Here is a 54,839-nt window from a genome sequence, read left to right on the forward strand (position 1 = left end):
CGACACCGCCTCGAGCCAGGCGACGCAACTCGTGTACGAGGGGCTTACCGGTATCGACTTCGACGGGACGGTCCAGCCTGTTTTGGCCGACGAATGGAAGCGACTCGACACCACGCGGTATCGGTTTTCCCTCCGGGAGGGCGTCCAGTTTCACAACGGCGAGGAACTCACCGCCGCCCACGTCAAGGGTTCGTTCGAACGCTACGAGGGCGAACCGCGCGAGGCCGACGTCTTCGATTGGTACGGTGACAGCGAGATCGTCGACGACTACACGATCGACATCGACTGTCGACGGGAGTACGGCCCGTTCGAGCGGCGACTGTTCGACGTTCCGATCGTCCCGATGGCGGCGATCGACGGCGACCTCGACCTCGAGTCAACCCCGATCGGAACCGGCCCCTATCGGTTCGTCGACTACCGGGCGGGCGACGACTGTCGGCTGGAACGGTTCGACGAGTACTGGTTCGAGGGCTCGGAGACGGTTCCGGCGACGGCACCGGTCGAAACCGTGCGACTCGAGGTCATCACCGAACCGGCGTCGCGCCAGGGCGCACTCGAGGCCGGGAATATCGACGTCAGCTACGGCGTCCCGTCGGCGAGTCTCGCGGACCTGGCCGCCGACGACGCGTACGGCGTCGACCGCCACGTCGGCGGCGGGTTCGATATGCTGATCTACCCGCTCTATCGCGAGCCGTTTTCCAGCGCTGCCGTCCGCCGGGGCTGTAACATGTTGCTGCCGCGCGAGCGGATCGTCGAGGGGGTGTATAACGGGGTCGGCCAACCGGCGTACACCCCGATCTCGCCGCTGCTCGAGGCGTACGCGGACGAGGAATTGCAGGAACGGATCGCCGACGAATACGTGCGGTCGCCCTGACCTCCCCAGCAATGTCGCTCGGACGCTACGTCCTCACGCGGATCTCGGTCGCGGTTCCAGTCCTGCTTGGCGTCACCGCGCTGACGTTCTCGTTCATCCACGCGCTCCCGGGTGACCCGATCGATGCGCTCGTCGGGTTCCGGAGCGTCAGCCCTGCCACTGAGGCCTCGATTCGGGCCGAGTACCACCTCGACCGGCCGCTATGGGAACAGTATCTGCTGTGGCTGCGGAACGTGCTTGTCCTCGAGTTCGGCGAGTCGCCGGTCACCGGTCGGAACGTCGCGGCGACGGTGGGTCGTCGGCTGCCCGCGACGCTCGCCCTCGGCGGGGCAGCGTGGCTGCTCGCGCTCGCGATCGGCGTTCCCACCGGCATCGTCGCCGCAGTCCGGCGCGGCGGGCCGGCGGACGAACTCAGTCGGCTCGCCGCGCTCGCCGGGATCGCGACGCCGAACTTCTGGCTCGGCCTCGTCCTCCTGTTGGTCTTCGGCGTTCGACTCGGCTGGGTTCGCGTGATCCCGCCGGACGCGCCGCTGGCGAGCCCCGCGATGGCGAAGTTCATGCTCCTGCCGACGATCACGCTCGGGACGGCCTCGGCCGCCGTCGTCACGCGGCTGCTTCGGTCGTCGATGATAGCGGAACTCGACGCGGCCTACGTTCGGACGGCGCGCGCGAAGGGGTTGCGAGAACGAACGGTGATCCTGAAACACGTCCTGCGAAACGCGCTCCTCCCGGTCGTGACGATTACCGGGCTCCAACTCGCGTTTCTGATCGACGGTGCCGTCGTGGTCGAACGGATCTTCTCCTGGCCGGGCATGGGACGACTCCTCGTCCGGTCGATCCTGCAGCGGGACTATCCGGTCATTCAGGCCGGCGTCCTGCTCGTTGGCGTCTCGATCGTCCTCGCGAACCTGCTCGTCGATATCGTCTACGCGGTACTCGATCCACGCATCCGATACTGACCATGAGCGACCGACGACCCACCACCGACCGCGGCCGGATTCGCATCGTCGGCTTCGAGGACGCGGACTCGGATCGGCCCGGCGACGCGAACTCGAACGGTGACGGCGACGAGTCGCCGGCTGCGACCGCCGGACGCACTGCTCGTCCGACCGCCGACCCGGAGTCGCGGACCGGGCCGACAGCGGCGGCACGTAGCCCGTCCGGGACCGCACTCGAGGGACCCGGACGCTCCCGGTCCGCCGGGGCGTGGCAGCGGTTCCGCCGGAATCGGACGGCGATGGCCGGGCTGACGATCATCGCCGTCATGGCGGTGCTCGCGGTCTTCGCCCGTCCGATCGAGGTCTCGACGGCGGAGTACACGATTACGCTCCAGCCCGTGTCGCTGGCTCCGTACGATCCCGCACAGCCGTTCGTCGGCCCGGCGAACGCGCCACCGTCGTGGGACCACCCCTTCGGCACCGACTGGGCGGGCCGCGATCAGTTCTCTCGAGTGCTCGTCGGCGGCCGCTACACCCTGACCGTCGGCCTCGTCGCCGTCTCGCTGGCGTTGGGCGTCGGGGTTCCCCTCGGCGCGATCGCCGGCTATTTCGGTGGCTGGGTCGACGAAATCATCATGCGACTCGTCGACGTCCTGTACGCCTTTCCGTTCCTGATTCTCGCGATCGGGACCGTCGCGATCCTCGGTCGGGGCTTCTGGAAACTGGTGGTGGCGCTGGTCGTCACCGGCTGGATCGGCTACGCCAGGCTGTTACGCGGCGAAGTCCTCTCCGTCCGCGAACGGGAGTACGTGACGGCGGCCAGAGCGCTCGGCATCCCCGACCGAACGATCATCCGTCGCCACGTCGTCCCGAACGCGATCACGCCCGTCGTCGTACAGGCGACGCTCAACGTCGGGACGGTCGTTCTCACGGCCGCGGCACTCGGCTTCCTCGGGCTCGGTCTGGAGGCCGACACCGCCGAGTGGGGCGCGATGCTCTCTCGAGGACGGGACTCGCTGCTCCAGGGCCACTGGCACGTCACCGTCTTCCCCGGGATCGCGATCTTCCTGTTCGTGCTGGCGATCAACCTCGTCGGCGACGGCGTCAACGACGCGCTCGACCCCCACCGGGACGCGAGCGACGACCGGAGGCGGATGCGCTGATGGCGTTGCTCGAGGTCGACGATCTCGTCGTCCAGTTCTACACCGACGACGGCGTGGTCCGGGCCGTCGACGGCATCAGCTACGAGATCCGCGCGGGCGAGACGGTTGGACTGGTCGGCGAGAGCGGGGCCGGCAAGAGCGTCGCCAGTCTGGCGCTCCTCCGCCTGCTCCGCGATCCCGGCGAGATCGTCCGCGGGGAGATCCGGTTCGACGGCCGCGACCTCCGCGAGTGCTCGGCCGCCGACCTCCGGGAGATCCGCGGCAACGACATCGCCATGGTGTTTCAGGACGCCGACGCCGCGCTCAATCCGGTCTACACCGTCGGCGAACAGATCGCCGAAGCGATTCGCGCCCACGAGGCCGTCACCGATCGCGAGGCCCGCGAGCGGGCGATCGACCTCCTCGAGCGGGTCGGGATCGCGGACGCGACCGCGAGATACTCCGACTACCCCCACGAGTTCTCCGGCGGCATGCAACAGCGGGCCGTCATCGCGATGGCGCTGTCCTGTGACCCCGCCCTCCTGATCTGTGACGAACCGACGACGGGACTTGACGTCACCGTACAGGCCGGTATCCTCGAACTGCTCGCTGACCTCGCCCGGGAGTCGGAGACGGCGATTCAGCTCGTGACACACGATCTCGGCGTCGTCGCGGAGCTCTGTGATCGGGTGCTGGTCCAGTACGCCGGCGAGATCGTCGAACGCGCGTCGGTCGGGGACCTGTTCTACGACCCGAAACATCCCTACACCGCCGGGCTATTGGCGTCGATTCCCCGACTGGGCGACGATCGGAACCGCCTCGCGACGATCCCCGGGACGATGCCGAGCCTGGTCGACCCGCCGACGGGCTGTCGGTTCCATCCGCGCTGTCCCTTCGCCGAGGACGCGTGTGCCCGCCGGAACCCGTCGCTCGTCGAGGCCGCGTCGGGAACCTCGGCCGTCGACGCCGGCCTCGACGCACACCTCGCCGCCTGCCTCGAGTACACCGGCGATCTCGAGGACGGCCTGGACTACGAGGTTCGGATCCGAGACGAGAGCGAGGAAGGAGCGGCCGATCCGTGTGGCGAACGGAATCCGGAGAGTCGACGGGGTGAGACGCGGTGACGACGGCCGAGGACGCACCGCTCCTCCGGGCCGAGGGGCTCGAGACGTACTACTCCACCGCGGACGGACTCCTCGATCGAGTGCTCGGCCGCGGCGAGACGGTCCGTGCGGTCGACGGCGTCGACCTCGAACTCCGCGCGGGCGAGACGCTCGGACTGGTCGGCGAGAGCGGCTGTGGGAAGACGACCCTCGGCCGAACGCTCCTCGGGCTGCGGGAGCCGACCGGCGGCTCGGTCACGTACCGCGGCACCGAACTGACCGACCGCTCGCGATCGGCCCTGCGGGAGCTCCGGACGGAGCTCCAGTACGTCTTTCAGAACCCCACGGCCAGCCTCGATCCGCGACTGACGATCGGCGAGAGCATCGGTGAAGCCCTCGCGGCCCACGATATCGTTCCCCCCGACCGCCGCGACGAGCGCGTTCGGGAACTGCTCGAGACGGTCGGGTTGCGGGCCGGCCACGCGAACCGGTATCCGGACGAGTTCTCGGGCGGGCAGCGCCAGCGGATCGGGATCGCCCGTGCGCTCGCCGTCGAGCCCGAACTCGTCGTCTGCGACGAGCCGGTCTCCGCGCTCGACGTCTCGGTCCAGGCCCGCATCCTCAACCTGCTGTCCGACCTTCAGGACGAGTTCGGCCTCTCGTATCTGTTCATCGCCCACGATCTCTCGGTCGTCGAGCACGTCGCCGACCGCGTGGCCGTCATGTACCTCGGCGAGATCGTCGAAACCGGACCGACGGCAGCCGTCTTCGACGATCCGTCCCACCCGTACACGGCGGCACTGTTGTCGGCGATTCCCGAACCCGATCCCTGCTGGGAGAGCGATCGGACCGTTCTCGAGGGAGCGGTGCCGTCGCCGACGGAGCCGCCCGCCGGCTGCCGGTTCCATCCCCGCTGCCCGAAGGTCGTCCCGCCCGCGGCCTACGAGTTCGAGGACGACGCGTTCCGCGCCGTGATGGCGCTACGGACCCGCCTCGCACAAGCGGACGCCGACGCCGGACTCGAGGCGCTGCTCTCCCGCCCCGGTGCTCACGCGGACATCACGGCGGCGCTCCGGGACGCCTACGGGATTCCCGATCGGCTCTCCGATCCGGACGCGGACGCCGTTCTGACGGCCGCGCTCGAGACCGCCGCGGCCGGCGACCTCGACGAAGCCCGACGCCGTCTCGCGTCGGCGTTCGAGACACCCTGCGAGACGACTGCGCCGGTGTTGGAATCAGGGACGGCCGACCACCCGATCGCCTGTCATCGGTTCGACGACCGAATCGCGGGCGACGCCGAGTCGGACGGAAGCGACACGAACTCGGACGACGCCCGGCAAGGAGCCGCCGATGACTAGCCGGCCCACCGACGCACGAACCGGATGCAGAGAGCGGTCCGCCCGAAGGGCCGACCGACGGGAGGCCCCACGATGAGACGGATTTACGACTCGCGCGCGCTCGAGCGGACGAACGACGATCCGTTCGCCCCCGACGAAGACGAGGCCCGGGACGGACCGCGGACGATCGACTGGGCGGCGTTCAGCCACGCGTTCATGCCGACGGCGCTGCGCCACCGAGCGCTCGCGGTCAGCGTATCGACTGACGCGCGGCGGTACGAGTCCGGCGACCCGGTCGACATCACGATCACGTTTCGCAACCGGCTCCCGTTCCCGATCCGGCTCCGCACGGAGTCGCCGAACCGCTGGCTCTGGACCGTCGACGGGCTACGAGCGGCGTCGAAACTGCCACCGGCGGTTCCGGATCGGCCCGCCGCGTTCGCCTTTACCCGCGGCGAACGCAAGACGTTCCGACGGCAGTGGCCCCAGCGCATCCAGGTCGCCGACGACGAGTGGGAGCCCGTCGACCCCGGCACCTACACGATCGCGGTCCGGATCGCGCGGGCCGACGCGGCCGATCGCGGACTCGTCGACAGCACGACCATCGAGATCACGGATTGACGCTCCGACACCCTCGCTCGCACAACGGTGCCCGGAGACCGAACTCCGTGCCGTGCTCGTCGGTAAATCCCTGCAAAAGACGAGAGAGTTCGAACCACGGTCGCAGCGGAGCTGCTCGCTGGTTCAAACGATAACGGTGCTATGGATGGCGCTCCCGGATTCGGTTGCGCCAAAACATAGCGGGAGGTAGATTTGAACTACCGGTCTGCGGGTTATGAGCCCGCCGGAATCTCCTGGCTATCCCATCCCGCTACCACATCATACCCGAGTGCACTAGTTAAGGGTTGTGATTCGGGTGCCGTATGCGGGTTTTTACCGCTACTCCTGGTGGACCTGCCAGGTGTAGAGGCTCTCACAGGTGTAGTTGACGAAGAAGCCGACGCCGATCCCGATCACGTTCGCGGCCACGTACCAGACGCCGAACTGCCGGACCAGAACGCGCAGGACGGCCAGCGTCACTAGAAACCCGCCGAACCGGACGGCGTTCGAACGGAGGAACCGCTTTCCCAGCGGTCCCAACCCGACCTGCCCGTACTCCGCGAACGTCCACCGTTCGTTGATCGCGAAGATAATCATGATCCCGAGCTCCCAGGAGAGGATCTTCGCCACGACCGGTCCGAGAACCGTCGCCTCGACGAGCGCCACGAGGACCACCGTGTCGACGGTCGCACCGACGGTCCCCACCCCGACGAACTGGGTAAACCGCGTCGTCGAAAGCAGCGCACGAACCCGCGTCCGGATGGCCTCTGATAGGGAATCACTCATCGTCGTGTTCGATCTCGAGCGGCTCGATCGTCGTCTCCCGGGTCGCGGTCGGAGTCGTCAAGCGACGCGTCGCTCCGGACGGGTCGGGAGACGGGCGGCCACTCGCGGGACCCATTCATCCGCATGCCAGCCGTGGGAAGAAAAACGTTCTGAGACGACTCGAGGCACGGGCCGACGACCGGGCCGCGACCACGCTCAGACTGCGAGATCGCTCTTCGCTCGGACGACTTCGACGTCGTCGGCGTCGACGCGGTCGACATCGAGGAAGTGGGGCGTGAAGTTTCGCTTCTCGTAGTCCTCGTACTCGTCTTCGCTGCCGACGGTACACCAGAGCTGGACCCGATCGGGACCGTGATACTCCCCGTTTCGATTGATCCCGAAACAGACCACCTCGGAGTCACCCTCGTCCCCCTCGTACCGAACGATGGCCCCGTTGCGGATTCCGGGATCGCCGTGAATGATGAGCTGCTTCATGGACGGTCGTTCACAGGAGAGCGGATTAAACGCTTCGGACCCGGGAGTAGCCGTCCCCCGGTCGAAACGACAGCCGGCAGTAACGAGCGACGACGAACCAAACGGGTTTTAAACAGCGCTATCTTAGGCCACGGCAAGTGAGATAACTATGCAGATGCCACGCCGATTCAATACGTACTGTCCGCACTGCAACGAACACCACGAACACGAAGTCGAAAAGGCCCGAACCGGCCGCTCCTCGGGTCTGAAATGGGACGCTCGCCGAACCCGGCGGAGCACCTCGAGCATCGGTAACTCCGGTCGCTTCTCGAAGGTGCCGGTCGGCGAGAAGCCCACCAAGAAGACCGACCTCAAGTACCGCTGTGGCGAATGCGGCAAGGCCCACCTCCGGGAGGGATGGCGTACCGGCCGACTCGAGTTCCAGGAGTGATTCCAATGGCAGGAAATTTCTACAGCGTTCGATGCGACGACTGCGAGAACGAACAGACCGTCTTCGGCAAGGCCTCCTCGGAGGTCGCCTGTGCCGTCTGTGGCACGACGCTCGTGCGGCCGACCGGCGGTAAAGCCGAGATCGAACACGAGATCGTCGAGACAGTCGAGTCACGATGAAGTACAGCGGCTGGCCCGATCCCGGCGAACTCGTCGTCGGCAAGATCGACGAAATCGAGGACTTCGGTGTCTTCGTCGATCTCGAGGAGTACGAGGACAAGCGCGGCCTGATCCACATCTCCGAAGTCGCGAGCGGCTGGATCAAGAACGTCCGCGATCACGTCCGCGAGGGCCAGATCGTCGTCTGCAAGGTCCTGGACGTCGACGAGGGGTCCCAGCAGATCGACCTCTCCCTGAAAGACGTCAACGATCACCAGCGCTCCGACAAGATCCAGGAGTGGAAAAACGAGCAGAAGGCCGACAACTGGATGGAACTGGCCTTCGGCGAGGAGATCGCCGACGAGGACTACACCGCGATCGCCAACGAACTGATCGCCATCCACGGCGGGCTCTACGAAGGGTTCAAGCAGGCCGCGATCCACGGCGACGAGGCCCTCGACGACACCGATCTCGACGACGACGAAATCGCATCGATCGTCGAAACGGCCCGCGAGAACGTCTCGGTGCCGTACGTCAACGTCACCGGCTACGTCGATCTCGAGAACCCGACCGAGACCGGCGTCGACGGCATTCGCGAGGCCCTCGAAGCGGCCGAAGGCAACGGCGAGGTGCCCGAGGAAGTCGATCTCGAAGTGAGTTACGTCGGCGCACCCGAGTACCGAATCACGGTTCGAGCGCCCAACTACAAGACCGCCGAATCCCAACTCGAGGAGAGCGCACAGCGAGCGGTCGCGGCGATCGAAGGCCACGGTGGGGCGGGCGAATACCACCGCGAGCGCCGGACCGACGACGAGTAATGAAATCCGACATTCGGGTGTGCTCGGCGTGGCGCGAGGCCCACGACAGCCCGATCTATACCCTTTCCGATAGCTGTCCCGACTGCGGTGCGGACGCGGAAAACAGCGCGCCGGCGCCGTTCGATCCGAACGATCCACACGGAAAGTACCGACGCGCTCTTAAACGTCGCCGCCGCTGATACGGTATGGACGAACTCGAGATCGACGCAGTCGCCGAGGTCGAACTGGACGACCCCGTCCTCGTCGAAGGGTTGCCGGGTGTCGGACACGTCGGTACCCTCGCGGTCGAGCACTTACTCGAGGAGCTCGAGGGCGAGAGCACGCTCGTCCGGCGGCTCTACTCTCGGGAGTTCCCGCCGCAGGTCAGCGTCGAGGATGGCGTCTCGGAACTGACCTGCGCGGAGATCTACGCCGTCGAGGTTCCCGAGGGTCGCGATCTCCTCCTGCTAACCGGCGATCATCAGGCACAGAGCAACGCGGGCCACTACACGCTGACCGACGCCTTCCTCGACATCGCCGAGGCGTTCGGTGCGACCGAGGTGTACGCGCTCGGCGGCGTCCCCACCGGCGAACTCATCGAGGAGTACGCCGTCGTCGGGGCCGTCAACGACGAGTCGCTGCTCGAGACGCTCGAGGACGCGGGCGTCGAGTTCCGCGAGGACGAACCCGCCGGCGGCATCGTCGGCGTTTCGGGGCTCCTGCTCGGACTCGGCGATCGCCGCGGCTTCGAGGCGACCTGCCTGATGGGCGAGACCAGCGGCTATCTCGTCGACCCCAAGAGCGCCCGCGCGGTGCTAGAAGTGCTCGAGGACGTACTCGGCTTCGAACTCGAGTATGAATCCCTCGACGAGCGGGCCGACGAGATGGAGGAGGTCATCGGCAAGATCCAGGAGATGGAGCAACAACAGCAGATGGACGTGCCGACGGACGACGACCTGCGATACATCGGCTGACGGCAGCGACCGGCAGCGCCGGACCGAGGCACACGAGTCCTTTTCCGAAAACCGACGCGCCACGGGAGCGCTCGCTGTCGCGCGTCTCGAGTCGCTCCCGGAGAACGGTCAGTCGGCTCAGCCTTCGAGTACTTCGTAGGAAACGTCGGCGTCCCGGAGCGCGTCGGTGACGCGGCCGACGGCGTCGGTCGTGGCCACGGCGGTGACCTCGAGCCCGTGGTTCGCGGCGTCGGCTGCGACCTCGCCGACGGCGAACGTGACGTCGGGATCGGCGTCCGCCTGTCGGCAAGCGACGATGGCTTCGACGCCAGCGGCGACCACGATATCGGCACCGTCGCAGGCGTCGGTGACCGTTTCGTCGTCGATCGCGCGGCTGCCACCGGTGCGGATCGAGGGGACCTGCAGAACAGTGACGGAGCCGGGCACGAGGTCCATGACGCCTTCGAAGCTGGTGACCCCGACGTCGGTTCCGGCCTCGGCGTCGGTCGTCGCGATGCCGGTCGCGGGACCATCGTTGTCCGGCGTGGCGTGGAGCAGCCCGTCTTCGACCGTCAGTGAGACGGTCTCGCCTTCTTCGATGTCCGCGGTCGCGATGTAGGCGTCTTCGCTCATCGCGCCGAGTACGTCGCCGGTGACGTGGTCGGCGAACCGGCGGACGTCGTCGGCTGCCCGGAAGAGCCAGTCGACACCCTCGCGAGTGACGCGGTAGCGCGACCGCCCTTCCTTCTCGACCAGGCCGTCGTCGACGAGTTCGCGGATGTACTCGCTGACGGCCTGGCTCGTCACGCCGACTTCCCCGGCGATCTCCCCCTGGCTGACTGCGGGCTGGCGCTCGGCGATCTGGACGAGGATCCGGAACCGCGTCGCGGCCCGCTTGTTGTCGAGGACGTCGACCATGTAGCTAGCGTTTTCTCGAGCGACGGAAAAAGGTACGCGGTCGGCGGGTCGGCCGCCCGAACGCTCCGCTCGACCGAGCGCTCCGAGGCGTCAAGTTGATAGCGGGAGAGTCCGTCGGATTCACGTGAGTATGTCGGCCCTCTCAGCGACGACCGCCGCAACCGCGCCGGCCGTCGATTTCGTGGCGACCGGGACCATGTCACCCATTCCGGCAGTCGTCGGCCAACTCGGACTCTCCGACTGGGTCGCCTGGATCGCGATCGGGACCTTCGTCGCGGCGATGGTGCTGCAGTGGTCCGGTGCCGTCGATCCAGCACGATACGTCGCCGCAGCGGCCTGGTCGGTCTTCGGCGTCTACTGGCTCATGCTGGTGCCGTACTACTACGGCCACCTGCAGAGCCCACTCGAGACGCTGTTGGCACTCGCCGCGCTGCCGCTGTGTCTGTACACCGGCTACCTCCTCGTCAAGGGCCGGGAGTCGCTGCTCTTGCTCTCGAAGGCCGTCGCGTTCATGGGGCTGATCTACCTGCCCGCCGAGACGATCCCCGTCGTTCGCACGTGGTTGATCGAGACGACCGCGGCACAGACCCACTTCGGGATGGAGTTGCTCGGACACAGCCCCGGACTGACCGAAGGTGCGGACGGGTACATGAGCAAGTTCGACTTCGACCCCGAAAAGACGGTCACCGGTCGAACGACCTACATCATCATGGCCTGTACCGGGATCGGTAGCATGGCCATCTTCGGCGGCCTCATCGCCGCAGTCAACGCACCGCTCAAGCGGAAAGCGATGGCCTTCGCGAGCGCGATCGGCGTCATCTGGATCCTCAACCTCTCCCGGAACGTCTTTATCGGGCTGGCCTCGCCGTGGGGCTGGTTCCAGCAGGACGTGTTCGTCTACATCGCGAGCGACTTGATGGGGGCTCCCGTGAGTCGCACGTCCTATCTCGTCGCCCACAACTTCATCGCCCAAACGCTGTCGATCGGGGCTCTGCTGGGCATTACCTACCTCGTCGTTCGCATCCTCCCCGAAGTCCTCGAGCCCCTCGAGGATGTCCTCTTCGTGCTGACCGGTTCCGAGTACGACCTCGCGGCCGCGCTCGGCGAGGAGGGACGCGCCGACGGCGGGGCGGATGCGTCTCAGTCCGACCAGCGGTCGCCGCCCGACGCCGCGTCCGGGTCCGACCCCGACGATGACTGACGACATCGCCGTCGATCTCCCGATTTCGATCCACGACCGCGCCGCGTTCGTTCCCGCAGCCGAGACGCTCGTCGTCGCCGACATCCACCTCGGCAAGGCGGCCGCCTCGAGCGTCGAGGCACCGATCGACGACGGACGCGACGCCGTCGAGCGGCTTCGGGGACTCCTCGCGGAGACCGAGCCCGCCACCGTCGTGATCGCCGGCGACCTGTTACACTCGTTTTCGCGGCTTCCGCGGGGCGTCGAGCGCGATCTCGAGCGACTCGTCGAGACCGTCGAGGCGGCCGGTGCCGAGCTGGTCGTTACGCCTGGCAATCACGACACACTGCTCGAGGACGTGTTTTCGGGCACGACTGTCGAGGAGTACCGGCTGGCCGACGGCGACACGGTCGTCTGTCACGGCCACGAGCGCCCCGACGCGACGGCCGACCGCTACGTCGTCGGCCACGACCATCCGGCGCTGTCGATCGAGGGCCGTAAACTGCCGTGTTTCCTCTACGGGCCGGCGTGCGACGAGGAGGCGGACGTACTCGTCCTGCCGGCGTTTACGCGCCTCGCCGCCGGGACGACGGTCAACGGACTGTCCGGCCGGGACTTTCAGACGCCGCTGGTCCAGTCCCCCGACGCGTTTCACCCCGCGGTCAGGGACGACTCGAGCGGCGACGTCCTGTGGTTCCCGCCGTTGGGGGAGCTACGACGGATGCTGTGAACATCGAGGGGGCTCCTCCCCATAGCTGGACGGCGTTCGACGTCAGCGACCCTCGCGTTCACTGGCCGACGGTACGATCACGAGCGACAGCGTGCCGACTCGAACGCCGGTCGCATCCGCGGTCGCCACCAAGTTCTTGAAGAAATCGCTGAACGTGATCAGCAAGACCGCGGCGGTGATGATCAAGATGAGGAACGCGAAGAATATGATCGCCGCTTGTCGCCCGGTCAACGCCGTCCCTTCGAGGAAGTCGTCCATGGCCATGGCGGTTCCGTCCGTATCCCGAGTGGACGAGGCGAGCCGAAGTTAGTATTTTCCCGCTCGTCGATGACTGTCGTCGGCCGAAGCACGTCTCGGTGCGACGGCGACACCGGGACGCTGCGATTCCCGGTCGCGACCGACTCGGACGCGAGTGCGGTCACCGCGACAGGTCGTCGATCACGGCTTTGGCCGCCTGCCGACCGCTCTCCATCGCGCCCTGAATCGACGACCACTGCGTGTAGTCGCCGGCGAGATAGACCGGCCCGGCGGGCGCGCGAACGTCGGGAAGCCGGTCGTAAACCCCCGGTGGCTGGTCGAACTGCGCGAACGGGACGCGCTCGGTGTGGAGCGCCTCGAGCGCGGCGAACTGCCGGTCGGGATACCACGACTCGAGGGCGCGTCGCGTCCGCTCGACGAGGGCGGCGTCCGATGCGTCCGGGCCGCGGTCGGCGTCGCTCCCAGTCGCGGACCCGGCGCCCTCGAACTGCTCGTCGAGGTAGGTCGCACTGAGCAGCGTCGTCCCGTCGGGGGCGTACTCGGGCGCGACCGCGCTGTGTGGGACGACGTGGTTCGGCCCCCGATCGGTTGCGTTCAACAGGAGCCGCCGGCCGGTCTCGAGGTCGATCTCGGCCGGCAGCGCGTAGTATTGGGTCACACACCCCCGTCCGTCGGTCGGGATCGACGGAACGCCGGTGAGGTCGCGAGCGGTCGGCGGGTCCGTCGCGACGACGACCGCGTCGGCGTCGATCGGTCCGCCGTCGGTCTCGAGCGTGACGCGGCCGTCCACGCGCTCGGTACCGCTCGAGTCGGCGTCGGTCGCTGTGACCGACTCGACTTCGACGCCCGTTCTGATCGTGCCGCCGGCCTCGCGAACGCGGGCGGCGAGTTGGGTGGGGATCGCTTCCATACCGGTCGCCGGGACCACCGTCTCGCCGGCCGCGAGCGTCCGGAAGGTGTACTCGAAGACGCGTCTCGAGGTCGCGAGCGATCGGTCGAGCGTGATCCCCCCGTAGAACGGCGCGATGAACCCCTCGATGAACGCCTCGGAGAAGCCGCGGTCGCGGAGGAACGCGTCGATTCGCTCGTCGTCGCCGGCGAACAGGGCGTCCGGCTCGGTCCGCCGGAGTTCCCACCAGAGCCGGGCGACCCGGAGCGCGTCGCCGGCGGAGACGTACGGACTGGACAGCGTCGACGGGACGGTTCCGGGCTCCCGAAGCGGGTCCGCCAGCGTCGATCGCCCGGTCGGGCCGGCGACGGTGGCACCGGGGGCGAACCGCCGGAGGTCCAGTGCCTCGAGATCGAGTTCCGTCCGGACCGCCGGATAGGCGGTAAAGAGGACCTGAAAGCCGCGGTCGAACCGATACCCGTCGCGCTCGAGGGTGCGGACGCGTCCCCCGACCGTCCCTCGGCGTTCTACCAGCGCCACGTCCACGCCGCCGCCGGCGAGGTGCCGCGCGGCGACCAGTCCGGCGAGTCCGCCACCGGCGACGACGACCTGCGGAGTCGAGCGCATGGATGACCATCCGGCCGGCGGCGAATAAAAGGGTCGACCCAACAATGCAGGCGCGTCGACGGGCGGTCCGGCCGATCGCCCCTCGAGAGGTCGCCTACTGCCGGCGGACGCTTCGGAAACGGGCCGGGAAAACGCGGTCAGTGGACGCCGACGTACGCTTCGCGGACGTACTCGTTGTCGTGGAACTCCCCGTGGGTCCCCGACAGTTCGATCTCGCCGGTCTCGATCAGCGAGAGTCGATCGGCGTGGGTCAGCGCGAACGTCGCGTTCTGTTCCGCGAGCAGGATCGTCAGTCCCGTTTGTGCCTGCAGCGTCTCGAGGGCCGCGCCGATGTCCTGGATGATGACCGGTGCGAGGCCGAGCGTCGGTTCGTCGAGCATCAACACGTCGGGGCCGCTCATCAGCGCCCGGCCGACGGCGAGCATCTGCTGTTCGCCGCCGCTCATGGTCTCGGCCTCCTGCTCGCGGCGCTCATCTAGCCGCGGGAACAGCTCGTAGACCATGTCGAGATCCGCTCGGACGCCGTCGCGGTCGTCGCGAAACTGAGCGCCCATCAGCAGGTTCTCGTGGACCGAGAAGTACGGGAACAGGTCCCGATCCTCGGTACAGTAGACCAGGCCGTCCCTGACGATCCGCTGCGGGCGGACGGCGGCGAGATCGGTCCCGTCGTAGCGGACGGTGCCGTCGTAGTCGACGAACCCGGCGATCGCGTTGAGCATGGTCGTCTTGCCGGCCCCGTTCGGCCCGATCACGCCGTAGATCTCTCCCTCGCCGATCGACAGCGAGACGCCCTTCAATGCGTGTGACTTGCCGTAGTAGACGTCGAGGTCGTCGATCTCGAGTATTGCGTCGGTCATTGGAGTCCCTCCCCGGCGAGGTACGCCTCTTGGACCGCGTCGTCGGCGGCGATCTCCGCGGGCGTTCCCGCGGCGAGGAAGTCGCCGTTGTTGAGGACGACGACGCGATCGACGAGTTCCATCAGCCCGCCCATGTTGTGGTCGACGACGACCATCGTCATCCCGTCCTCGCGGAAGCGTTCGATCTGGGCGGCGAGTTCCCCGATTTCGGCCTGGTTCATCCCGGCGAACGGCTCGTCGAGCAGCATGAGTTCGGGCTCGGTCGCCAGCGATTTGGCGATCTCGAGCCGGCGAACGTCCGCGTGCGGGAGTTCGCTCGGCATCTCGTGGAGTTTGTCTTCGATATCGATGCGTGCGGCGTACTCGCGGATCTCCTCGTCGCTCGCGCCGCCGTGGAGCGAGCGGATACTGTTCGGGAGCGTGAACAACCTGATATTCTCGCTCACGGAGTACAGGTCGATCGGGTTCGACTCCTGTGAGACCCGCGAGAGTCCCTTGGCGACGATTTGGTGGGTCGAATCCGACGTGATGTCCACGCCGTTGAACCGTATCTCGCCGTCGGTCACGTCGTACAGGCCCATGATGCAATTGAACACCGTCGACTTTCCCGACCCGTTCGGGCCGATCAGCCCGACGATTTCGCCCTCGTCGACTTCGAGTGAGAAGTCGTCGACGGCGACCAGTCCACCGAACGTTTTCGTGAGGTTGTCGACTTCCAGAACGCTCATTCGGACTCACCTCGAACGGCACCGAGGCGGTGCCAGATCGCCCTGAACAGCCCGTCGCGTGCGAACACGAGCACGAACAGGACGATTAGCCACAGGAAGAGGTACCTGACCGGCGTCGAATAGCCGTGGAGGACCTGGTGGTTGAGAACCTCGAAGAGGAACGCGCCGCCGAGCGGCCCGAGGATCGAACTCATGCCGCCGATAACGGCGATCGCGATCATCTCGATGCTGTTGTCGACGACGACGAACGTACTCGGATCGACGTTCCCGGTAAAGCCGACCAGGAGGACGCCGCCGATCCCCATCGGCACCGAACTGAGCATGAACGACCAGAGCTTGAACTTCGTTGGATTGAGTCCCGCGGCGGACACCGCCGGTTCGTTCTCGCGGATCGCGATCAGGATCATCCCGAGGTTCGACCGGGCCATGAACGTCAATGCAAGCGCGATGAGCAGCATCGGAATGGCCATGTAGTAGTATCGCAGCATCGGGTCCCAGGTGAAGACGTCCGGCTGGCCGAACCCGGGAATGCCGCCGAGCGAACTGAACGCCGTCGTCAGCCTGTAAAACAGGAGCACGGCGACGAACGTGATCAGCGAAAAGTACGGCCCCTCGAGCCGAAGCGTCGGTAGCGCGATCAACAGCCCGACCACGAGAGCGGCCAGCACCGACACCGATCCCGTGACCCAGATCGACAGCGTCGGATCGACGTGTACGATCAGGAGGGCCGTCGTGTAGCCGGCCGCGCCGGACAGTGCGGAGTGGCCGAAGCTGATGTAGCCGGTGTATCCGCTCTGAATGTCCCAACTCATCGCGAAGATGGCCCAGATACTGGCCAGCGCCAGCGTCCGCAGCAGGCCGCCGCCGAGGAGCGGCCCGACCATCGGGGCCCAATAGCCCGCGGTGAGGAGTCCGGCGACGCTGACCGCGATCACGCCGAACTGCAGTCCCGACATCTCGCCGAAGTACGGTCCCAGCGATCGGTTGTACCCGTCTGCAACCGGATCGAGGACCCGGTCGATCGGTGCCAGCAGCCGCTCGAGCGTCCGACCGACCGGCCACAAGACCTGTCGTCGTAGCGTTCCGGCGACGCGACCGAGTCGACCCGTTACCGTCGAACAGACCGTCCCGAGGAGTAGTATCGTACTAATCATGGGCGAACTCCCTCCCGTAGAGTCCCTGCGGCATGAACAGCAGGAAGACGACGAGCACGACGAGCGAGAGGATGCCTCTGAACCCGTGCCCGACGAACGTGACCGTGAACTGTTCGAGGAATCCGATGACGTACGCCGCGACGACGGACCCCTTGATCGAACCGATACCGCCGATGACGACGATCATAAACGCCAGTGCGAGCGGGTTGAGCCACATGAGCGGCGTCGCCCCGCCGGTCGAGCCGAGGATGATACCCGCGGCTCCGGCGAGTGCTCCGGCGATGAGCCACGTCTTCGACCGGACCGAGTGAAGGTCGACGCCGGTCAACTGCGCCCCCCGCTCGCTCATCGAGGCCGCGAGGATCGACCGTCCGTCGTCGGTCTTCGTGATATAGTACCACAACAGCCCGATCGCGACCCACGAGATGACGAACCCGACGAACTGAACGATACGGGGCCGCGCGTTGATTCCGTAGGGCTCGAGGTTCACGGCGCCACTGACGAGCGTCATGCCGAGCGGCGAGCTCCCGAAGCGAATGAGGATGACTTCCGTCGCCGCGACCGCGACGATGACCGTCGCCAGAAACGTGATGACGACGTTTTCCTCGACCCAGCGAACGAGGATCTGGTAGAGCCCCCACGAAAGGAGCGCAACTACGAGGATGGTGATTGGGAACGCGACGGCCGGATGGGCCCCCTGTGCGAGGACGCCGAAGACGTAGGCCCCGGACATGATCAGCGCGCCGTGAGCGAGGTTCAACGTTCCGCCGACGCCGAAGATCATGGTAAATCCGATCGCGATCAACGCGTAGACGGCGCTGATCATCGTCCCCTGTAGCACCAGCGTGGCGATATCTCCGAGCATCGCTCACTGCATCCACGACGGCAGCTGGTGATCTGCGGTCCGGTGCTCGTCGGGGTAGACGCACTCGCTTTCCTCCGGTCCGACCCACTGGGTCACGGGGTAGTTCGTGATCGTCCCGTCCGCTCTGCGCTCCTCCCGAACGTCGTGCGGGTAGTCGGAGTCCGGCCCGTAGAAACGGAGTTGTCCGGCGACGCCGGTGACGTCGACGTCGAGCATCTCGCCGACGAAGTCGTCGAGATTGTTCCGCGTATCCGTCGTCTCGAGGGAGTCGATTGCCTCCTTGAAGACGTGGATGCCGTCGTACGTGTTGAATCCCATGTACATCGGGGCTCGAATCGGTGCCTCGTCCGCGTCCTGGTACCGACTGGAATACGCCTCGACGAACGGCTGCGTCCGTTCCGTAATGGACGTCACACCTGCGGCACCGGACTGAGCCGTCGTTTCGTATGTCGCCGCCCCGTCGTAGAGTTCGTTGTACGACGGCAGCATTCCGGAAACGTGCACGCCCTCGATGCCGAAGTCGTACTGCCCTTCGTGCCACCGCGTGAGCATATCCCCGCCGTCGATGTGTGCGAAGAACCGTAGGACGAAGTCCGCGTCCGATTCGTTGACGTCGCTCATTACCGGTCCGAAATCGGTTCCTTCGATCGACAGGGCATCCTGATACACGATCTCTAGATCGCGCTCCGAAAGCAACCCTGGAATCTGCTCGCCGAACGGTTCCGTCCACTCGGCCTGATCGCGGAGGAACGCGACCCGGTCCCAATCGTGTTGATCGTTGAGGTATGCACAGTAGTCGGCGATCGACTCGGCCTGAAAATCGGAATTGATCGGCCCGATACGGAAAACGTTCTTGTACGTGTCGTAGTCGGAGCCGGCGTAGTCGGTAACGAGACTCGGGGCAGCTGATCCGGTGATCATAAAGGGGACGTCGAACTCCGCCGTGAGATCCAGAATCGACTGGGTCGTCTCGGAGTTGAACGTTCCGATCAGGAGGTCAACGTCTTCCTGCTGGATGAGTTCCTCCGTCACGCTCTGTGCTTCGCTCGGGTCCGTCCGCGTGTCCTTCGTGATGACGGTGGCTTGTTCACCGTTGAAACCGCCATCGTCGTTGAGTTCCTCGACGGCCATGTCCACCGTCCGTTTGGACCCGATTCCGAGCGGATTGCTCATCGGTGCGAGGTGACCGATGGTGAGTCCGTCGCTCCCGCCGCCACCGAGACATCCGGCGAACGTCGTTGCCATCGCACCGGCCCCTGCAGCCCCCAGGAATCGCCGTCGTCCCACGGTTCCGTTACCAGATCTACCCGATTTGCGATTATTGTTATCGTCGTTAGCCATTGTCTGTCACTAAGTTACCGATTCTCACCCACCCCTTTCGATCCTGCCGTAATAAAGATGAGGGAAGTTAGCAAGTCACTTGCCAACTATACACGAATGTAATGTTGTCCATAACTACCCGGTCATCGACCGTCGCTCCCGCGGCGATGAGTACGGACCGATGGGACGACAGCCTCGAGATCGATCGCCCCGTCCCGGAGCCGGTAGTCGCCGTTTTCGTACGCGAGACATCCCTCGTGGCGGAGATGATCGAGATGTGCGAACGTCTCTCCGGGGCCGTGAACGATGTGAATACCATCGAGGTCGCCGAACAGGTGGGCGCTGACCGTCCAGGCGTCGGCCGGTCCGTTCGCCGCCAGGAACTCGAGGATGGTTTCGGTCCGCTCGCGGTGGTGCTCGAGGATCGCCAGTGCGCGGTCGGTCGGCTCCGAGATCGGGTCGCGGTGGCCGGGCCAGACCCGCTCGTAGTCGCGATCAGCGAGTCGCGTGAGGGCGGCCGTGTACTTCTCGAGGGGATGGTCGACACGGAGGTCAGCCCCGCCGACGTTCGGCGTGTACACCGGGAGGACGGCGTCACCGACGAACGCCTCGTCACCGCCGTCGAGTTCGAAACAGCACAGGCCGGCCGCGTGGCCCGGTGTATGGATCGTTTCGAGGGTTCGTCCGCCAACCGTGAGCACATCGCCGTCCGCGATCGGCGTCGGATCGACCGGCCGCCCCTCTATCTCCGCCGCCTCGAGAAAAGCGAGGAGTTCCGCCCGTGCGTCCTCGGGCACGCCCCATTCCTCGAGTCGGTCCCGGCGGCGGTCCTCGACGGCCGCGACCGCGGCGGGTTGCTGGGCGACCAGCGGGGCGTCGGCTTCGTGGACGTAGACCGTCGCGTCGCTTTCGGCCTGGATCTCGCCGGCCAGTCCGGCGTGGTCAGCGTGGAAGTGCGTAAGAACGATGTCGTCGACATCCGCGACGTCGTAGCCGCGCTCGGCGAGACCGTTACGGAGGTCCCGACGAACGGGGTCGGTTGCGAGTCCGGTATCCACGAGTGCAAGCGTGTCGGCGTCGTCGTCGGCGAGCACGTAGGCGTTGTTTCGACCCTCGAACTCCTCGTTGCCGAGCGAAATACGGTCCATGTCGGCTAGCGACATGCTTCCCGCTAATAATTCGCGCGATCGCGGAACGGGGCTTCCTACGAGGGGGGAGCCGACCCTCCGCTCGCCACCGTGGGGTACCTCTCGCCGGGTCACTCGAGCCCTCTCGATCCCAGTCAGCGCGCTCCCGGGATCGGGACGTGTCTCTCGAGTTGGCCTCGCCGATACTTATGAGAGACCGCGTCTCGAATGCGTACCGTATGGGAACTCCGCCGTCCACAGTCGAGACGTTCGAGTGTCCCTCCTGTGGCAACCTCGGCTTCGGTCGAGGCGAGATCGTCTGTTGCGATCGGCCGATGGAGCGGGTGACCGACGCGGATGTCGGCGTCACCCAGCCGGACCTCGACGAAGTGATGCGGTCGATCTTCGGGATGTCCGAAACCGAACTGGACATCTGTCTCTGCGTCATGGAGGGTGGCGAACAGACCGTTTCGGAACTGGCCGAGCAGGTCGAGTACGATCGGAGCGTCGTCTCCCGCCATCTCAACCACCTCGCCGATCTCGGTGTGGTCGATAAACACCGCCGACTCCTCAAAGAGGGCGGTCAGGTCTACATTTACGCGCCCAAGGACCCGGACGCTGTGAGACACGCGCTCGCGGGAGCGTTCGTGACGTGGGCTCGAGAGGCCCTCTCGCTCATCGATTCGCTGAGTCGCGAAAAGACTGAATCGATGGTCGACCGCGAAACACAGGACGCGCAGTGGCGAATCTATCAGGAGTAGCACCGCGGTGCGCCGTTCTCGACGGAGAGAGGGTATCGTACCTACTGAAACGATCGACACGCTGACCGCAACGCCGTCATGCGGTCAGGTGTGCACTGACGTTCAGTGACTACTATCAGTCCCATCCCTGAGCACGCCGTAGACGCCGCCGAGAACGAGACCGTACACGGCGTGCCAGAGCAGCGACGGCGGCGCGAAGTTGGGGACCGGCGGCGACGCGGGGGAGCCGACCGCACTGAGCCAGACGGGCATGAGGAGTCCGGCCAGCACGACCCAGATCACGACGCCCCAGACGAGACCGAGGCCGACGACGCTCCCCGTCGACTCGACTCCCAGCACGCCGGCGAGTCCGGCGAAGGCGAGCCCCAACACTGCGCCGTGAAAGACGTGCACTGCCATCCCCACGGGGACAGTCGCCGGGGGTGCCAGGAAGTACAACGACGGAATCGCCACGGCGATCACCGCATCGTTCATGACGAGCATCAACGCTCCCATGACGATTCCCCCCGCTACGCCACCGCCGACGCCTGCCATCCAGTTGCTTCTGTGTGAAATCGTTCGGACACCACGACCGGTTTCAGTGGCCATACCGAACGGAGGACCCGCGTTTTCATAGGCGTGCTGAGGGTGTGGGATGCGGACCCACGTTCGCGAAACAATTATAAGGCTATCCGTCCTGGGTCGCTCAGAGCGTCGAGTATGGGCCCACCGCTTCGATTCTCGTCGGGCTTTCCGATTGGTGTCGCGAGCGGACTCGACCGCTCGCGGTCACCGGTGGGCCGACGTCGCGGTCGCGGGCTCGGACTCGCGGGTCAGCCCTCGAGTTCGCGCCGCAGAAGCTGATTGACGTCGCCGGGGTCAGCGCTGCCGCCGGTCTTCTGCATGACCTGGCCGACGAGGAAGTTGATCGCGCCGTCGTCGCCGTTCTCGTAGTCGCCGACTGCGTCGGGGTTCTCGTCGATAGCCTCGACGACGGCCTGCTCGACCTCGTCCTCGCCGGTCTTCCCCAGCCCGTCCTCTTTGACCACCTCGTCCGGCATCCGCCCGTCGTCGAGCATCGATCGCAGGACCGTCTCGCGGGCGTTTTTCGCCGTAATCTCGTCGTCGGCGACGAGTTCGACGAGCCGTTTGATCTCCTCGAGTCGCCCCTCGATCTCGGTGATCTCGATGTCGCGATAGTTGAGTTCCCCCAGCAGGTTGTCCGCGACCCACGTGGCGGCGAGGTCGGGATCGAACTCGCCGGCGACGTCCTCGTAGAAGTCCGCGACCTGTTTCGTCGAGGTGAGCTTCGAGGCGGCCTCCTCGCTGAGACCGTATTCCGCTTGGAACCGCTCCCGGCGGGCGGCGGGGAGTTCCGGAATCGCGATCTCGTCTTTCCAGCCCGAGACGCGCAGCGGCGGCAGGTCGGCCTCCTCGAAGTACCGGTAATCCTTCTCCTCCTCTTTCGACCGCATCGAGACCGTGATCCCGCGGGATTCGTCCCAGTGGCGGGTTTCCTGCTCGACTGCACGACCGCGTTGAATGGCGTTCTTCTGGCGGGTCTCCTCGTAGGCCAGCGCTTTCTCCGCACCCTTGTGACTCGAGATGTTCTTGACCTCCGTCCGGTTCGCGGCCTCGAGCGCGTCCATCCCGATCTCGTCGGTGTCGTCGCCGTCGATCTCGGCTTCGGGGATGATCGAGAGGTTGGCGTCGATCCGCAGGCTGCCGTCGCGCTCGGCGTCGAAGACGCCCAGGTATTCCAAGACCTCCTCGAGTTCGGCGAGGAACGCCCGCACTTCGCTCGGACTGCGGAAGTCGGGTGCCGTGACGATCTCCATCAGGGGCGTGCCGGCGCGATTGTAGTCGACGAGAGTGTACTCCGCCGAATCGATGCCGCCACCGCCGCCGACGTGCTGGAGGCTGCCCGGGTCCTCCTCGAGATGGGCGCGCTCGATCGCGACGGTGCGTCGCTCGCCCTCGACGGCGATCTCGAGCGTGCCGTCCTGACAGATCGGCTCGTCGTACTGGGTGATCTGGAAATTTTTGGGCAGATCGGGGTAGTAGTAGTTCTTCCGGTGGAAGCGGGTCTCTTCGGGGATGTCGGCGTCGATCGCCTTCCCGATCTTGACGGCGGCCTCGACGGCTCCCTCGTTTAGCACCGGGAGCGCCCCGGGAAGACCGAGACAGACCGGACAGACGTTGTCGTTCGGTTCGTCGCTCGGCTCGGTCGAACAGCCACAGAAGATCTTCGTGTCGGTCTCCAGCTGGACGTGGACCTCGAGGCCGATGACGGTCACGAGGTCGCCCTGCTGGGCGGTCTGGGCAGTCATTGAAGACCGATTCGGCCCCGCAGGGGTAAAACGTAACGGGACGGACCGGCGGGCGTCGGCCGAGCGACGACTCGGTGCTGCACAACTGCGGCTCCCTTCGACGGGGCCGCGAGCGCGGCTCAAAACTACCCCGAGCTACCGCTACAGACGTTCTGTTGGAACTGGAGATACCGGTCCCCGCTTTCCCGCTCGGCTCGAACCTCGACGAGCAGGCGGTCGGCGGCCCCCTCGTGGTCCGCACAATCCGGATAGTACCGATACGTCTCCCTCGTCGCGGGCGCGTCTTCGAGGTGGACGCGAACCTGATACTCGTCGCTCTCGATGACGTCCGGCTCTCGGTGCTGGGACGCCGCGTCGTCTTCCGGCGGCGTCTCGAGTTCGAATCGGTCCCGGAACACGACCGCCTCGCTGTATTCGTCGGCGTCGGTGCGACGTAGTTCGACGGCCACCGTGTGCGGTTCCGAATCGAAGTTCAGCAGTTCCAGCGTGAGTCGTTCCGTCTCCGTTCCGAACCCGGAACAGCCCGCGAGTACCGCTGTGCTCGTCCAGCCGCCGAGGGCGAGTACTCCTCGTCGCGAGACCATCGGTCAAAATACCGTGCCGAATACACGTGTAAGTTTCTATAAATACTGGAATCCGTCCCGTCGGTCCATATGGGGAAACCGGCGTCGCTCGGCGTCGTCGCGGTTGCGCTCCGTCCGATTCCGCAGCATTCGATCCGGGATTCGACCGCAGGCGAAAGCGCAATTCGACCGATCTCCGGGCTTTTTGTCCCATCGGGGCGAACCGGATGGTGGTGTGGTAGATGGTGTCTACCAATACGAAATCGTACTGGCGACGGTACCGCTCGATCCCGATCGTTTACCGAATCGGCGCGGCGTTCGTGCTCGGATCGCTCGTCGGCCTGCTGGTCGGCGACCCCGCGACGACCCTCCAACCGCTGGGTGATATCTTCGTCCGGCTGTTGAGCATGATCGTCATCCCCATCGTTATCTTCACGCTGCTGATGGGAATCAGGCGGATCTCACCCGCGCAGTTGGGCCGGATCGGCGGCCAGGTGATCGCGCTCTACGCCGTTATGTCGGCAATCGCGGTGTTCATCGGGTTGGCAGTAGCGAATCTGGTCAACCCGGGATCGGGGCTGACGTTGGCCGAAGACGTCACGGTCGATCCGGCCGAAACGCCGGATTTCGCCGAGGTGTTGATCGGAATCGTTCCCGAGAACCCGATCGGTGCGATGGCGGAGGGCGACGTCCTCGCGACGATCTTCTTCGTCATCGTCTTCGGGCTCGCGCTCCTCATGCTCGAGGAAACCGCCGAGGACGACGCCGTTCGCCGCGGCGTCGAGTCGATCTTCGACATCGTCGAAGCCGGGACCGAGGCGCTGTTCAAGATCGTCTGGGGCGTCATGGAGTACGGCGTCATCGGCGTCTTCGCGCTCATGGCGGCCGTCTTCGGCGAGGCCGGCGTCGATGCGATCGTCCCGTTCGCACTGTTGATCGCGACCCTGCTTGCGGCGATCCTGATCCACATCGGCGTGGTCTACCTCGGTGGCATGATCGTCGTGCTTACGAGGCAGTCACCGGTCGCCTTCCTCGCTGGCTCGAAGGACGCGATCGTGACCGCCCTCTCGATTCGGTCCTCGAGCGGCACGCTCCCGGTGACGATGGCCGACGCCGACGACAACCTGCGGATCGACGAGAGCGTCTACGGCTTCTCGCTCCCGCTGGGGGCGACGATCAACATGGACGGGACGGCGATGTACCAGGGCGTCGTCGCCATCTTCGCCGCGAATCTCGTCGGCGTCCAACTGACCGTCGTCGAGCAGGTGACGGTCGTTCTCATCGCCGTCCTCGCGAGCATCGGCGCGGGCGGCGTCCCCGGTACGGGGCTGATCATGCTGACGCTGGTGTTGACCCAGCTCGGGCTCCCGCTCGAGGTGGTCGGCTTCGTCGCCGGCGTCGATCCGATCCTCGATCGGCTCCGGACGATGACGAACGTGACCGGCGATCTGGCCGTCACGACGGTCGTCGCCCACTGGAACGACGCGATCGACTTCTCGGAGGGCTCGTGGGCCGATCCGACGCGGGGCCTCGAGATCGGCGGCGACACCGCAGCGGGGGACGACTGACCCCGCCGCTTATCTGGCGTCCTCGAGTCGCTCTAACGCGTCGGGATTTTCGATACTGCTCATGTCGCCGGGATCCTCACCGGTGTAGGTCGCCTGAATGGCCCGGCGGATGATCTTGCCCGACTGGGTCTTGGGGAACTCGTCGACGAACAGCACCTCGCGCGGGCGGAACGGTTTGCCCAACTCCGCGCCGACTTGTGCGCGCAGCTCCTCGCGAAGGCCGTCGGTCTCGTCGACACCGTCCTCGAGGACGACGTAGGCGACGACGGCGGTGCCGGTGGTGTCGTCGGGTGCGCCGATGGCGGCGGCCTGGGAGACCGCCGCGTGGTCGATGAGCGCCCCTTCGACCTCGGCGGGGCCGACCTTGCGGCCGGCGACGTTGAGGGCGTCGTCGGCCCGGCCGTGGAGGAACCAGAAGCCGTCGGCGTCGGTCTGAGCCCAGTCGCCGTGGTCCCACATATCGTCGAACGTCGACCAGTACTCCTCGAGGTAGCGGTCGTCGCCGGCCCACAGTGACTTGGTCATCGAGGGACAGGAGTCGCGGGCGACCAGATAGCCGCGTTCGTTGTTCGCTTTGACGGAGTTGCCCTCGCGGTCGACGATATCGATATCCATGCCGAGGCCGGGGCCGCCGAGCGTACAGGGTTTCAGGGGCTGAGTGGGCAGGGGCATCAGGAAACAGCCACAGATCTCGGTGCCGCCGGAGATGTTGATGATCGGCGCGTCGCCGCCGCCGACGTTTTCGTAGAACCAGTGCCAGGATTCGGGATCCCACGGCTCGCCCGTCGAGCCGAGAACGCGCAGCGAGGAGAGGTCGTGACCCTCGAGCCAGTCGTCGCCGTGCTTGCGTAACGCGCGGATCGCGGTCGGCGAGATGCCGAACTGGGTGAGCTTGTGGCGATCGATCATCTCCCAGAACCGGTCGGGCTCGGGGTAGTCCGGCGCGCCCTCGTACATGAAGACGGTGCCGCCGAACGTGTGGGTCCCGATCAGCGTCCACGGCCCCATCATCCAGCCGATGTCCGACACCCAGAAGAACCGGTCCGACGGCTTGAGATCCATCCCGAAGTGGACCTCCTTGGGGCACTGAACCTGTACCCCCGCGTGGGTGTGGACGATCCCCTTCGGCTTGCCGGTGGTGCCCGACGAGTACAGCAGCATCGACTCCTGGTCCGAGGTCAGGGATTTCGTCTCGTACTCGTCGTCGGCCGTCCCGACGGCATCGGCCCACCACTCGTCGCGGTCGTCGGTCCACGGGATCTCGTGTTCGTTCGTCCGCTCGCGGGACCCGCCATGTCCCGCTCGCCCCTCGGCGGCGCTTCGCGCCCCGCTGCTCGAGCCGAGCCGGTCGAAGACGATCGTGTGTTCGACGTGGCCGGCTGCCGCGATAGCCTCGTCGGCCGCGGACTTGAGGAAGACCGGATCGCCGCGGCGGTAGAAGCCGTCGCCGGTAAAGAGCACGGTCGGCTCCGCGTCCGCGATCCGGGTGGCGGCCGCGTCCACCCCGAAGCCGGAGAAGATCGGCACCGCGATCGCGCCGACCTTGAAACAGCCGTAGAGGATCGAGACGACCTCCGGGACCATCGGCATGTAGAGGCCAACGGTGTCGCCCGTGCCGACGCCGCGCTCCTCGAGCGCGTTCGCGACCCGATTCGACTGGCGGTGGAGTTCGTGGTACGTTATTTCTCGAACGTCGCCGTGTTCACCCTCCCAGATCGTGGCGACCGTGTTGCGGCGCTCCTCGTCGACGGCCGCGTGGCGGTCGACGACGTTGTGGGCGATGTTGAGTTCGCCGCCGGGGTACCAGTCGGTGAACTGTGGCCCCTGGCTGTCGTCCCTGATCTCGTCGTAGGCCTCGTAGAACTCGATCCCGAGGTAGTCGACGATCTCGTCCCAGAACCACTCGAGGCCACTGTCGGGTTCGTCCTCGAGGTCGGTCGTCGTCCGCGCGATGAGTTCCTCGTAGTCGTCGATCCCGTACTCCTGCATGAACTGCCAGACGTTGGTCGATTCGACGAACTCCCGGCTGGGCTCGTGGGCGATCTCGTCGATGTCCGCGAGACTGGGGCTAGTAGTTCCGGGCATTGATACCCGGAGGTACGAGACAGACCATCATCAAACAACAGGTCGCCCGTCGAACGTGGGGAGCGATCCCCGTTCGACACCGCAGCTGACCGCTCGAGTGATCGAGACACGACCCGCGAGCGCCGGAGGGCTTTTTCGCGTTCGACGGCTATCGGAAGTCTATGGGTACTTCGACGCTCGAACCGCCGACTGCGAGACGCTACCCCGCGAGCTGCGCGTCACCACGTTGCTGACGGACGGTGAGGCCCGCGGGATTCGGCATCGCGCGTGACTGTGCGAAGCGAAACCGCCAGCAGGAGTCACTCTCATCGGCGGTGACGACCGACTCGCGGTATGCTGCTCCGACGGCCCGGCCGTGTGGACCCGCTCACAAGCCCCGACCCCGCGGCCGTCTCGAGCGAACTGCGCGCCGCGCTGACCCGCGATGATAATATATCTAACACTAGTCTGACGTACGTTTATGTGCCCAGACCGACCCCTAGGGGATATGTCGAACAATCGCGTCGAGCAGCTCGAATCGACGGTTGCGGAACTCGAGTCGACGGTAGAGGGCCTGACGGACGAACTCATCGAGGCGAAGGAGCGAATCCGCGTGCTCGAGTCGGAGCTCGATGCCGAGACGCCGACGCGCGTCCCCGACCGTCGGGCCGAGGAGACGGGAACGACGACGGTCGACGAGGACGACACTCCGGAAGCCGAACCCGACGAAGTCGCCGAGGCGGCGGCCGACGCCGAGGACGAGGACGACACCGTCGGCGATGAAGCGGAAGACTCAGGTAGCGACGACATCATCGTTGCGTAACTGCTGCCGACGCCGTGTGCGGGAAACCGCGGCGCGGGTACCACCGTCGACCGACGGCTGGTGGCGATACGGAGGGCTCGCAACAAGATGTATATCAAGGCGATCGTTCTCGACGATTTCAAGAGCTTCGGCCGAAAGACGAAGATCCCGTTCTACGAGGACTTCACCGTCGTAACGGGTCCGAACGGCTCCGGGAAGTCCAACATTATCGACGCCGTCCTCTTCGCGCTCGGGCTGGCTCGGACCCGCGGGATTCGGGCCGAGAAACTGACCGACCTCATCTACAACCCCGGCCACGAGGGTGACGACACCTCGAGCGGCCCCCGCGAGGCGACCGTCGAGGTGATCCTCGACAATTCCGACGGGACCCTCGAGCGCTCGCAGGTCGTCAACGCTGCGGGGAGCGACGACATCGGCGACGTCGACGAGATTCGAATCCGTCGCCGGGTCAAGGAGACCGAGGACAACTACTACTCCTACTACTATCTGAACGACCGCTCGGTCAACCTCTCGGACATTCAGGACCTGTTAGCACAGGCCGGGATCACGCCGGAAGGGTACAACGTCGTCATGCAGGGCGACGTCACCGAGATCATCAACATGACGCCCCACGCCCGCCGAGAGATCATCGACGAAATCGCGGGCGTCGCGGAGTTCGACGCGAAAAAGGAAGACGCCTTCGAGGAACTCGAGACGGTCCAGGAACGGATCGACGAGGCCGAACTCCGCATCGAGGAGAAACGCGACCGGCTCGAGCAGCTCGCGGACGAACGCCGGGAAGCAATGCGCTACCGCCGGCTGCGACGCGAGAAGGAGGAGTACGAGAGCTACAAGAAGGCCAGCGAACTCGAGGAGAAGCGCGCCGAACTCGGGGCCGTCGAAGACGAGGTCGACGACTTCGAAGACGAACTGGCGGCCCTCCAGCGCGAACTCGACGAGCGCGAGGGCAAAGTCGTCCGCCTGCAGGAGGATCTCGAGGATTTGAACGCCGAGATCGAGCGCAAGGGCGAAGACGAACAGCTCCGGATCAAAAGCGAGATCGAGGAGCTCAAAGGCGACATCTCCCGGCTCGAGGACAGGATCGAGGCCAGCGAGGACCAGATCGAGGACGCCGAGGCCGAGCGCCGCGAAGCGTTCGTCCAGATCGACCGCAAGCAGGAGACGATCGACGACCTCGAAGACGAGATGCGCGAGCACAAACTCGAGAAGGCCTCGATCAAAAGCGAGATCCAAGACCGGGAGCAAGAGCGCGACGATCTCGAGGCCGAGATCGAGGCCGTCGACACGGAGTTCGACGAACTCAAGGCCGACCTCGCGGAGCGCAAAGACGAGTTAGAGGCGGCCAAGACCGAGCGGAACGACCTCCAGCGCGAGCAGGATCGCCTCCTTGACGAGGCACGCCGGCGCTCGAACGCGATCAGCGAGAAAGAGGCGACGATCGAGGACAGGCGCGAGCAACTCCCCGAGATCGAGAGCCAGCGAGGCGACCTCGAGCGGGAACTCGAGAAGGCCGAACGGAACCGCGAGAACATCGCCGATGTCGTCGACGACCTGAAAACCGAGAAGCGCCGGCTGCAGTCCGACGTCGACGACCTCGACGACGAGATACAGGCGAAACAACAGGAGTACGCCGAACTCGAGGCCAACGCCGGCGAGAGCGGCGACTCCTCGTTCGGTCGCGCGGTGACGACGATCCTCAATGCGGGAATCGACGGCGTCCACGGTGCGGTCGCGCAACTGGGGACCGTCCCCGGCGAGTACGCGACCGCCTGTGAGACCGCCGCGGGCGGCCGGCTGGCGAACGTCGTCGTCGACGACGATATCATCGGCCAGCAGTGTATCGATCACCTCAAGTCCCGAAACGCGGGCCGGGCGACGTTCCTCCCGCTGACGGACATGAGCCAGCGGCGACTGCCGAACGCGCCGAGCGATCCGGGCGTGGTCGGCTTCGCGTACACCCTCGTCGACTTCGACAGCGAGTACGCCGGGGTCTTCTCCTACGTTCTCGGGGACACGCTGGTCGTGGAAGATATCGAGACCGCCCGTTCGTACATGGGAGACTACCGGATGGTCACCCTCGATGGCGACCTCGTGGAGAAAAGCGGCGCGATGACCGGCGGTTCCGGCGGCGGCTCGCGGTACTCCTTTACCGGCGGCGGCGAGGGCCAACTCGAGCGCGTCGCCAAACGGATCACGGAACTTCAGGAGGAACGCGAGGATCTCCGCGAGGAACTGCGCGGCGTCGAGGAGCGCCTCGACGACGCCCGCGATCGCAAGAGCGACGCGGCCGACGAGGTCCGCTCGATCGAGGCCGAACTCGAGGGGCTCGACGACGAGCGCGAGAACATCGAAGCGGAGATCGAGAGTTTGGAGGACGACCTCGCCGACCTCCGCGAGGAACGTGAATCCGTCGACGAGCGGATGAACGAGATCTCAGCGGAGATCGACGCCAAGACGGCGACGGTCGAGGAACTCGAGGGCGAAATCGACGACCTCGAGACGGAACTCGCGGACTCGAAGATCCCCGAACTCACCGACCAGATCGAGGAGCTAACGGCCGAGATCGACGAGCGAGAGGATCGGATCCAGGAACTCGACGCCGAACTCAACGAGTTGAGCCTCGAGGCGGAGTACGCGGCGGACGCCATCGAGGATCTCCACGACGACATCGAAGCCGCCCAGAACCGCAAGGCCGACCACGAGGAGTGCATCGCGGAGTACGAGGCGGAGATCGAGACGAAACAGGACGGGCTCGAGGAGAAACGCGAGGCCGTCGCGGAGCTGGAAGCAGAGCTCACGGAGCTGAAAGCCGATCGCAGCGATCTCAAGGAAGCCCTCTCCGAGGCGCGGACGGAACGCGACAAACAACAGGATCGCGTCAACACCGTCGAAAGCAAACTCGAGGACGCACGCGAACGCGCGGGCAGCCTCGAGTGGGAGATCGAAGCCCTCGAATCGGAGGTCGGCGACTACGACCCCGACGACGTCCCTGACCACGAGACCGTTCTCGAAATGATCGACGACCTGCAGTCGGACATGGCGGCGATGGAGCCGGTCAACATGCTCGCGATCGACGAGTACGACGAGGTCCGCAGCGATCTCGACGATCTCGAGGCGGGGCGGGAAACGTTGGTCGAGGAGGCCGACGGGATCCGCGACCGGATCGAGCAGTACGAGACCCAGAAGAAGCAGACGTTCATGGACGCCTACGACGCGATCGCCGCCCACTTCACCGAGATTTTCGAGCAGCTCTCGGAGGGGACCGGCTCGCTGCACTTGGAGAACGAAGCCGACCCGTTCGACGGCGGGCTGACGATGAAGGCACAGCCGGGCGACAAGCCGATCCAGCGCCTGGACGCGATGTCCGGCGGGGAGAAGTCGCTGACCGCGCTGGCGTTCATCTTCGCGATCCAGCGACACAATCCGGCCCCGTTCTACGCGTTGGACGAGATCGACGCCTTCCTCGATGCCGTCAACGCCGAGCGGGTCGGCGAGATGGTCGAGGAACTGGCCGGGGACGCCCAGTTCGTCGTCGTCTCCCACCGCTCGGCGATGCTCGACCGCTCCGAACGGGCGATCGGCGTGACGATGCAACAGGACAACGTGAGTGCGGTGACCGGAATCGATCTGAGTAGTGGGGAGGTGCCGGCTGATGACTAGCGAGGGCTCCGAGGAGCCGACGGCGACGGTGGCGGCCTCGGAAAAAGCGAGTGACACCGTCGCGAGCAAGGAGTCGTATAACGACGCTGAAAAGCCGAGCGGGGAGCAACGTGACCCGCGAGGAAGCGAGCCACGGGCCGATGAGAGCGAACTGCGACCCGACGGCGGCGACGACATCCCCCTCGATATCACCGGTCACGACGAGCGCGAGCGGCCGAGCGAGTCGCCGCCGGGGTCGGTTCTCGAGTCGCCAGCGGACGCGGACGGCGACGAGGAGCAGGCAGGTGGGTCCGCCGGCTCGGTGCTCGAGTTCACGGAGGGAGACACGGCCGAGGGCGACGACGGTGCCGAGAACGAGGACGCAGTCGAACCCGTCGAACTGCTCGTGCAACTCGCGAAGGACGGCGAGATCGATCCGTGGGACATCGACATCGTCGAGGTTACGGACACGTTTCTCGAGGCGATCGAGGACGCCGACCTCCGAACGTCAGGACGCGCGCTGTTCTACGCGAGCGTCCTCCTGCGGATGAAAAGCGACGAGTTGTTCGCGACCGACGACCCGGACGAGGACGACCTCCCGCCCTGGGAAGCGCCCTTCGCCGACGACGGGCCGATGGACGCGGGGGGTGACGACCAGGCGCACCCACCCGGATTCGATCCCGTCGAGACCCTCGAGAACGAGATGGAACGCCGCCTCGAGCGCAAGCACGCTCGCGGGAAGCCCGAGACCCTGGACGAACTGGTCCGCGAACTCCGCAGCGCCGAACGCGACACGTGGTGGAAGGAGTCCCGGAGCTACGACACGAGCGACTCGCCGACGGGGTACGACCGGGGCGTGCAGGAACTGAACTACCACTCCGGCGACGACGTCCGGGTCGACGACGAACCGACCAGCGACGACGTCACGCACACGACCCACGAGGAGGACATCGAAGCGGTCATCGGCGACGTCGAAACCGAACTCGAGGCCCACTACGAGAACGGACGCGATGAGGTACTGTACGCCGAGATCGACGCGGTCGGCGGCTCCCGCGTGATGACCTACCTCGCGTTGCTCTTTTTGGCCCATCGAGGCCGAGTCACCCTCGAGCAGGACGAACTGTTCGGCGACCTCTGGGTCAGAGACGACGCGGTGGCGTCGGACGCGAGCGAAGCGGTCGCCGGCTGAAGGGGCGTTTCGATCGTCGTGCCTCGACGCACGATCGATTCGGGTGTGTTTCGCGCCGAGTCCCTTCGGGCGAACGCGGCGAACGGCAACCTTCTATACTCGAGGCCATCAACCGGAGGCCATGCGAGACGTCTGCATCGTCGGCGGTGGCGTCGCCGGCCTCACCGCATCGATTTTCACCGCACGCGGTGGACTGGATACCCTCGTCGTCGACGGCGGGGAGTCCATCCTCGCGCGCAACGCCAGCCTCGAGAACTTCCCCGGCTTCCCGGACGGGGTCGACGCCCGCCGGCACCTTCGGCTGACCCGCGAGCAGGCCCGAACGGCGGGTGCCGAATTCGAACTCGGACGCGTGATCCGCGCCGAGCCGGTCACCGAAGGGGCGCTCGAGGAGGGGTTCGTTCTCGAGACGGAGGGCGGCGAGCCCCTCGAAGCGCGTCGCGTCATCGCCGCCTCGTGGCCGACCAGCGACTACCTCGAACCGCTGGACGTGGGCCGGATGCAGCGGGGTAGCAAACACTTCGTGAGCGTCGATGAGGGCGGCCGGACGGCCGTCGACGGCGTCTACGCTGCGGGCCGGATCGCGGACGAACCCCACCAGGCGGTCGTCGCGGCCGGCCACGGGGCGAAAGCCGCCCTCGCGCTCCTCTACGATGCCGATGTGCCCTTCTATCAGGACTGGGTCGTCCCGGAAGGGTACTTCACTGGCCGCGACCGCGAGGTCCCGCCGGGATGCGAGGAGATCGACGACGAGGAACGACGGCGACGCGACGAGCGAGCCCGGGAGACGATGCGCGAGGCGTTCGGCGACCCGCTCGACGAGGAACCGACGATGCATCCGAGCGTCGACCGGGACTGATCGCGCGACCGATACCCGCGCTCCCCTCGGGTGGCCGGGTTCGCGGCCGGTCCCCGATCAGTTCGCCGCGAGGGAACACGCAGGACTACAGAACCTCCGTTGTGCGGCCTTGGCATCCGGATAGGCTTTGAAATCGTCACCACACTCCTCGCACGTGACGGTTTCGAAGTCGGACATATTCGGTCGACGATTCGGCGTTCGAAACCGAAAACGTATCGGTGGCGGGTCGGCGACGACGGTCGCCCGTCCGCGGTTCATCGTCGCGGCCTGGTAATCGTCGCGTTCGCTTTCGGGCCGGTTTCAGCCGTTCCCCAGAGCGAGTCAGTTCCGGTCTCGATCCGACCCTTGCTGTGCAACGGACGATGCTATTATGTGTCGTGTCGTGGTGTCAAATATCATGGATGGCGTCCTGAACGAGGCGACGGACAAGCTTCACAAGTACGAATCCGGACAGTCGGACTTTCAGACGATCTGTGGCGCGACCTCGCACGTAGCGCACGACCACCTCCGGCTGGTTCCCGTCGAGCAGACCGCTACCGACGGCGACGTGAACCGGTGTGGACGCTGTTTTGCCGACGGCGACAGTTACTGACGATCGATCGGGAGTGGCTCACAACACCCGTAACTCCGTCGTCCAGAACGAGTGAACGGCGTCCTCGAGTGCCGGCCCCGGATCGCCAGTCGCGTCGACGGCGGCCGTCGCGGTCGGTTCGAGGCCCGCTTCCGCGGCGAGCGCGTCGACGATGCCGCGCTGGCCGACCAGATAAAGCGGCGTATCGGTGGCCTCACCGCCGGGTTCGTACGCGGCGAGGGCCTCCGCACACCGCTCGAGGTGATCGTCGATCTGCCCGTCCCGAATCCGTTCGAAGCGGGCCTGGGAGAACCCGCCCTTGGAGTGGGTCCCCTTGACATCGCTCTCGAAGCCGCGGTAGTCGACGCGCTCGTCGCCCTCGTAGACGCCGAGGGCGAACAGATCGGTCCGGACGAGTGCGACCGCGTGGCGACCGGTCGGCAGGAACCACTCGCGCTCGAGGGCGAACCGATCGCGCCAGGTCGCATCGAGATCGGGGACGACCGGCGGCTCGAGGGTCACGGCGAGCAGGCCGGCGTCGTCGACACAGCACAGGCAGGGGCCGTCGTCGTCGACGAGCGCGAGTCGCTCGCCGAGGACGGGTTCCAGTTCCGTGCGGACGGGCTCCGTGATCCCGTCGTCGTCCACGCCTACGGTCAGCGCACCTTCCGGTCCCGTTCGAAACGACGTGAGTCGGTCGAACACCGCCTCGAGACGCGCACCTCGAAGTTGGTCGCGGTGCCTGACGGACGGCCCGCTTTCCGTCTCGTCGACCCGTTCGAGTTCGCCCTCGAGCTGGGCGATCCGGTCCTCGAGTCGATTGATCCGCTCCTCGGCGTCCTGCCTCGCGGTGGTGGCCTCGGCCCGGCGGTCGGACTCGGCCTCGTAACGCTTCCGTAACCGCTCGTTTTCGTCCTCGAGTTCGTCGATTCGGTCCCTGAGCGATGCACGGCCAAGCAACTCGTCGAGCATCCGGCCGAACACGGGAAGCGAGCGTACTTCTAGGTTCCGGCGTTTCGCAGGTCGTCGGCCGAACCGCCGTCACCCGATGCCTGCCAGCCGCCGGCGAGGTCGAGCAACTGCCGGGCTCGGTCCCGGCGGGCGAGAAACACCTCCCGGAGCGATGGGGGGTTTCGAACGTCGGTTCCCTCGAGCATCGATTCGGGCACCGCGAGCGTGTTCGTCGGGACGTTAGCCGCCCCGTGGACCGGGAAGTGCCGGGACTCGAACTTCATCACGAGCGGCGTATCGAGGCGCTCGAGCCCGTCGCCGGTCGCGTACACTTCCTCGTTGATCCGCTCGTGTTGCTCGCTGTGCATGAGTGCGTGCTCCCCGTCGGTGGGGGTCACGTAGAGACGTCCGAGATAATAACTTCGGGAAAACACCTCGAACATGCTAACTAGTACCATGGCCTCGATGGACATAACTGTTTGCGAATACGTTTAAACAGTCGCGCTATCAGACCGTTCTCTCGGTTCTCGAGACGAGTCGGGATGGGCGATTCTCGGTGCCGAGCTATCGGGCGGTCGTCCCCGGACTGGTCGGCGTTTCGTTCCCCACGGGTCGTCGTTCGCGATTGACCGTCCTCGAGCGAGCGAAACGGTCCGAACGGTGAGCAACGGTCGGGCGGACGCGGCCAGCAGTTTGTGCTCCGTCGAGCGAGCAATAACGCGCATTCCTGCCGCCTTGAACGCTCAAAGCACTTCTCGCCGACTGACCGATCCGAGTAAACGGTCCGAACGAAGGTCCGTCTTTTTACTATGTTCCGGCCAACAATAGAGCCGATGACAACCACTCGGTCGGTCGCCCTCCTCGCGGCCGTCGTCGTCGGACTCACGGTCGCGCCGCTTGCAAGCGCCGCAGCCGTGGATTCGTTGACGGGGGACCACGCTCTCCACTCCGCTGACTCCGAGACGGCACCGACGAACGCATCCGTCGGAACGCTATTGCAGGCGACCGCGGCAGAGACGAAGGAAACGGTCGAGACAGGAATGTTCGAAGCGGCGTACGAAACCGCGGACGACGAGAGCCAGGCGGCCATCGTCGGCGACCGGACGGCCGAACTCGAATCGCAACTGCGGTCGCTCGAGGCCGAACGTGCCGAACTTCGGGAGCAACGCGCGGCGCTTTCACGCGGCGCGTATCGATCCAGAATGGCGAAATTGACCGTCGAAATCGCCAGTCTCGAGCGCTCGATCGAGCGAACAAACGATACCGTCACCGACGGTAGTATCGACGACAGCGATCTCGCGGAGCTTCGGGAGAACGCGACGCGGCTCCGAGAAAACGCCTCGGCGCAGGCCGGGCCGGACGTCGCGGCGGTCGCTCGCGGGCTGTCCGGCTCCGACGGCACCCCCGGTGTCGGAGCAGGACCGCCGGACGATCGTGGGCCACCCGCCGACAAGGGTGGCTCGAGCGGTGATCGGACACCCGGAAACGGTAATGGAGCAGGCCCTCCTACCGAAGCCGGACCCGGTGAGGGGACGGAGACCGGTTCCCCACACGGTGACGGTGTCCCCGGCGAGAGCGGGGAGACAGGAGCCAGCTCCGAGAACGGCGAATCGAACGGAGACGGAACCCCAAACCGCGCAGCAGGGGACAACGGGAACAGCCCCGGAAACGCTGCGCCGGGATCGAACGGGAACGACGATGAAAACGCTGCACCGAGGTCGAACGGGAACGACACCGGAAACGACGGGACGAATGGGGACGACGCCGAGTCCGAAGACAGCGACGCAGCTGGAACCGATACCAAGCCCGGGAACGGACAGTCAGCTGGAAACGACGACGGGGGATCGACGGAACCGTCGTCCGCCGGGTCCGGCCCACAGGGCGGCGATCGGTCGGCCGATCCCGGCAGCGGGACGGGAGGCGGCGCTGGCGGCGGGACCGATACCGGCCGTGGGTCGCGGTAACGACCCCGCCGAACTGAATCGCCCGACAGTACGGTGAGCAGACACGCTTTTCAGCGGCGATCACTAACCCTCTCTCGATGGACTCCGCCGCGTTGTTGGATTTACTCGGGAACGAAAACCGAAGACGAATCCTTCGGTTGCTCGCCCGCAAACCGTGTTACGTGACCGAAATTTCGGAATACCTCGGCGTGAGTCCCAAGGCAGTTATCGAGCACCTCCGCAAACTCGAGGAAGCGGGACTGATCGAGAGCCGCGTTGACGATCAGCGGCGAAAGTACTTTCATATCGCCCGGAACGTCCGTCTCGAGGTGACGGTCTCTCCCTATGGCTTCGCGAGCAAGAGCGCTTATCCGGCGAACAACAGCTTCGATATCACCACTTGCCGGCACCTCTCGCTCGATGTCGCCTGGGACGATGCCGACGACCTCGACGACCTGCTCGCCGCCTTGGAGGACCTCGAGCGGCTCGAGAACGAACTCTCCTTGGCCCAGCGCTGGGTCCAGGGGCGGCTCTGTGACGTACTCGACGACATCTCCGAAACGATCGGTGCCGGGCCGGAAAGTCGGATCTACGCCGATCTGCTCGCGAGCATCCGTGCCGAGCCGAAATCGGTCGACGAACTCAGCGACGACATCGACGCCCCCCGCGAAGTCGTCGCCGAGTTACTCGAGGTGATGGCCGATAACGGAGTCGTGCGACGGACCGAACGGGGCTGGGAACTGACGACGAACGGCTGAGGACGGTTCAATCGATATCCTGCGAGAGTCCGGCGCGGAGATCGCGACCGAAGTAGTAGCCGACGACGGACGCGAGGAGGCCGACGGTCGCGCCGACGGCGACCAGCGTCTGTCCGGAGCCGATGGCGGCGATGACGGCGTTGCTGAGGATCGCCGCGACGCCGCCGACCGAGACGCCGGCGACGCCAATCTCGAGGTACCGCCGCTTCGACGCGAGGAGCCCGACCGCAAAGGCGGCGGTAAACATCCCGATCGGACGGCCGGCGAACGGCAGCGCGGTTGCGCCGGCCAGCAAGCCGGCCCCGAGCACGCCCACGAGCGCGACGTACTCCTTCGGCGAGAAGTACCGCCCGAGCGAGAGTCGGTCGGTAAGCGGGGCGAGCCACGAGCGCGATGAGTCGGCCCCATCGGCCGAGCCGTCGTCGGCGGGCGTGCCGGTCGGTCCGCGATCGAGACCGGCGTGGGAATCCAGGGGATCGGCGTCGACGGACGGCGCCGACGCGCCGGCGGACTCGGGCGATGCGTCGCCGGCGTCGGTGCCCGCGTCCGAGAGCAAGCGGTCCGTCTCCTCTAAGAGGTCGTCGGTAGCGGGAGGGTCTCGGCTCTCGGTGACCTCGTCCGAGCGGTCGCTCATACGTCAATCGACGCGTGCCCACACCATGGGCCTTTCCCCACGCGGCCCAGGAGCGAGCCGTCGGTCACCGCTCCGTGGGGACTCCGACGCGAGGCGACCGCGGGATCGGCCGGAACGGGACGGCATCCACTGCTCGAGGGGGTCGATGGACGGCGTGGAAAACGCAACCGGATGGGGCTGCTTATCTGACGGAGTCGAGCAGGAGTTTCTGTTCGACCCGTTTGACCTCGTGTTGGACGTCGCGGACGGCGTCGATGTTCGCCGAAATGGAGCTAATGCCCTCGTTGACGAGGAACCGAACCATCTCGGGCTTGGAGCCGGCCTGCCCGCAGATGCTCGTCTCGACGTCGTGTTCGCGGCAGGTTTCGATGACGTCGCCGATCAGGCGCAAGACGGCCGGATGGAGTTCGTCGAAGCGGTCGGCGACGTGTTCGTTGTTGCGGTCGACCGCGAGCGTGTACTGGGTCAGGTCGTTGGTCCCGAAGGAGGCGAAGTCGATGCCCGCCTCGGCCATCTCCTCGACCGACAGCGCGGATGCGGGCGTCTCGATCATCGCCCCCCACTTCCGTTTCTCGGGATCGATGCCCGCCTCTTTCATGCAGCTTTTGGCCCGATAGATGTCCTCGGCGTCGTTGACCAGCGGGAACATGATCTCGACGTTGTCGTAGCCCATCTCGTAGAGCCGGTGGAACGCCTCGAGTTCGTGGGCGAAGACGTCCGTTCGGTCGAGCGACCGTCGAATGCCGCGATAGCCGAGCATCGGGTTGTGCTCTTCGGGTTCGTCCTCGCCGCCCTCGAGCTGTCGGAACTCGTCGCTCGGGGCGTCAAGGGTGCGGACGCGGACGGGGCGCGGGTAGAACTCGTCCGCGACGCCGCGAATGCCGTCGACGAGTTCCGAGATGTAGTCGTCGACGCCGTTCTCGGCGATGAACTTCTCTGGCGTCTGGTTCAGCGAGAGGATCATGTGCTCCGTCCGAAGCAGGCCGACGCCGTCGGCACCCGTTGCAGCCGCACGTTCGGCTGCCTCCGGGATGGAGACATTGACCTTGACCTCGGTGGCGGTCATCGGCTTGACCGGTGACTGCGGACGGACCTCCTCGACGGGTTCGGTCTCCTCTTCGGGTTCGACGGCCGAGCCCTCGAGCACGGAACCTTTGTCGCCGTCGAGGGTGACGACTTGGCCGTCCTCCAGGACCGTCGTCGCGTTGGTCGTCCCGACGATGGCTGGGACGCCGAGTTCGCGGGAGACGATGGCGGCGTGGCTGGTCATGCCGCCCTCGTCGGTGATGATCCCCGACGCCCGTTTCATCGCGGGCACCATGTCGGGCATCGTCATCTCGGTGACGATGATGTCGCCCTCGCCGACCTTGGCCAGATCGTCGAGTTTGGTGACGATTTTCGCGGGGCCGCTGACCGTCCCCGGGCTCGAGCCGAGACCGTCGACGATGACCTCGCCGGAGCCGCCCGCGTCGGCGGTGCCGGCGCTGCTGGTGCCTTCGGCGGTCTGGACGCTCCCGCTGCCGTCGGTCAGGCCCTTGGTGGGGTCGACGCTGCCGGTCGCGGTGTCGCTGTCGTCCTCGTCGATCGTCGTGATCGGTCGGGACTGAAGCATGTAGACATCGCCCCCGACGATGGCCCATTCGACGTCTTGGGGCTCGTCGTAGTGATCCTCGACGCGCTCACCGAGGTCCATGAGGGAGTCGATCTCGTCGTCGGAGATGACCCGCTGGGTGCGCTTGTCCTCGGGAACCTCGCGCTCGACGGTCTGGCCGGTCGCCTCGTCTTTCTCGTGTTTGACTTTCTTCTCGGCGACGGTCACGTCCATCGAGCGATCCTTGCGGTCGATGACGTAGTTGTCCGGCGAGACCGCGCCGGAGACGACGGCTTCGCCCAGTCCCCACGCGGCCTCGATGATCATCGTCGGGTCGCCCGTCGAGGGGTGGCTCGTGAACATCACGCCCGATTTCTCGGCGTCGACCATCTGTTGAACGACGACCGCGATGTTCACCGCGGAGTGATCGAAGCCCTGTTCCTGGCGGTAGTAGATCGCCCGCTGGGTGAACAGCGAGGCCCAACACTCCCGAACGCGGTCGAGCAAGTCCTCCTCGGTGACGTTGAGGAACGTTTCTTGCTGGCCCGCGAAGGAGGCGTCTGGCAGGTCCTCGGCCGTCGCCGACGACCGAACCGCGACGAACGCCTCGCCGTCGCCGACCTCGCCGTAGCTCTCGAGGATCTCATCGCGTAACTCGTCGGGGAAGGGGGTCTCGAGGATGAGTTCTTGTGCGCGGTCGGCGGCCTCGGCCAGCGCACTGGAGTCGTCGACGTCGACGTCGACGGCTTCGAACAGTTCCTCGTCGATTTCGGCTTCTTCGATAAACGATCGGTAGGTCCCGGCGGTTACGACGAATCCCGGAGGAACGGGCAGCCCCGCGCCCGTCAGCTCACCGAGGGAGGCACCTTTACCGCCGACCTGCTCGAGGTCGCCGGCACTGATCTCGTCCAGCCAGAGTACAGCCATCTCTAGAGAGTCCCTCAGTGGAACGAATAAAGAAGGTTGCGAACGGGCGCTCCCAGCCGAAACTCGGACCTGAGTAAATCACTCGCCGACGGGGACGATCAGCCGGGGTCTCCCGCGCTCCGACCCCGACCGCGGTCAGGCCTCGAGGATCTCGTCCTCGTCGGTCTCGGGGACGGTCATCGAGCCGTCGAGAACGGTCACGCCGCGGCCGCCGACACGGACGCCGTCCCCGAGGCGAACGCGAACGATCCCCGGCCGGTCGACGTAGTGACCCTGCTCGAGTCGAAGTTCCGCCGGCAGATCGCCGTCGAACGCGCCGAAGCGATCGAGGTACACACTGACGGCCCCGCTCGCGGTGCCGGTGACGGGGTCCTCCGGAACGCCGGCTCCCGGCGCGAACATCCGCCCGTGGACCGTCGACTCGGCCTCGAGCGCGTCGAACGTGAACAGATAGACGCCCGTCGCGTCGACGGCGTTCGTCAGCGCCTCGACCGCCGCCAAGTCGGGGTCGGCGTCGCCGACGTCGGAGAGGTACGTGATCGGGACGATCAGGAACGGGAGGCCCGTCGAGGCCACCGCGAGCGGGATGTCGTCGCTCGCGCCCTCGAGCGCGGCCCGGTCTACCCCGAGCGCGTCGGCCACGCGGCCGTAGCCGATGTCGACCTCGCGGATCGACGGCTCGTCCTGTGTCAGCCAGACCGTCCCGTCCTCGTCCACGTCGATCTCGAGTCGGCCGACGTTCGTCTCGAGGGTCGTCGTCCCGGGCTCGAGACCCTCGTCGCGGAGGTGGGCGAAGGTGCCGATCGTCGCGTGGCCACAGAGATCGACCTCCTGTGTCGGCGTGAAGTACCTGACCCGGCGGTCGGCGGTCTCGCTCGATCGTAGGAAGGCGGTCTCGCTGACGGCCATCTCCGCGGCGATCGCCTGCATCTGGTCGCTCGAGAGGCCGTCCGCGTCCGGGACGACGCCGGCCGGATTCCCGGTGTGTGGCTCGTCGGTGAACGCGTCGACCTGCAAGATACGAGTCGTCTCCATACGACGTAGGTTGGACGACCGGCGTATGAATCCTCGGTCGTGTCGCGTCCCACGGGCCGCGATCGGCCGTCAGAGCCCGTCGATCCAGTCCGCGAGATCGGCGACGACCTCCTCGGCGACGGTGTTCCGAACGGCGTACGCGAACTCCACCGACGGTCCCTCGCCCGGCATGAGCAGGTGGTCGAGCCCGTCGTACGTCTCGAACGTCGCGTCCGCCCCCTCGAGTTCGGATCGCCACCGCTCGAGGTCGTCGGCCGCGCTGACCTGAAAGTCACGGGTCCCTTGCAGGAACAAGCGCGGCGCGTCGATGCCCGCCGCAGTCCCGAGGTGGTCGTACGCTGTAAGACTGTCCCAGAACGCGCCCGGCTTGCCGAGCAGCGTTTCGGTCGGCTCGTACTCTCCCGCACGAACTCGTTCGATCTCGTCGGTCCAGGTCTCGTAAACGTCCGCCAGATCCGTCCACTCGCGGTCGCCGACGGAGACCTTGTGCTCGAGTTGGGCCAGCGTCAGTTCGTGGTACGGACGCGCCGGCGCTGCGAGGCCGACGATGCCCGCGGTCTCCCCGTCGCGTGCGGCGACTCTCGGTGCCGCTCGACCGCCGAGTCCGTGGCCGACGACGACGAGCCGGTCCGGATCGACGCCGTCGGTCGCCCGGAGCGTCTCGATCGCCTTCGCCGCGTCGTCGACGGTGACGTAATCGAGCGTGTAGTCACCAGGGTCGACTTCGCACACGGGTAGCCGCTTGTCGTACCGAAGGCTCGCGACGCCTCGCGTCGCGAGTCCCTCGGCCAGATCGGTGAACAGCTGCGTCCCACCTCGAGCGGCGTTCCGGGTCACCGGTCCGGAATCGTGGACGAAGACGACGCCGGGAACGTCGTCGCCGTCGGCGGGCATCGTGACGGTTCCCGGGAGCGAACAGCCATCGGCCGCGAGGGTGACGTCTCCGGTGGCGATCGAACTTGAGTCGACGTACGACGGCCGCTCGTACTGGTCAGCGACGCCGCAGTCGACGAGGCGGGATCGGCCGTCGACGACGACGCGACACTCGTGGTGTCCGCGAGCGAAGGCAAGCGTCACGTCAACGGCGGTAACGTCGGTTCCAGTCGTCACGGCCGTCTCGACGATTCCCTCGAACGCCCCGCCAACCGCGCTGTACCCCATCCAGAGCCGCTCGAGGCGGCCGGGATCGCCGCGTCGCTCCCGCTCGGCCGCGACGAATCGCTCGCTGGCCGCGTCGAACCGATCGGTCGCGAGGTCCTCGACGAACGCTGTCGCCGCGTCGCGGTGGGTCTCCGGGTCGTGTCCGTCTTCCTCCGTCGCGTCGGCGAGCGGATCGGCGCAGCCGGCCGCTGCCGACGCCATCGCCGTCGATACCGCCGCCAATACGGTCCGTCGTCGGGGTGCCATCGATACCGGACCGACCACGGTCTGTCGGATAAAGACGAGGTCGTTTCTCCGTGACTGTATTCGATCCCGATACGTTTCCGGGCCGCAGTCATCGCCCGGTTCCTCGAGTGCGACCCGGTTGACGCCCAGCGTCTCGGCCACGTGCTCGTAACCGACATCGACCTCGCGAATGCGATGGTCGTCTTTCAAATCCGATACTGCTCCAGCTATCAGTCCTGTGTTCACATGATCTCATCCGTGTCCCATCAGAATGAGAATAGGTAATGTGGAACAGTAATTCATATATCGGTAGTTATATAATATTATTATATGGACGATGAGAATCCAACTCGACGCAGAGCGCTACAAATATTCGGAACTGCTGCGATCGGCGGTACCATGTCTCTCGGAGCAACGCCAGTTCAGGGAACGAACGGTGTGAGTCGTCCCGTTCTGGCCAGCGGAACGCGTACCATTCGTCGGATCCCCACGGACGATGGATATATTCGGGAAGTGAAATTCGAGATCGAAGAGACGGATCCCATCTCAGTCGAAGTGCGAGACGGCGTTGTTACGACGAATACCGAGTCCGGTAGTTCTAATCCTGCTGTCGAGCCAGGTAGTACAGTTGACCTCGGGAGCGACGAAATGACGGTCGATGAACAAGCGATTGAAGTTCAGCTTTCGGAACAGACTGATGTCGATAGTGCTCTCAAGGAGACCGGATTAGATATAACCCGAAGGGATGATCCGGACGTGATCGAATATGAAGATACAACAATATTGGGGACTGTCGAGCAACATTATGCCCAGGAGATGCGGACGCGGGACGCACTTTTAGCCGACGATTCCGTCTCCACGCAGGCAGAATCGAATCCGCTGCTTGCTGCGGATTGTTCGAAATACACGTACAACGGAGACAACCCGTCCGATGCAGACGACCTCGCCGAGCGAACAGCACCGATTAATGTCGCGTGGGATACTGGAACCGATGCATCGGACATACAGGCAGAGATGCAGAATATCGGCTGGGAATCGCCATGGCCGTCCGGTGATAAATACATCCTTGAGGACGAATCCACGGTCAAGGCGCAGGATGAGCATATAAAAAAGAACATCACTCCTACTGTGGTGCCAACTCAGTATCACGTCCGAGCGTATGATCTGTCCGGCGTTGATAATTTAGCGGTTATCGGTGCGGGTCATAGAGACCCGGCGGATCACAACCAAGGCTGCGAATGGGTCGGGATCGGCTGTGATGTCAACTGGAAGGTGTCGGAGACACGCGAAGAAGTGTCGGATGACTGGTCGAACGTGTTGACAAAGTGGGCGGGGAACGCAAACGTTGACTCCGCATCGGGCAATTACGACTACATTCGGGGAGATATAAGAAGTTGATGCCAATTATACAGACTGTGGTCCTGTCTGTCCAGTAACCTCGAGGGAAGACAGGTGACCGCGTAGCAATTATCGACACGCCAGTAGTATCAAACTAGTATGCAGGGCAATATTGACCCGACATTCGGGAGCAGGCCTGTTGATGCGGGCGTCTCGGTCGCGCTTGCATCGTTTACCCTTCTAGGACTGTACGCCCTCCAGAGGCGAACCGACACGCCGAAAGGGGGCGCTGCAGCCAGTAGTGGGTGGTACGTCTTGATGTGTGCTCTGGTCTACCTTGGGCCGCGATATGTCCATGACACGTTTGCATCCGGCGTCTTCACGTTTCAGTATCTCCTCTGGGTCTTCGCGACTGTCCTTCCATTAGTGGCGCTTCAGGCCGGACTTCCAGTGTACATTTTTGCAACCCGTGGAAACGTGGGCGCGTTAGTTGGATTGTTCGCTGTAACTGTTGTCACGTTTTGGGGACTACTGGGCACGGGTGGTGAGTCGGATATCCTGATCGGATACCCTTACGCTGTATTTCCGGTCGCCGTCATCATCGTTTCAGTTACGACCGGCGTAGACATCGCTGCCCGAAAAGTAGTAAACCGGGTCAGTATTTGACCTCCACCCACCCATGAAGATGCTTACCCGGCGGGCTGTGGACGCGACGTGCCCGTTAGGGTCGAAGACCCCGTGCCAGAACGGGGGATATCAGCAATATTATAGGCTGAACAGGTGCAATACCACGCCGTTCACGGTGTGGATACGAGCCGTTACTTGTCGTAACAACTCACCGTTCAAACGCCACCCCCGAGTTTCCCATGGTGCTGGTTAAGTGGCAGGCGACCGACTGTAGAGTCGGAATCGGTCGGAACGGATCGGATTCCGAACCGTCCTTCGGAGGCGGCCTGTCCGCCCACGAAACGAGGCAGTATCCGGAACGGCAGTCGGTGAACGCACATTCCAGAAGAGTGTGTCTGTGCTGACTGTTCAAAGCGAGCACCACGATACCCCCGACTCTGCTGACACCTGCCGGCGTCCCGCTGGCAAAAACAACACCGGAACGCCACACACGGTCGAGGAGAGGGGTAACGGCGGTTTGGCACCGCCAGCAGTCCACCAGTTCGATGTGTGGGACTACCCGTGCCCGAAAGGACTGGGAGTCCGGTGACTGGACTGCGAACCTGAAACTCCTACCGCTCGGGATTCCTCCGCGTTTACCCGGAGGAGGATGTCAATCGGGTGGTACTGTTCCAGTTCGACAGGAGAGCCACCGACCAGCCGACTCTTACCGACTCCGTACGGCTATCCGCCGGGAGCGGTCACCTACCGCTAGCTGTGCGATGGACACACCCGCTGTACTGACCAATCAGTACAGTGGTTACACCATCTCGAGTGCCGGTGGCTCACTCCCTGTTCGCGACTCGAGGAACTGCTCCTCCGCTTCGGAGAGGTCGTGGTCGCGGTACTCCTCGAGGCCGGCTTGGTACCGCTCTCGATCGGTCCACGCCGCAGTATCGGGGTCGTCCGGCGTCGGGTACTCGAGGATCAGTTCGGCGATCCCGGTCGTCTCGCCGGTGTAGGCGAAGCCGGTCCGGTAGAGCGCCTCGTAGGCGAAGGGGTTGTTGACGGCGATCCGGAGCCGGTCGTACCCGCGTTCGACGGCGCGGTCCCGAACCAGCCGACAGAGTCGGGGACCGATCCCCTCACCCCGGCGCTCGCGGTCGACGGTCACGTAGCGCAGCCACAGGGTGTCCTCGTCGGTTCGGTCCTCGTTGAACGCGACGGCCGCGACGAGTCGGCCGTCGGCCGTCCGCGCTACCGCCTTGCCCGTGTTCGTCATGACGAACTTGCCGGCGTAGCTGAACCGTTCGTGATCGAGTCGGAGTTTGGGACCGTCCGGCGGCCATGCGAGCAGTTCGAACTCCACGGGAGTGCTTCGCGGGCGAACCACTACAATGCACGGGATCGGACCGTCCATCTGTCCTGAGATGCCGGTCTCCTAACGTAACAAATCCTTTTGGACCCGTTCGTGATACCGATGGCACGATGAGCAGTGAATCCGATACGATGGCCACAAACGGACTCAGCGGCTACGCCGGCTGGCTCGTCGGCGGTGCACTGGGCGGCGCGATCGGCGCGGTCGCGTTCGGCATCGTCATGTGGCTGCTCGATCCGAACGTGCTCTCGGCCGCGATCCCCGCGATATACGGCCTCGAGCCCGTCGGACCCGTCGGCTGGGGGATTCACGTCGCCCACGGGATCGGTCTCGGAATTATTTTCGGCCTGTTGATCACGCGGCCCCTGTTTCTCGGCATCCTCCGGAGCGACGCCGAGACGGACGCACTCGCCCGAACCGGCATCGTCTTTCGAACGATCGCTGCCGGATTCGTCTTCGGACTCGTCGTCTGGACGGTCCTCCCGCTGCTCGTGCTCCCCGTCTGGATGGACACGATTGGCGGCAGCGGCGGGGCCAACGCCCTCACGTCGACCGTCGCGGGCAGTCTGTTCGGCCACCTCCTGTTCGGCACCGTCCTCGGAGCGGTCTTCGTGGCCACGGTCGACCTCCACGACAGAACGGCCGAAACCCCGTTTTGAACCACTCCGGGACTCGGCTTCGATCGAAAGGCCGTCGCACATAGCGATAGCAACCACCTCTTGGCCGAGTTTGTTTTCTTCCCGTCGGCGTGTGAGAACGTGCTGCGTGGACCGCGATTCGAATACCCATCAGATGGCTGGGGCTCGCGATTTCGTTCGGTGAAGTAATGCGCGGACTGGGACTCGAACCACGCGAAGACGGTCACGGTCGCTCCGCTCGCGCGCTACGACTGTCTCTAATCCAAACCCTTCTTCCGATTGCCGTCGCTCGCGAACTTGCTCGCGACAGCAATGCGCGGACCGGGATTTGAACCCGGGCCATGAGCTTGGAAGGCTCAGGTCCTACCACTAGACCATCCGCGCGCATCTCCGCTTTTCCGTTCCACGTTTAAGGCTCTTCCTTTTCCGATCGGTCCTCGGCTAGCGATTTCGTCTCGATCCCGCCGTCACGCGGAAAAATAGCAGGTCGGCAGGGTATCGATCGCTCCGCCTCGAGAGCAACCGCCGCGACGCCGAAGCGGGGCGTTACTGCTCGAGGAGCGTGCCGGCGGAGCCGACGGCGATATCGACAGCGCCAGTTGTGATGGCCTTCAGGTTCTCGCCGACCGGAGTCTTGTTCCGGGCCCACGTGCCGCCCTCGAGTTCGAAGATCGCACCGCCGCTGCCGACGGTGTAGCCGGTGCCGCCCTCGGTTTCGATGTCGAAGAGGGTGGCATCGCCGAGGCTCTCGGAGACCCACTGACTCCCGTCGTAGGTGAAGACGGACGCGTTGCCGCCGCTAACGCGGACGTCGTCCTTCGCGTCGCTATCGAGGCCGTAGTAGGCGACGCCGGCGTCTTCGATACCGATCGGGTCCCAGGTGACGCCGTCGTCGGTGGCGAAGACCTTGCCGTTCGTATCGATGACGTGGCCCGAGCGCGTGTCGTAGCACTCGATGGCCTTCAGCCCGGAGCCGCTGCCGGGCACCTCGTAGTTCCAGGTGCCTTCCTTGCCGTTGTCGAAGCTGTAGTGAATCGCGCCGGAGTCGTCGGCCACGTACACGTCCGCTTCGCCCGCGGGACCGGTAACGGAAACGTCGTTGAAGTTCGCGGTGAAGTCGTTGGGTGCCGAGCGGTCGATCAGGTTGCCGGTGGTGACGTCGTACTCGCCGACCGCGCCGCTCGCGCCGACGATCCAGAGTCGTTCGCCGTCGTCCGTGGTGTCGACGCCGTAGAGGTCGTTCCCGTTGCCGGAGGGACCGCCCTGCAGGACGACCTCCCAGCCGTTGGCGGTGCGTTCGATGACCAATCCAGCGCCCGCGACCGCGTGGGGGTTCGTGGCCGTATCCGAGACATCGTAGAGCGTGGTGTCGACCGGGGTCTCGACGACCGTCCAGTCGGACTCAGCGGCGGAAACCGTCGCGGGGACGGTAACTGCGGCAAGCGATGCGCCTGCGACCTTCAGCGCCGAACGTCGGGTGAAGTCCGTCATAGCGCATCCGGGGCTGGTAGTGAGATATCCATAAAAGCTGGACGTTCTTCAGACGATTAACGTCCGTTCCGGACGTTTCACTCCATTTTATTCCGTTCTCACTGACTGGTACTCGGCCGAAAAACAGCGTCGTCAGCGGGCTCAAAATAGCAATTCCAATTTCCTATGGAAATTGCTCACAAGACGCGGCACGATCACCATCGCGGAGGTGCGACATGCCGGTCGTCGCTCCGCTCGGTTCGCGACCGGTGCTCAGCGACCGGGTCTCGAGTCGCCCGCGGCCTGGATTCGAACTCGACTACCCGGTCGGTTCCGCCCCCGCGACCGTCGCGTAACAGTTGCCACTCGAGAGCGCCGACTCTCGGAGCGCGAGGTCACTGTCAGCGAGGTCGGCTTCGAACTCGTCGGGAGCGTAGATGTGATAGAACCGGTCGACCGGCTCGCCGCCGGGGAGGGTCCACTCGACCGTCGTGTCGAACCCCTCAGTCGCGTCGAACCGGTCGTGGGCGGTCGACCACGCGCTGACGAGCGCGCGGCCGTCGGGGGAGAGCACTCGCGCGAGTTCGTCGAGGCTGTCCCGCCGGGCCGCCCGCGTCGGCAGGTGATGCAGCGTCGCGACGTAGACCGCGATGTCGACGCTGTTCTCGGCCAGCGGCAGCGTTGCCGCATCGCCCTGAATCAACTCGACCGCAAACGCACGCTCGCGGGCGCGGTCCCGGCCCGTCTCGAGCAGGCCGCGGCTGACGTCGAAGCCGACGACCGACTCGCAGTCGGCGGCCAGCAGTTCGGCGTGGCGGCAGTTGCCACAGCCGAGATCGAGACCGACGCCATCGCGCGCGTGGGCGTCGACGAATGCTTCGACCTCGGGCCAGGCGTACTCCCGCGTGGATGCGAAGTGAGTCGCGATCCGGTCGTAGGTGTCGCGTACGTCCTCGCGTCGAGCGACTTCGTCTCGGTTCGACTCTCGGTCCTGATCGCCGGCCATCGTCGGCTTTCCTCGGGGGACGCGCAAAAAGCGTTCGCAAAACCGCCCCGATTCCGGGATCGGTCACGATGCCCATCACGAAAGTCCCCTCCTCGCTCTCCCGTTACTTCGGACCGCCGTCCGTGCTGCCCGTCACGCGCCGTCGGTCACAGCTGCCGCGCTTCGTGGGGCGTGAGTCGACAACCACACGGCCCGGCGACGTGAGTCATCGGCCCCCGAGTCGTGACCGTGACCACCCGACTATCACAGTGGGGACACGGCGGAAAACTCGAGTGGCCGTCCGACTCGGCGTCGGCGGCCGTCCCGACCGACGCGTCCGACTCACCGTCGGTCATCGTGACACCCCGGCGGGGAGCGATCGCTGACTCGAGCGCGGACGGCGCTGGCGATACTGCTGTCGTGCGAGACGTTTATGTCTCGGTAGAATGAACTGGAACATGGCTTGCAAACGGCTCGTGTTTGGAAGCCACGTCTCGGGTGCTGCAACACCCGGGGCATTTCAACGCATGCCCCCCGCGGCGGTTTCGGAAACGTAGCTTCCATCCGGATAATGTCCGTACTGTAACTTATAGCTACTGGAATGATCGACTCCCGCGTTTCCGAACGGGTCCGCTCGAGGCCAATCCGAGGGTTCGCCGGTTCGAATGTGGGTCCGTACCGGGGTCTCGAGGAATTCGAGGGGTTTATCTATTCCCGACGGGAACTGTGGAATGCGTACGAGGGCTCGTAGATCAGGGGTAGATCACTCCCTTGGCATGGGAGAGGCCCCGGGTTCAAATCCCGGCGAGTCCATCGCTGTTTTGCCGTTTCAGTCCTTCTACTCCCCGAATACGTGTATTTGTGGGTGTTCTGAAGACTATCCGTGAGCCGATGCTTTCAGCTGCTCATTTGTGGGTCATTGTCCTGTCTATCGATCTTCGGTGAAGTCGCGTCGCTGTTCCATCTTCTCGCGGTCTGTACGCCTGTCGCTCGAGGACTTCCGAGGACACGTCACAGCGGTCGCTGACGATTTTCTCGGGGATGTCCTCGCGGACCTGGTGCGTGATCGCGCCGCGCCGGAGCGACCGCGTACTGTGATCTCGACGAGCGACGAGCTGGTCGGCGCGTCGCGCACGTCGTCGACCGTCCGGATGGTCGTCGCGAGATCGCGCGGCACCGGCGTCTCTCGGAACTTGTCACCCTTCCCGTGCCAGACGCGGAGCATCGTCCCAACGTCAGTATCGACGATGTCCTCCGGCGCAACGTCGAGGACTTCGTGTGAGCGGAGCCCGCACCGCGCTCCAAGCGCGAACGCGATCCGCTGTTGGGTGTCGTCGGCGGCCTCGAGCAGCTGTTCTACTTCGCTCTGGCTGAGCTAGACCTTCATGTCGTCGCGGTTCTCGTGCTGTTGGAGATTCATGGCGTCCGGGTTGCCTGCATTCCGGACAAGAATCGCCGGGAATCTAGTTTTTTTTCGGTGGGGCTCGAGGGGGAGATCGGGCCGATTCTGTCCGACTCTACCAGTATTCTCGGACACAAGGCTCGCGGTAACTACGTGTGCGAACTTATCGAAACCCATTTTTGACAGAAATCCATCCACTATTGTATGCGAAATTTATTGGTTGGAAAGTTAATCGGATCCGAGATGTGGAACAACAGGTGGTACGTCTATGTAGGTTCACCCGTTTTTGCGTTTCTCGGTGCCCTACTTTACTGGTTCTTTGGCGTTCACTTAGTTTCATCACCATTAGCGGAAACCGTATTAATGATTCTATCTCCAGGGGTTACAGTCATAATTGGTTGTGCGATACTCGCTGTAATTGATGAGATGTGATTCAAACGTATGATGCTCTGATATGTATCTCACCTGTACTTACCGCTGTCCTCGAGGACGGTGTTCGCGGACACGGTACTCACGAGAGTGTGGAGACTGAACACATTATCCCAACGTTGGTTGTTAGAAGACATGGATTGGGCCTTTCGCATCCGCAAGGACGTTGATCCAAAGACACAGCTTCTGATACTGCTATTAGCAGTTGCGGTTATTGCATCGTTGCAGTATTTCAATATACTCTGATTTTGGAACCGCCTCTTTGGAGCGACTGGTCTCGTTCTACACTGATCGAGACGTGTCTTCCCTGTACTTTGTCAGTGACGACAACTCGATGTATATAGCACGTGTCGTCATCGATATGGACCCGCTGCTGGTTGGAAGTGGGGTACTTAGTGGGACCGCCGGAACCCTCTCCTTCCTTGTTGAGTTATTGTTCCGATATCGGTCGCGATAACAGGGGCAGGCAGACGCGGATCGCAGCGGATTGCGTTCACTCGAGTAAGGTAAGTCGGTTCTAACACGCTCTTATATCCGGATTCTACTGAGTGGTCAAACCGTATGACGATGAATCGCGATGAGGCCACGCGGCCCTCACTGATAGCGACGTGTGAATGAAGGCCGGAATGGTTGCAGGCGGCTTCCTCGCGCCGTACCTCGTCGGCACGACAACGGGCACGATGCTCCATCGGAAATACTCGGCAGGATGCCACTTGGCGAGAATGTCGACAAACGACGCTAACCTCTCGGGTCGTACTCTCGAACTCTCGAGGTGCTTGATGAGTGCGTCAAGAACGGCGCGCTTGGGCGCGTCGTTGTCGTAGAGTGAATTCATCGGAGTCGGGCGTTCCTTTTAGCGCCGTCCAACTACAACATCCGTTTCAGAAACGTGTTTATAGTACGGTAACGACAGCGCTCACAACTCCGCCTAGGAGTAGCACAAGACCAGCACGGTATGGTGTTATCGGTCCTTCTTTGCTAACTCCGAGGATCGTAACTGGATGCAAAAGCAAGAGTGCACCGACAAGGGACACCGTCGCTGGCAGAGTAATGCCGGCAGTAAGGACTGGAACTTCCAGTGTCATGAACCAAATCCCGAAGTACAGTGCAAATATCGCAAAAGCCCGCGCACCGGGCGTCACGTCCGTATTACTGAACACCACAAAAATCGCTGCAGGCCACCACCACAGAATCACGCCAAGACCGATAGTAGCAACTGAAACGATTTACACACTGATCGCAACGCCCTCGTGCGATCAGGTGTGCAATGACTTTCAGTTGCTACTATAGCCAGAACGTCCCGAATAGTAGTCCAATCGCCATACAACGTGCTGTACTATCTACCAAATAGTACTTTTCCTGTATTGAACGGCGTCGCTGTCCGACTCGACTGTGATTCGCGGACACCACGGACGCGTCATCGCTATCCAGTTACTCCAGTTCTTCGCCGAGATGTAACAGGCGACCGGTAGGGAACTTGTGATCGACACGCACCTCGAGATCAAACGAGTCCCCGAAGCGGGCACTCACGTTCCGCACGTTGAAACAGAACGGGTACGAGATCGTCCGGTGAAAGCACGAGATCGGGATCTTCCTCGATGACTCCGACCCCGATTATTACGAGGCGTGGAAGGGACACGCTGAATTGCTATCCCAGAGTGTTGACGACTTCCTGCGTCCGGAAAACAACAGTTCCGAAACGGAATCAAACACGTTCGCCCGCCGCTTCATTTCGGTACGGACGTCGGCGCGAGATGAGACGAACTGCACAGCGACACTGCAGGCGTCATCGGCCGTGGCCGTGACGGCGAGCCAGCGGCACCCTTTTAGGAAGCAATCGCATCGATGGCGACGTGGGACGCTATCAGCCGGGGACACACGACTCATTCATCAAGTGCGAGACGCCCCGATGCGGGGCGAACAACGCGCCGGAAGGGACAGCGGAGTACGACACCGAGTGCTGGCGATGCGGTGACCCCCTCGGCGGAAAACCCGAAGTCGGCGACGAGGTCACCGTCGACATCGTCGATCGGCAGTCCGACGGCACGCTCGTCTGTAAGACCGAAAGCGGCTTCGTCCTCTTTCTCGAGGCGGACATCGCGGCGATCGAGGCCACGGTTCGCGTGACCACCGTCGAGGAGACCCATGGGGAAGCGGATCTCGTCGAAACCGGAGCGTAAGTCCGCCCGCGGAGAACCGCTCGCTCGTCGCCGACTCGAGTCGGTCGAACGACGGAACGGGAGTTAGAACAGGCCTCTGAGGAGTACCAGGGCCACCCCGGAGAGGACGATGAAGCTGAGGAAGCCGATGAAGATGAGTCCCGCCTGCCGTCCGGTGAGCGATTCGCCGTCGAGGAATTCGTCGTCCATAGGCGGTGATCGTAATTCGATCGCTTAAACGTGATGGTCCGTTTAGCGAGACGATCGTAACGAGCCGACGGCTCGCGGGTGACTCGAGCGGGAGGCGATGTGGCTGGCTGGACGGTCGAAGCGGGGGCTCTCGGTTCGGCCGCGTCCGAATCGCGCTCGCGATGGCGGGCGAGTGCTCATCTGCCCTCGGGATCACCCTCCGGATCGTCGTCCGACTCTTCGACGCGGTCGAACTCGGTCGCTCCGCACGAACAACCGTCCTGACCGATGATTCGAATCTCGCCGTCGGGCCACTGCCGGGCCGCATAGATCGATCCACACGCCGTGCACGCTGCGAGCGTCCGCGTTACGTCGTCTTTGTGTGCCATCCCCACCGAGGATCTAGCGGATGGCGGAAAGAACGTTTCC

The 54,839-nt window shown here is 64.9% G+C and carries 54 protein-coding genes, 3 tRNA genes and 1 pseudogene (1 of these 58 running past the window's edge); 28 read left to right on the forward strand and 30 right to left on the reverse strand.

The window, feature by feature from the left end:
- From ALTAJ2_RS12415 to ALTAJ2_RS12440, 6 genes are all read left to right on the forward strand, one after another.
- On the forward strand, window positions 1-874 hold the 3' portion of the coding sequence (locus ALTAJ2_RS12415; protein WP_239647733.1) for an ABC transporter substrate-binding protein. 773 nt of this gene lie to the left of the window's left edge; only the last 874 of its 1,647 coding nucleotides appear in the window; its start codon lies beyond the left edge, outside the window; the stop codon is at window positions 872-874.
- 11 nt (window positions 875-885) lie between these two features.
- Window positions 886-1,833: an ABC transporter permease gene (locus tag ALTAJ2_RS12420; protein ID WP_007107828.1), complete on the forward strand. Its 948-nt coding sequence runs from the start codon at window positions 886-888 to the stop codon at window positions 1,831-1,833.
- A gap of 2 nt (window positions 1,834-1,835) precedes the next feature.
- Window positions 1,836-2,975, forward strand: a complete 1,140-nt coding sequence (locus ALTAJ2_RS12425) for an ABC transporter permease (RefSeq protein ID WP_007107827.1) — start codon at window positions 1,836-1,838, stop codon at window positions 2,973-2,975.
- Window positions 2,975-4,078: an ABC transporter ATP-binding protein gene (locus tag ALTAJ2_RS12430; RefSeq protein ID WP_007107826.1), complete on the forward strand. Its 1,104-nt coding sequence runs from the start codon at window positions 2,975-2,977 to the stop codon at window positions 4,076-4,078. Before ALTAJ2_RS12425 ends, ALTAJ2_RS12430 begins: the two co-directional genes overlap by 1 nt.
- Window positions 4,075-5,415 carry an ABC transporter ATP-binding protein gene (locus ALTAJ2_RS12435; RefSeq protein WP_007107825.1) on the forward strand — a complete coding sequence of 447 codons (1,341 nt, stop codon included), beginning with the start codon at window positions 4,075-4,077 and terminating at the stop codon, window positions 5,413-5,415. Before ALTAJ2_RS12430 ends, ALTAJ2_RS12435 begins: the two co-directional genes overlap by 4 nt.
- Window positions 5,416-5,487: 72 nt before the next feature.
- Complete coding sequence (locus ALTAJ2_RS12440; protein WP_007107824.1) at window positions 5,488-6,015, forward strand: hypothetical protein; 528 nt, start codon at window positions 5,488-5,490, stop codon at window positions 6,013-6,015.
- Between the two features lie 177 nt (window positions 6,016-6,192).
- Here the strand turns inward: ALTAJ2_RS12440 and ALTAJ2_RS12445 are convergent.
- The 4 genes from ALTAJ2_RS12445 to ALTAJ2_RS12455 form a co-directional block, all read right to left on the reverse strand.
- A tRNA-Met gene (locus ALTAJ2_RS12445) sits at window positions 6,193-6,267 on the reverse strand.
- 66 nt (window positions 6,268-6,333) lie between these two features.
- Window positions 6,334-6,780 carry a GtrA family protein gene (locus ALTAJ2_RS12450; RefSeq protein ID WP_007107823.1) on the reverse strand — a complete coding sequence of 149 codons (447 nt, stop codon included), beginning with the start codon at window positions 6,778-6,780 and terminating at the stop codon, window positions 6,334-6,336.
- Window positions 6,773-6,895, reverse strand: coding sequence for a hypothetical protein (locus ALTAJ2_RS20295; RefSeq protein WP_275039496.1), 123 nt, complete (start codon window positions 6,893-6,895; stop codon window positions 6,773-6,775). The genes ALTAJ2_RS12450 and ALTAJ2_RS20295 overlap by 8 nt, the downstream gene beginning before the upstream one ends.
- Window positions 6,896-6,975: 80 nt before the next feature.
- Window positions 6,976-7,254 (reverse strand): HAH_0734 family protein, encoded by a 279-nt coding sequence (locus ALTAJ2_RS12455; protein ID WP_007107822.1) that lies wholly within the window; start codon window positions 7,252-7,254, stop codon window positions 6,976-6,978.
- Window positions 7,255-7,402: 148 nt separating this feature from the next.
- On the opposite strand from ALTAJ2_RS12455, the gene ALTAJ2_RS12460 reads away from it, so the two are divergent.
- From ALTAJ2_RS12460 to ALTAJ2_RS12480, 5 genes are read left to right on the forward strand one after another with little or no spacing between them, the layout of a single operon-like run.
- Complete coding sequence (locus tag ALTAJ2_RS12460) at window positions 7,403-7,684, forward strand: 50S ribosomal protein L44e (RefSeq protein ID WP_006186272.1); 282 nt, start codon at window positions 7,403-7,405, stop codon at window positions 7,682-7,684.
- A gap of 5 nt (window positions 7,685-7,689) precedes the next feature.
- On the forward strand, window positions 7,690-7,863 hold the full coding sequence (locus ALTAJ2_RS12465) for a 30S ribosomal protein S27e (RefSeq protein ID WP_007107821.1): 174 nt from the start codon (window positions 7,690-7,692) through the stop codon (window positions 7,861-7,863).
- Window positions 7,860-8,660, forward strand: a complete 801-nt coding sequence (locus ALTAJ2_RS12470; RefSeq protein WP_007107820.1) for a translation initiation factor IF-2 subunit alpha — start codon at window positions 7,860-7,862, stop codon at window positions 8,658-8,660. Before ALTAJ2_RS12465 ends, ALTAJ2_RS12470 begins: the two co-directional genes overlap by 4 nt.
- Window positions 8,660-8,839 carry an RNA-protein complex protein Nop10 gene (locus ALTAJ2_RS12475; RefSeq protein WP_007107819.1) on the forward strand — a complete coding sequence of 60 codons (180 nt, stop codon included), beginning with the start codon at window positions 8,660-8,662 and terminating at the stop codon, window positions 8,837-8,839. Before ALTAJ2_RS12470 ends, ALTAJ2_RS12475 begins: the two co-directional genes overlap by 1 nt.
- A 6-nt stretch (window positions 8,840-8,845) precedes the next feature.
- The gene (locus ALTAJ2_RS12480) at window positions 8,846-9,613 is read left to right on the forward strand and encodes a proteasome assembly chaperone family protein (protein ID WP_007107818.1); all 768 of its coding nucleotides are present in this window, start codon (window positions 8,846-8,848) and stop codon (window positions 9,611-9,613) included.
- 117 nt (window positions 9,614-9,730) lie between these two features.
- On the opposite strand, the gene ALTAJ2_RS12485 is transcribed toward ALTAJ2_RS12480, so the two are convergent.
- Window positions 9,731-10,510: a DUF7839 domain-containing protein gene (locus tag ALTAJ2_RS12485; RefSeq protein WP_007107817.1), complete on the reverse strand. Its 780-nt coding sequence runs from the start codon at window positions 10,508-10,510 to the stop codon at window positions 9,731-9,733.
- Window positions 10,511-10,640: 130 nt separating this feature from the next.
- Here ALTAJ2_RS12485 and artA point away from each other — a divergent pair, with 130 nt between their 5' ends.
- Together artA and ALTAJ2_RS12495 are read left to right on the forward strand one after the other, a co-directional pair.
- Window positions 10,641-11,711 (forward strand): archaeosortase A, encoded by a 1,071-nt coding sequence (gene artA / locus ALTAJ2_RS12490; protein WP_007107816.1) that lies wholly within the window; start codon window positions 10,641-10,643, stop codon window positions 11,709-11,711.
- Window positions 11,704-12,420 (forward strand): metallophosphoesterase, encoded by a 717-nt coding sequence (locus ALTAJ2_RS12495; RefSeq protein ID WP_007107815.1) that lies wholly within the window; start codon window positions 11,704-11,706, stop codon window positions 12,418-12,420. The genes artA and ALTAJ2_RS12495 overlap by 8 nt, the downstream gene beginning before the upstream one ends.
- Before the next feature lie 42 nt (window positions 12,421-12,462).
- Here ALTAJ2_RS12495 and ALTAJ2_RS12500 read toward each other — a convergent pair whose 3' ends face one another.
- The 8 genes from ALTAJ2_RS12500 to ALTAJ2_RS12535 form a co-directional block, all read right to left on the reverse strand.
- Complete coding sequence (locus tag ALTAJ2_RS12500) at window positions 12,463-12,684, reverse strand: hypothetical protein (RefSeq protein WP_049899678.1); 222 nt, start codon at window positions 12,682-12,684, stop codon at window positions 12,463-12,465.
- Between the two features lie 154 nt (window positions 12,685-12,838).
- On the reverse strand, window positions 12,839-14,194 hold the full coding sequence (locus tag ALTAJ2_RS12505) for an NAD(P)/FAD-dependent oxidoreductase (protein WP_007107813.1): 1,356 nt from the start codon (window positions 14,192-14,194) through the stop codon (window positions 12,839-12,841).
- 137 nt (window positions 14,195-14,331) lie between these two features.
- Complete coding sequence (locus tag ALTAJ2_RS12510) at window positions 14,332-15,051, reverse strand: ABC transporter ATP-binding protein (RefSeq protein ID WP_007107812.1); 720 nt, start codon at window positions 15,049-15,051, stop codon at window positions 14,332-14,334.
- A complete protein-coding gene (locus ALTAJ2_RS12515) occupies window positions 15,048-15,779 on the reverse strand; it encodes an ABC transporter ATP-binding protein (protein WP_007107811.1) in 732 nt (243 codons plus the stop codon). Before ALTAJ2_RS12515 ends, ALTAJ2_RS12510 begins: the two co-directional genes overlap by 4 nt.
- The gene (locus ALTAJ2_RS12520; protein WP_007107810.1) at window positions 15,776-16,933 is read right to left on the reverse strand and encodes a branched-chain amino acid ABC transporter permease; all 1,158 of its coding nucleotides are present in this window, start codon (window positions 16,931-16,933) and stop codon (window positions 15,776-15,778) included. The genes ALTAJ2_RS12515 and ALTAJ2_RS12520 overlap by 4 nt, the downstream gene beginning before the upstream one ends.
- Window positions 16,926-17,798, reverse strand: a complete 873-nt coding sequence (locus ALTAJ2_RS12525) for a branched-chain amino acid ABC transporter permease (RefSeq protein ID WP_007107809.1) — start codon at window positions 17,796-17,798, stop codon at window positions 16,926-16,928. Before ALTAJ2_RS12525 ends, ALTAJ2_RS12520 begins: the two co-directional genes overlap by 8 nt.
- 3 nt (window positions 17,799-17,801) lie before the next feature.
- Complete coding sequence (locus ALTAJ2_RS12530) at window positions 17,802-19,085, reverse strand: ABC transporter substrate-binding protein (protein ID WP_239647734.1); 1,284 nt, start codon at window positions 19,083-19,085, stop codon at window positions 17,802-17,804.
- 176 nt (window positions 19,086-19,261) lie between these two features.
- Window positions 19,262-20,266 (reverse strand): MBL fold metallo-hydrolase, encoded by a 1,005-nt coding sequence (locus ALTAJ2_RS12535; protein ID WP_007107807.1) that lies wholly within the window; start codon window positions 20,264-20,266, stop codon window positions 19,262-19,264.
- A 218-nt stretch (window positions 20,267-20,484) separates the two neighbouring features.
- Between ALTAJ2_RS12535 and ALTAJ2_RS12540 the strand changes: the two genes are divergently transcribed.
- Window positions 20,485-21,006, forward strand: coding sequence for an ArsR family transcriptional regulator (locus tag ALTAJ2_RS12540; protein ID WP_007107806.1), 522 nt, complete (start codon window positions 20,485-20,487; stop codon window positions 21,004-21,006).
- 102 nt (window positions 21,007-21,108) lie between these two features.
- Here the strand turns inward: ALTAJ2_RS12540 and ALTAJ2_RS12545 are convergent, their stop codons facing one another.
- The 3 genes from ALTAJ2_RS12545 to ALTAJ2_RS12555 form a co-directional block, all read right to left on the reverse strand.
- Window positions 21,109-21,594 (reverse strand): DUF6789 family protein, encoded by a 486-nt coding sequence (locus ALTAJ2_RS12545; RefSeq protein WP_049899672.1) that lies wholly within the window; start codon window positions 21,592-21,594, stop codon window positions 21,109-21,111.
- A gap of 224 nt (window positions 21,595-21,818) precedes the next feature.
- Window positions 21,819-23,315, reverse strand: a complete 1,497-nt coding sequence (gene gatB, locus ALTAJ2_RS12550) for an Asp-tRNA(Asn)/Glu-tRNA(Gln) amidotransferase subunit GatB (RefSeq protein WP_007107804.1) — start codon at window positions 23,313-23,315, stop codon at window positions 21,819-21,821.
- A 125-nt stretch (window positions 23,316-23,440) separates the two neighbouring features.
- Window positions 23,441-23,899, reverse strand: coding sequence for a hypothetical protein (locus ALTAJ2_RS12555; RefSeq protein WP_007107803.1), 459 nt, complete (start codon window positions 23,897-23,899; stop codon window positions 23,441-23,443).
- Between the two features lie 221 nt (window positions 23,900-24,120).
- Between ALTAJ2_RS12555 and ALTAJ2_RS12560 the strand changes: the two genes are divergently transcribed.
- On the forward strand, window positions 24,121-25,446 hold the full coding sequence (locus tag ALTAJ2_RS12560) for a dicarboxylate/amino acid:cation symporter (protein ID WP_007107802.1): 1,326 nt from the start codon (window positions 24,121-24,123) through the stop codon (window positions 25,444-25,446).
- A gap of 9 nt (window positions 25,447-25,455) precedes the next feature.
- Here the strand turns inward: ALTAJ2_RS12560 and ALTAJ2_RS12565 are convergent, their stop codons facing one another.
- Window positions 25,456-27,531, reverse strand: a complete 2,076-nt coding sequence (locus tag ALTAJ2_RS12565; RefSeq protein WP_050031471.1) for an AMP-binding protein — start codon at window positions 27,529-27,531, stop codon at window positions 25,456-25,458.
- A gap of 487 nt (window positions 27,532-28,018) precedes the next feature.
- On the opposite strand from ALTAJ2_RS12565, the gene ALTAJ2_RS12570 reads away from it, so the two are divergent.
- The 5 genes from ALTAJ2_RS12570 to ALTAJ2_RS12590 all read left to right on the forward strand — a co-directional run bounded on the left by ALTAJ2_RS12570 (window position 28,019) and on the right by ALTAJ2_RS12590 (window position 34,612).
- Complete coding sequence (locus tag ALTAJ2_RS12570; RefSeq protein WP_007107798.1) at window positions 28,019-28,333, forward strand: DUF7518 family protein; 315 nt, start codon at window positions 28,019-28,021, stop codon at window positions 28,331-28,333.
- An 87-nt stretch (window positions 28,334-28,420) separates the two neighbouring features.
- Window positions 28,421-31,993 (forward strand): chromosome segregation protein SMC, encoded by a 3,573-nt coding sequence (smc, locus tag ALTAJ2_RS12575; protein ID WP_007107797.1) that lies wholly within the window; start codon window positions 28,421-28,423, stop codon window positions 31,991-31,993.
- Entirely contained in the window at window positions 31,986-33,161 is a 1,176-nt protein-coding gene (locus ALTAJ2_RS12580) for a segregation and condensation protein A (RefSeq protein WP_007107796.1), read from the forward strand. Before smc ends, ALTAJ2_RS12580 begins: the two co-directional genes overlap by 8 nt.
- A gap of 121 nt (window positions 33,162-33,282) precedes the next feature.
- On the forward strand, window positions 33,283-34,020 hold the full coding sequence (locus ALTAJ2_RS12585) for an NAD(P)/FAD-dependent oxidoreductase (protein WP_007107795.1): 738 nt from the start codon (window positions 33,283-33,285) through the stop codon (window positions 34,018-34,020).
- Between the two features lie 397 nt (window positions 34,021-34,417).
- Entirely contained in the window at window positions 34,418-34,612 is a 195-nt protein-coding gene (locus tag ALTAJ2_RS12590; RefSeq protein ID WP_007107794.1) for a hypothetical protein, read from the forward strand.
- A gap of 18 nt (window positions 34,613-34,630) precedes the next feature.
- On the opposite strand, the gene ALTAJ2_RS12595 is transcribed toward ALTAJ2_RS12590, so the two are convergent.
- Together ALTAJ2_RS12595 and ALTAJ2_RS12600 are read right to left on the reverse strand one after the other, a co-directional pair.
- The gene (locus tag ALTAJ2_RS12595; RefSeq protein WP_007107793.1) at window positions 34,631-35,563 is read right to left on the reverse strand and encodes a Vms1/Ankzf1 family peptidyl-tRNA hydrolase; all 933 of its coding nucleotides are present in this window, start codon (window positions 35,561-35,563) and stop codon (window positions 34,631-34,633) included.
- Between the two features lie 29 nt (window positions 35,564-35,592).
- Window positions 35,593-35,985, reverse strand: coding sequence for a DUF5802 family protein (locus ALTAJ2_RS12600; RefSeq protein ID WP_007107792.1), 393 nt, complete (start codon window positions 35,983-35,985; stop codon window positions 35,593-35,595).
- Window positions 35,986-36,375: 390 nt separating this feature from the next.
- Between ALTAJ2_RS12600 and ALTAJ2_RS12605 the strand changes: the two genes are divergently transcribed.
- Together ALTAJ2_RS12605 and ALTAJ2_RS12610 are read left to right on the forward strand one after the other, a co-directional pair.
- Window positions 36,376-37,506, forward strand: coding sequence for a hypothetical protein (locus ALTAJ2_RS12605; protein ID WP_007107791.1), 1,131 nt, complete (start codon window positions 36,376-36,378; stop codon window positions 37,504-37,506).
- 77 nt (window positions 37,507-37,583) lie between these two features.
- Window positions 37,584-38,243, forward strand: a complete 660-nt coding sequence (locus tag ALTAJ2_RS12610; RefSeq protein ID WP_007107790.1) for a metalloregulator ArsR/SmtB family transcription factor — start codon at window positions 37,584-37,586, stop codon at window positions 38,241-38,243.
- A 7-nt stretch (window positions 38,244-38,250) separates the two neighbouring features.
- Here ALTAJ2_RS12610 and ALTAJ2_RS12615 read toward each other — a convergent pair whose 3' ends face one another.
- The 4 genes from ALTAJ2_RS12615 to ALTAJ2_RS12630 all read right to left on the reverse strand — a co-directional run bounded on the left by ALTAJ2_RS12615 (window position 38,251) and on the right by ALTAJ2_RS12630 (window position 43,837).
- Window positions 38,251-38,877: a hypothetical protein gene (locus ALTAJ2_RS12615; protein ID WP_007107789.1), complete on the reverse strand. Its 627-nt coding sequence runs from the start codon at window positions 38,875-38,877 to the stop codon at window positions 38,251-38,253.
- Window positions 38,878-39,058: 181 nt separating this feature from the next.
- Entirely contained in the window at window positions 39,059-41,395 is a 2,337-nt protein-coding gene (ppsA, locus tag ALTAJ2_RS12620) for a phosphoenolpyruvate synthase (RefSeq protein ID WP_007107788.1), read from the reverse strand.
- A gap of 135 nt (window positions 41,396-41,530) precedes the next feature.
- Window positions 41,531-42,430: a PhzF family phenazine biosynthesis protein gene (locus ALTAJ2_RS12625; protein WP_007107787.1), complete on the reverse strand. Its 900-nt coding sequence runs from the start codon at window positions 42,428-42,430 to the stop codon at window positions 41,531-41,533.
- A 69-nt stretch (window positions 42,431-42,499) separates the two neighbouring features.
- Entirely contained in the window at window positions 42,500-43,837 is a 1,338-nt protein-coding gene (locus ALTAJ2_RS12630) for an alpha/beta hydrolase family protein (RefSeq protein WP_049899670.1), read from the reverse strand.
- Between the two features lie 309 nt (window positions 43,838-44,146).
- Here ALTAJ2_RS12630 and ALTAJ2_RS12635 point away from each other — a divergent pair, with 309 nt between their 5' ends.
- Together ALTAJ2_RS12635 and ALTAJ2_RS12640 are read left to right on the forward strand one after the other, a co-directional pair.
- The gene (locus ALTAJ2_RS12635) at window positions 44,147-45,214 is read left to right on the forward strand and encodes a hypothetical protein (RefSeq protein WP_239647735.1); all 1,068 of its coding nucleotides are present in this window, start codon (window positions 44,147-44,149) and stop codon (window positions 45,212-45,214) included.
- Window positions 45,215-45,313: 99 nt separating this feature from the next.
- Window positions 45,314-45,820, forward strand: a complete 507-nt coding sequence (locus tag ALTAJ2_RS12640; RefSeq protein WP_007107784.1) for a hypothetical protein — start codon at window positions 45,314-45,316, stop codon at window positions 45,818-45,820.
- Window positions 45,821-46,580: 760 nt separating this feature from the next.
- On the opposite strand, the gene ALTAJ2_RS12645 is transcribed toward ALTAJ2_RS12640, so the two are convergent.
- Complete coding sequence (locus tag ALTAJ2_RS12645) at window positions 46,581-47,129, reverse strand: GNAT family N-acetyltransferase (protein WP_007107783.1); 549 nt, start codon at window positions 47,127-47,129, stop codon at window positions 46,581-46,583.
- 119 nt (window positions 47,130-47,248) lie between these two features.
- Between ALTAJ2_RS12645 and ALTAJ2_RS12650 the strand changes: the two genes are divergently transcribed.
- On the forward strand, window positions 47,249-47,797 hold the full coding sequence (locus ALTAJ2_RS12650; protein ID WP_007107782.1) for a hypothetical protein: 549 nt from the start codon (window positions 47,249-47,251) through the stop codon (window positions 47,795-47,797).
- A gap of 292 nt (window positions 47,798-48,089) precedes the next feature.
- On the opposite strand, the gene ALTAJ2_RS12655 is transcribed toward ALTAJ2_RS12650, so the two are convergent.
- The 3 genes from ALTAJ2_RS12655 to ALTAJ2_RS12665 all read right to left on the reverse strand — a co-directional run bounded on the left by ALTAJ2_RS12655 (window position 48,090) and on the right by ALTAJ2_RS12665 (window position 50,252).
- A tRNA-Gly gene (locus ALTAJ2_RS12655) sits at window positions 48,090-48,160 on the reverse strand.
- 162 nt (window positions 48,161-48,322) lie between these two features.
- Complete coding sequence (locus ALTAJ2_RS12660) at window positions 48,323-49,267, reverse strand: beta propeller repeat protein (RefSeq protein WP_007107781.1); 945 nt, start codon at window positions 49,265-49,267, stop codon at window positions 48,323-48,325.
- Window positions 49,268-49,565: 298 nt separating this feature from the next.
- The gene (locus ALTAJ2_RS12665) at window positions 49,566-50,252 is read right to left on the reverse strand and encodes a class I SAM-dependent methyltransferase (protein ID WP_007107779.1); all 687 of its coding nucleotides are present in this window, start codon (window positions 50,250-50,252) and stop codon (window positions 49,566-49,568) included.
- A 720-nt stretch (window positions 50,253-50,972) separates the two neighbouring features.
- Here ALTAJ2_RS12665 and ALTAJ2_RS12675 point away from each other — a divergent pair.
- Window positions 50,973-51,044 (forward strand) — tRNA-Ala (locus ALTAJ2_RS12675).
- 115 nt (window positions 51,045-51,159) lie between these two features.
- Here the strand turns inward: ALTAJ2_RS12675 and ALTAJ2_RS20380 are convergent.
- Window positions 51,160-51,325 (reverse strand): annotated as a pseudogene (locus tag ALTAJ2_RS20380) (site-specific integrase); the annotation flags it as partial.
- 512 nt (window positions 51,326-51,837) lie between these two features.
- On the opposite strand from ALTAJ2_RS20380, the gene ALTAJ2_RS19210 reads away from it, so the two are divergent.
- On the forward strand, window positions 51,838-52,065 hold the full coding sequence (locus ALTAJ2_RS19210; RefSeq protein WP_144240248.1) for a hypothetical protein: 228 nt from the start codon (window positions 51,838-51,840) through the stop codon (window positions 52,063-52,065).
- A 1,850-nt stretch (window positions 52,066-53,915) separates the two neighbouring features.
- Window positions 53,916-54,242 (forward strand): TRAM domain-containing protein, encoded by a 327-nt coding sequence (locus ALTAJ2_RS12685; RefSeq protein ID WP_007107775.1) that lies wholly within the window; start codon window positions 53,916-53,918, stop codon window positions 54,240-54,242.
- Window positions 54,243-54,305: 63 nt separating this feature from the next.
- Here the strand turns inward: ALTAJ2_RS12685 and ALTAJ2_RS20300 are convergent, their stop codons facing one another.
- Together ALTAJ2_RS20300 and ALTAJ2_RS12690 are read right to left on the reverse strand one after the other, a co-directional pair.
- Complete coding sequence (locus tag ALTAJ2_RS20300) at window positions 54,306-54,431, reverse strand: hypothetical protein (RefSeq protein WP_006186327.1); 126 nt, start codon at window positions 54,429-54,431, stop codon at window positions 54,306-54,308.
- A gap of 176 nt (window positions 54,432-54,607) precedes the next feature.
- Entirely contained in the window at window positions 54,608-54,799 is a 192-nt protein-coding gene (locus ALTAJ2_RS12690) for a hypothetical protein (protein WP_007107774.1), read from the reverse strand.
- Window positions 54,800-54,839: the final 40 nt, after the last annotated feature.

The sequence above is a fragment of the Natrinema altunense genome (assembly GCF_000731985.1).
Lineage (GTDB): Archaea > Halobacteriota > Halobacteria > Halobacteriales > Natrialbaceae > Natrinema > Natrinema altunense.

What these genes read in the sequence shown, in the direction of transcription:
- ALTAJ2_RS12420 (WP_007107828.1), top strand. Translation starts at nt 886, where the DNA reads ATGTCGCTCGGACGCTACGTCCTCACGCGGATCTCGGTCGCGGTTCCA.
- ALTAJ2_RS12425 (WP_007107827.1), top strand. Translation starts at nt 1,836, where the DNA reads ATGAGCGACCGACGACCCACCACCGACCGCGGCCGGATTCGCATCGTC.
- ALTAJ2_RS12430 (WP_007107826.1), top strand. Translation starts at nt 2,975, where the DNA reads ATGGCGTTGCTCGAGGTCGACGATCTCGTCGTCCAGTTCTACACCGAC.
- ALTAJ2_RS12440 (WP_007107824.1), top strand. Translation starts at nt 5,488, where the DNA reads ATGAGACGGATTTACGACTCGCGCGCGCTCGAGCGGACGAACGACGAT.
- ALTAJ2_RS12450 (WP_007107823.1), bottom strand. Translation starts at nt 6,780, where the DNA reads ATGAGTGATTCCCTATCAGAGGCCATCCGGACGCGGGTTCGTGCGCTG.
- ALTAJ2_RS20295 (WP_275039496.1), bottom strand. Translation starts at nt 6,895, where the DNA reads ATGGGTCCCGCGAGTGGCCGCCCGTCTCCCGACCCGTCCGGAGCGACG.
- ALTAJ2_RS12455 (WP_007107822.1), bottom strand. Translation starts at nt 7,254, where the DNA reads ATGAAGCAGCTCATCATTCACGGCGATCCCGGAATCCGCAACGGGGCC.
- ALTAJ2_RS12460 (WP_006186272.1), top strand. Translation starts at nt 7,403, where the DNA reads ATGCAGATGCCACGCCGATTCAATACGTACTGTCCGCACTGCAACGAA.
- ALTAJ2_RS12465 (WP_007107821.1), top strand. Translation starts at nt 7,690, where the DNA reads ATGGCAGGAAATTTCTACAGCGTTCGATGCGACGACTGCGAGAACGAA.
- ALTAJ2_RS12470 (WP_007107820.1), top strand. Translation starts at nt 7,860, where the DNA reads ATGAAGTACAGCGGCTGGCCCGATCCCGGCGAACTCGTCGTCGGCAAG.
- ALTAJ2_RS12475 (WP_007107819.1), top strand. Translation starts at nt 8,660, where the DNA reads ATGAAATCCGACATTCGGGTGTGCTCGGCGTGGCGCGAGGCCCACGAC.
- ALTAJ2_RS12480 (WP_007107818.1), top strand. Translation starts at nt 8,846, where the DNA reads ATGGACGAACTCGAGATCGACGCAGTCGCCGAGGTCGAACTGGACGAC.
- ALTAJ2_RS12485 (WP_007107817.1), bottom strand. Translation starts at nt 10,510, where the DNA reads ATGGTCGACGTCCTCGACAACAAGCGGGCCGCGACGCGGTTCCGGATC.
- artA (WP_007107816.1), top strand. Translation starts at nt 10,641, where the DNA reads ATGTCGGCCCTCTCAGCGACGACCGCCGCAACCGCGCCGGCCGTCGAT.
- ALTAJ2_RS12495 (WP_007107815.1), top strand. Translation starts at nt 11,704, where the DNA reads ATGACTGACGACATCGCCGTCGATCTCCCGATTTCGATCCACGACCGC.
- ALTAJ2_RS12500 (WP_049899678.1), bottom strand. Translation starts at nt 12,684, where the DNA reads ATGGCCATGGACGACTTCCTCGAAGGGACGGCGTTGACCGGGCGACAA.
- ALTAJ2_RS12505 (WP_007107813.1), bottom strand. Translation starts at nt 14,194, where the DNA reads ATGCGCTCGACTCCGCAGGTCGTCGTCGCCGGTGGCGGACTCGCCGGA.
- ALTAJ2_RS12510 (WP_007107812.1), bottom strand. Translation starts at nt 15,051, where the DNA reads ATGACCGACGCAATACTCGAGATCGACGACCTCGACGTCTACTACGGC.
- ALTAJ2_RS12515 (WP_007107811.1), bottom strand. Translation starts at nt 15,779, where the DNA reads ATGAGCGTTCTGGAAGTCGACAACCTCACGAAAACGTTCGGTGGACTG.
- ALTAJ2_RS12520 (WP_007107810.1), bottom strand. Translation starts at nt 16,933, where the DNA reads ATGATTAGTACGATACTACTCCTCGGGACGGTCTGTTCGACGGTAACG.
- ALTAJ2_RS12525 (WP_007107809.1), bottom strand. Translation starts at nt 17,798, where the DNA reads ATGCTCGGAGATATCGCCACGCTGGTGCTACAGGGGACGATGATCAGC.
- ALTAJ2_RS12535 (WP_007107807.1), bottom strand. Translation starts at nt 20,266, where the DNA reads ATGGACCGTATTTCGCTCGGCAACGAGGAGTTCGAGGGTCGAAACAAC.
- ALTAJ2_RS12540 (WP_007107806.1), top strand. Translation starts at nt 20,485, where the DNA reads ATGGGAACTCCGCCGTCCACAGTCGAGACGTTCGAGTGTCCCTCCTGT.
- ALTAJ2_RS12545 (WP_049899672.1), bottom strand. Translation starts at nt 21,594, where the DNA reads ATGGCCACTGAAACCGGTCGTGGTGTCCGAACGATTTCACACAGAAGC.
- gatB (WP_007107804.1), bottom strand. Translation starts at nt 23,315, where the DNA reads ATGACTGCCCAGACCGCCCAGCAGGGCGACCTCGTGACCGTCATCGGC.
- ALTAJ2_RS12555 (WP_007107803.1), bottom strand. Translation starts at nt 23,899, where the DNA reads ATGGTCTCGCGACGAGGAGTACTCGCCCTCGGCGGCTGGACGAGCACA.
- ALTAJ2_RS12560 (WP_007107802.1), top strand. Translation starts at nt 24,121, where the DNA reads ATGGTGTCTACCAATACGAAATCGTACTGGCGACGGTACCGCTCGATC.
- ALTAJ2_RS12565 (WP_050031471.1), bottom strand. Translation starts at nt 27,531, where the DNA reads ATGCCCGGAACTACTAGCCCCAGTCTCGCGGACATCGACGAGATCGCC.
- ALTAJ2_RS12570 (WP_007107798.1), top strand. Translation starts at nt 28,019, where the DNA reads ATGTCGAACAATCGCGTCGAGCAGCTCGAATCGACGGTTGCGGAACTC.
- smc (WP_007107797.1), top strand. Translation starts at nt 28,421, where the DNA reads ATGTATATCAAGGCGATCGTTCTCGACGATTTCAAGAGCTTCGGCCGA.
- ALTAJ2_RS12580 (WP_007107796.1), top strand. Translation starts at nt 31,986, where the DNA reads ATGACTAGCGAGGGCTCCGAGGAGCCGACGGCGACGGTGGCGGCCTCG.
- ALTAJ2_RS12585 (WP_007107795.1), top strand. Translation starts at nt 33,283, where the DNA reads ATGCGAGACGTCTGCATCGTCGGCGGTGGCGTCGCCGGCCTCACCGCA.
- ALTAJ2_RS12590 (WP_007107794.1), top strand. Translation starts at nt 34,418, where the DNA reads ATGGATGGCGTCCTGAACGAGGCGACGGACAAGCTTCACAAGTACGAA.
- ALTAJ2_RS12595 (WP_007107793.1), bottom strand. Translation starts at nt 35,563, where the DNA reads ATGCTCGACGAGTTGCTTGGCCGTGCATCGCTCAGGGACCGAATCGAC.
- ALTAJ2_RS12600 (WP_007107792.1), bottom strand. Translation starts at nt 35,985, where the DNA reads ATGTTCGAGGTGTTTTCCCGAAGTTATTATCTCGGACGTCTCTACGTG.
- ALTAJ2_RS12605 (WP_007107791.1), top strand. Translation starts at nt 36,376, where the DNA reads ATGACAACCACTCGGTCGGTCGCCCTCCTCGCGGCCGTCGTCGTCGGA.
- ALTAJ2_RS12610 (WP_007107790.1), top strand. Translation starts at nt 37,584, where the DNA reads ATGGACTCCGCCGCGTTGTTGGATTTACTCGGGAACGAAAACCGAAGA.
- ALTAJ2_RS12615 (WP_007107789.1), bottom strand. Translation starts at nt 38,877, where the DNA reads ATGAGCGACCGCTCGGACGAGGTCACCGAGAGCCGAGACCCTCCCGCT.
- ppsA (WP_007107788.1), bottom strand. Translation starts at nt 41,395, where the DNA reads ATGGCTGTACTCTGGCTGGACGAGATCAGTGCCGGCGACCTCGAGCAG.
- ALTAJ2_RS12625 (WP_007107787.1), bottom strand. Translation starts at nt 42,430, where the DNA reads ATGGAGACGACTCGTATCTTGCAGGTCGACGCGTTCACCGACGAGCCA.
- ALTAJ2_RS12630 (WP_049899670.1), bottom strand. Translation starts at nt 43,837, where the DNA reads ATGGCACCCCGACGACGGACCGTATTGGCGGCGGTATCGACGGCGATG.
- ALTAJ2_RS12635 (WP_239647735.1), top strand. Translation starts at nt 44,147, where the DNA reads ATGGACGATGAGAATCCAACTCGACGCAGAGCGCTACAAATATTCGGA.
- ALTAJ2_RS12640 (WP_007107784.1), top strand. Translation starts at nt 45,314, where the DNA reads ATGCAGGGCAATATTGACCCGACATTCGGGAGCAGGCCTGTTGATGCG.
- ALTAJ2_RS12650 (WP_007107782.1), top strand. Translation starts at nt 47,249, where the DNA reads ATGAGCAGTGAATCCGATACGATGGCCACAAACGGACTCAGCGGCTAC.
- ALTAJ2_RS12660 (WP_007107781.1), bottom strand. Translation starts at nt 49,267, where the DNA reads ATGACGGACTTCACCCGACGTTCGGCGCTGAAGGTCGCAGGCGCATCG.
- ALTAJ2_RS12665 (WP_007107779.1), bottom strand. Translation starts at nt 50,252, where the DNA reads ATGGCCGGCGATCAGGACCGAGAGTCGAACCGAGACGAAGTCGCTCGA.
- ALTAJ2_RS19210 (WP_144240248.1), top strand. Translation starts at nt 51,838, where the DNA reads ATGCGAAATTTATTGGTTGGAAAGTTAATCGGATCCGAGATGTGGAAC.
- ALTAJ2_RS20300 (WP_006186327.1), bottom strand. Translation starts at nt 54,431, where the DNA reads ATGGACGACGAATTCCTCGACGGCGAATCGCTCACCGGACGGCAGGCG.
- ALTAJ2_RS12690 (WP_007107774.1), bottom strand. Translation starts at nt 54,799, where the DNA reads ATGGCACACAAAGACGACGTAACGCGGACGCTCGCAGCGTGCACGGCG.